The organism is Rossellomorea aquimaris (assembly GCF_008180865.1).
In the GTDB taxonomy this organism is placed as follows: Bacteria; Bacillota; Bacilli; order Bacillales; family Bacillaceae_B; genus Rossellomorea; species Rossellomorea yichunensis.
Genome location: NZ_VTEX01000001.1, coordinates 1 through 57,671 on the forward strand (window position 1 = coordinate 1; position 57,671 = coordinate 57,671).

Sequence of the window (57,671 nt, forward strand, 5' to 3'; positions counted from 1 at the left end):
GTAACAACCAATTCGGTTAAGTTATGAAGGGCGCACGGTGGATGCCTTGGCACTAGGAGCCGACGAAGGACGGGACTAACACCGATATGCTTTGGGGAGCTGTAAGTGAGCTTTGATCCAGAGATTTCCGAATGGGGGAACCCATTGTTCGTAATGGAACAATATCCTTACTTGAATACATAGAGTATGGAAGGCAGACCCAGGGAACTGAAACATCTAAGTACCTGGAGGAAGAGAAAGCAATTGCGATTCCCTGAGTAGCGGCGAGCGAAACGGGATGTAGCCCAAACCAAGAGGCTTGCCTCTTGGGGTTGTAGGACACTCTATACGGAGTTACAAAGGAATGAAGTAGACGAAGAAGTCTGGAAAGGCTCGTCAAAGAAGGTAACAACCCTGTAGTTGAAACTTCATTCCCTCTTGAGTGGATCCTGAGTACGGCGGGACACGTGAAATCCCGTCGGAAGCTGGGAGGACCATCTCCCAAGGCTAAATACTCCCTAGTGACCGATAGTGAACCAGTACCGTGAGGGAAAGGTGAAAAGCACCCCGGAAGGGGAGTGAAATAGAACCTGAAACCGTGTGCCTACAAGTAGTCAGAGCCCGTTAACGGGTGATGGCGTGCCTTTTGTAGAATGAACCGGCGAGTTACGATCCCATGCAAGGTTAAGTCGATGAGACGGAGCCGCAGCGAAAGCGAGTCTGAATAGGGCGAATTGAGTATGTGGTCGTAGACCCGAAACCAGGTGATCTACCCATGTCCAGGATGAAGTTCAGGTAACACTGAATGGAGGTCCGAACCCACGCACGTTGAAAAGTGCGGGGATGAGGTGTGGGTAGCGGAGAAATTCCAATCGAACTTGGAGATAGCTGGTTCTCTCCGAAATAGCTTTAGGGCTAGCCTCATGTGTAAGAGTCTTGGAGGTAGAGCACTGTTTGGACTAGGGGCCCTCATCGGGTTACCGAATTCAGACAAACTCCGAATGCCAAAGACTTATCCATGGGAGTCAGACTGCGAGTGATAAGATCCGTAGTCGAAAGGGAAACAGCCCAGACCACCAGCTAAGGTCCCAAAGTATACGTTAAGTGGAAAAGGATGTGGAGTTGCTTAGACAACCAGGATGTTGGCTTAGAAGCAGCCACCATTTAAAGAGTGCGTAATAGCTCACTGGTCGAGTGACTCTGCGCCGAAAATGTACCGGGGCTAAACGTATCACCGAAGCTGTGGATTGACACCTCTAGGTGTCAGTGGTAGGAGAGCGTTCTAAGGACTGCGAAGCTAGACCGTAAGGACTGGTGGAGTGCTTAGAAGTGAGAATGCCGGTATGAGTAGCGAAAGATGGGTGAGAATCCCATCCACCGAATGCCTAAGGTTTCCTGAGGAAGGCTCGTCCGCTCAGGGTTAGTCGGGACCTAAGTCGAGGCCGATAGGCGTAGACGATGGACAACAGGTTGATATTCCTGTACCACCTCTTTTCCGTTTGAGCAATGGGGGGACGCAGGAGGATAGGGTAAGCGCACTGCTGGATATGTGCGTCTAAGCAGTTAGGCTGATGATGAGGCAAATCCCATCATCGCATAAGGCTGAGCTGTGATAGCGAGCGAATTATAGTAGCGAAGTTCCTGATTCCACACTGCCAAGAAAAGCCTCTAGCGAGGAAAAAGGTGCCCGTACCGCAAACCGACACAGGTAGGCGAGGAGAGAATCCTAAGGTGAGCGAGAGAACTCTCGTTAAGGAACTCGGCAAAATGACCCCGTAACTTCGGGAGAAGGGGTGCTCTGGTAGGGTGCAAGCCCGAGAGAGCCGCAGTGAATAGGCCCAGGCGACTGTTTAGCAAAAACACAGGTCTCTGCGAAGCCGTAAGGCGAAGTATAGGGGCTGACGCCTGCCCGGTGCTGGAAGGTTAAGAGGAGTGCTTAGCGCAAGCGAAGGTGCGAATCGAAGCCCCAGTAAACGGCGGCCGTAACTATAACGGTCCTAAGGTAGCGAAATTCCTTGTCGGGTAAGTTCCGACCCGCACGAAAGGCGTAACGATCTGGGCACTGTCTCAACGAGAGACTCGGTGAAATTATAGTACCTGTGAAGATGCAGGTTACCCGCGACAGGACGGAAAGACCCCGTGGAGCTTTACTGTAGCCTGATATTGAATTTTGGTACAGCTTGTACAGGATAGGTAGGAGCCTTGGAARCCGGAGCGCCAGCTTCGGTGGAGGCATCGGTGGGATACTACCCTGGCTGTATTGAAATTCTAACCCGCGCCCCTTATCGGGGTGGGAGACAGTGTCAGGTGGGCAGTTTGACTGGGGCGGTCGCCTCCTAAAGAGTAACGGAGGCGCCCAAAGGTTCCCTCAGAATGGTTGGAAATCATTCGCAGAGTGTAAAGGCACAAGGGAGCTTGACTGCGAGACCTACAAGTCGAGCAGGGACGAAAGTCGGGCTTAGTGATCCGGTGGTTCCGCATGGAAGGGCCATCGCTCAACGGATAAAAGCTACCCCGGGGATAACAGGCTTATCTCCCCCAAGAGTCCACATCGACGGGGAGGTTTGGCACCTCGATGTCGGCTCATCGCATCCTGGGGCTGTAGTCGGTCCCAAGGGTTGGGCTGTTCGCCCATTAAAGCGGTACGCGAGCTGGGTTCAGAACGTCGTGAGACAGTTCGGTCCCTATCCGTCGTGGGCGCAGGAAATTTGAGAGGAGCTGTCCTTAGTACGAGAGGACCGGGATGGACGCACCGCTGGTGTACCAGTTGTCTTGCCAAAGGCATCGCTGGGTAGCTATGTGCGGAAGGGATAAGTGCTGAAAGCATCTAAGCATGAAGCCCCCCTCGAGATGAGATTTCCCATCACGTANTTTGAGAGGAGCTGTCCTTAGTACGAGAGGACCGGGATGGACGCACCGCTGGTGTACCAGTTGTCTTGCCAAAGGCATCGCTGGGTAGCTATGTGCGGAAGGGATAAGTGCTGAAAGCATCTAAGCATGAAGCCCCCCTCGAGATGAGATTTCCCATCACGTAWGTGAGTAAGATCCCTAGAAGATGACTAGGTAGATAGGTCAGAGATGGAAGCATGGCGACATGTGGAGTTGACTGATACTAATCGATCGAGGACTTAACCAYAAAGAGTCATTTTTAAATGAACAACAAAATTGGTCGATATTCAGCTTTCTTGACATCAATTCTTTATCTAGTTTTCAGGGAATAAATTTTATATGAAAATATAAAAAAACCTTGAAAAAATATATCTACGCGATATAATAGTACTTGTCCTTAAAAAAGAGACAAGAAATAGTCTGGTGACAATGGCGAAGAGGTCACACCCGTTCCCATGCCGAACACGGAAGTTAAGCTCTTCAGCGCCGATGGTAGTTGGGGGATCTCCCCCTGTGAGAGTAGGACGTCGCCAGGCATATCGTTCCGCAGTAGCTCAGTGGTAGAGCTATCGGCTGTTAACCGATCGGTCGCAAGTTCGAATCTTGCCTGCGGAGCCATCATATGGAGAGCTGTCCGAGTGGCCGAAGGAGCACGATTGGAAATCGTGTAGGCGGTTAATGCTGTCTCAAGGGTTCAAATCCCTTGCTCTCCGCCATAACTTTTCTTCTTATTAAGGCCCATTGGTCAAGCGGTTAAGACACCGCCCTTTCACGGCGGTAACACGGGTTCGAATCCCGTATGGGTCACCAACACTTTTTATTCGAAAGTAAAAACAAACAACCATGATTTTGGAGGATTAGCTCAGCTGGGAGAGCATCTGCCTTACAAGCAGAGGGTCGGCGGTTCGATCCCGTCATCCTCCACCAAGTTTTTTTGCGAAAGCAAAATAAACTTCCATAATTTTCTTCCAGAGAAAAAATTAGCATTTATATCGTCGCGGGGTGGAGCAGTTCGGTAGCTCGTCGGGCTCATAACCCGAAGGTCGCAGGTTCAAATCCTGTCCCCGCAATACCATTTTTGACTTGGGATAGGATAATCCTTTATGAGTCACGCATGGATAGTTATTTTGACTGTCGCGAGATAATGAAAGTTATTTTGCTGACGCAAAAAACTCTGGTCCGGTAGTTCAGTTGGTTAGAATGCCTGCCTGTCACGCAGGAGGTCGCGGGTTCGAGTCCCGTCCGGACCGCCATTTTTATTTTTACATAGTGGCTCAGTAGCTCAGTTGGTAGAGCAATGGACTGAAAATCCATGTGTCGGCGGTTCGATTCCGTCCTGAGCCACCATTTATCACTATTATTTGATGCCGGTGTAGCTCAACTGGTAGAGCAACTGACTTGTAATCAGTAGGTTGGGGGTTCAAGTCCTCTTGCCGGCACCACACGAGTGATTTAATATGTGGAGGGGTAGCGAAGTGGCTAAACGCGGCGGACTGTAAATCCGCTCCTTCGGGTTCGGCAGTTCGAATCTGCCCCCCTCCACCAAGATTTTTTACGCAGCATCAGCGAAGTAAAATAATCTTCCTTAAACTTTGCGCAGCGAAGCGGATAGCAAGAGAAATCACTGGAATTTAATTATTTTTCATAGGGGTATAGTTTAAAGGTAGAACGAAGGTCTCCAAAACCTTTGGTGTGGGTTCGATTCCTACTACCCCTGCCAATTTATTTCATGGCGATTGTGGCGAAGTGGTTAACGCACCTGATTGTGGTTCAGGCATTCGTGGGTTCGATTCCCATCAGTCGCCCCATAAAAGTCACATTTTCATTTCCGTGACATATACTATCAGTGGGCTATAGCCAAGCGGTAAGGCATCGCACTTTGACTGCGACATGCGTTGGTTCGAATCCAGCTAGCCCAGTAGTGCGGAAGTAGTTCAGTGGTAGAACACCACCTTGCCAAGGTGGGGGTCGCGGGTTCGAATCCCGTCTTCCGCTCCAATATTAAGGCGGCATAGCCAAGTGGTAAGGCATGGGTCTGCAAAACCCTGATCACCGGTTCAAATCCGGTTGCCGCCTCCAAATGTAATGCCGGTGTGGCGGAATTGGCAGACGCGCACGACTCAAAATCGTGTTCCTCTGGAGTGCCGGTTCGATCCCGGCCACCGGTACCATTCGCGGGTGTAGTTTAGTGGTAAAACCTCAGCCTTCCAAGCTGATGATGAGGGTTCGATTCCCTTCACCCGCTCCAACTTACATACGATAGACTTTCTCATTAGAGGGAGTCTTTTTTTATTGTTTATTTATGAAAAGTCATCTATTTAGCATCGTTTTCAACGTTATTGACGCTTATCTGATCGACTGCGCTCTATTTACTTTCGAATAATACCAATATATTTTCAAAACTGGACCATTTATTTTCAATTCCACGATTTTATTTTCAAAAACTCTACTTTTATTTTCAATTCCAGCATTATATTTTCAAAAACGCATTTCACCCTACGTGCACCTCACCGAACCACAATGAAAACCACCTTTTCATTTACCCAGACCACACTCTAACCAAACCCATCTAGTCAAAATTTTGCACCTTCTTTGTCAATTGAGTTCCCCTTTTTAAGAAAGCGCTGCCATTATAATGTAAGAAAGCGATTACATAATTAGGGGTGGTGATACGGGTGGAACCAAAGATTCAGACTGGACCAGTAAGCCCAGACGTACAAATGAAAGCAGTGACGAAGAAGAAGTTTAAGTATAAGAGCTTGCTGACGTATACTGCCTTTGTTGGACCGGCACTTTTATTTTTCTTAGTGATTCAGATTCTTCCGTTCTTGATGGGTGTGTATTATTCGTTTACTTCATGGAATGGTGTCAGCTCGGTTGTTGAGTGGGTTGGGTTTGAGAATTATATTAAGATCTTTACGGATGATAAGACGTTCTTTAATTCTTTTATGTTTACGACGAAGTTTATGTTTGCGGCTGTGTTTATTAGTAACTTAATAGGTTTTGGATTTGCGTTACTGTTAAATGCGGCATTGAAAACCCGTAATATTTTACGGACAGTGTTTTTTATTCCGAACGTGATCGGTGGATTGCTACTCGGGTTCATCTGGCAGTTCATTTTTGTTAAAGGGTTTGCATCTCTCGGGAATATGACGGATATAGGATTCTTTAAAATGCCCTGGCTTGGTGATGAGACGACGGCATTCTGGGGGATTGTCATTGTGTTTGCATGGCAGATCAGTGGTTATATGATGGTCATCTATGTTGCGGCATTGCAAGGGGTGGATAATTCACTTTTGGAAGCAGCGAGGATAGATGGAGCATCAAACTGGACGTTGTTGACGAAAATTATCATTCCGTTGATTCTACCGGCGTTCACGATTTGTTTCTTCTTAACGATTTCAATGGCCTTTAAGATATTCGATTTGAACATCTCGTTAACAGGTGGGGGACCTTTCAATTCTACACAATCTGTTGCGATCAATATTTATCAAGAAGCGTTCCAGAATAACCGTTATGGCCTGGGAACAGCGAAATCGATCCTGTTCTTTGTGGTAGTGGCTGTGTTTACGACGATTCAGGTGATGGTGACGAAGAAGAAGGAGGTTCAGGCGTAATGGGCAATCGCTATACGAAAAGAACGTTTGTATTAGAGATTATCGGTATTGTCATAGGGCTCATTTTCCTTATTCCTTTCTACTTCGTACTGATCAACTCAGTTAAGCCGTTTGCAGCGATTTTGATCGATGCGGCGGCGTGGCCAAAGGAATTTGTTTTCTCTAACTATGCGAAAGTGTGGGAAATCATCAACTTCCCCCGTGCATTTTGGAACTCATTGGTCATCACCGTTTTCAGCAACATTGGATTAGTAATTATCAGCTCCATGGCGGCGTGGAAGATGGTACGTACGCCAGGAAAGTTCAGCAAAATCTTGTTTGTCATCTTTGTTTCAGCCATGGTCATTCCGTTCCAGACGGTGATGATTCCTCTTATGAAAGTAGGGGGGACGTTGGGACTTACGAATAGCATTCCAGGTTTGATCATCATGTACTTCGGATTTGGCGTACCACTTTCTCTTTTCTTATATCATGGATTTGTAAAAACCGTTCCGATTGAGATTGAAGAATCCGCGATGATTGATGGCTGCAGTCAGTTTGGTGTGTTCTGGAGGATTGTATTCCCATTACTTAAGCCGATAACAGTGACCGTGATCATTCTGAACACTTTATGGATTTGGAATGACTATCTGCTTCCCCTTCTTGTATTACAGGATGCGGAACTGCGCACGATTCCACTTGCAGCAAGCTCGTTCTTCGCTCAGTATACGAAGCAATGGGATATGGGTCTTGCAGCATTGGTGCTTGGCATTACACCGATCATCATTTTCTTCTTATTTTTACAGAAGCATATCATTAAAGGTATTGCTTCAGGGTCAATCAAGTAGATATAAAGTTTCTGTCGAGATGGTCTATCATTGATACAGAAATTTATATAAAATAATTTATATCAGGGAGGTCAATCCATTTTATGAAACGTATACTTTTACTTTGTATGTCTTTGGTTTTAGTATTTGGAATTATTGCTGGCTGTTCTTCTAAAGACACTACAAGCAAATCAGGTGGAGAGTCTGGATCAGGTGACGATGTAGTAACCCTTAATTTCTTCCAGTTCAAGGTTGAAATTGCCGATCAGCTTCAAGAAATGATTAATGAGTTCGAAGCTGAGCATCCAAATATTAAGATTAAGCTTGAAACAGTTGGTGGAGGGGCCGATTACGGTGCAGCATTGAAAGCGAAATTTGCTTCTGGTGAAGAGCCGGACATTTTCAACAACGGTGGTTTTAAAGAGTTAGAGCTTTGGAAAGAAAAGTTAGCGGATCTTTCTGGTGAGCCATGGGTTGAACATGTTCTTCCAATCGGTAAAGTTCCGATGACGGATGAAGATGGCAAGCTTTATGGTATGCCGGTTAACCTTGAAGGCTACGGATTTGTATATAATAAAGATCTATTTGAAGAAGCAGGGATTACGGAGCCGCCTGCAACGATTGATGAATTAAAAGACGCTGCGAAGAAGCTTGAAGCGAAGAAAATCACACCTTTCTCAGCGGGTTACGGCGAGTGGTGGGTAATTGGTCAACATTTACTTAACATTCCGTTTGCTCAGCAGGAAGATCCGGATGCGTTCATCGCCGGACTTTATGATGGTTCTGAGAAAATTGTAGGAAACGAAAAGTTCAAGCAATTCAAAGAAGTTTTAGATGCTGAGCTTAAGTATGCAAATGATAATCCATTAACGACGGATTATAATACACAAGTAACGCTATTTGCTTCTGGTGAAACTGCGATGCTGCAACAAGGGAACTGGACTGAGAACATGATCACTGAGATCAATCCTGAGATCAACATGGGCTTCCTTCCAATTTCTATCAGCAATGATGATAGTGCTGATCGCCTTCCTGTAGGTGTACCGAATAACTGGGTATTAAACAAGAACTCCGAGCATCTTGAAGAAGCGAAAACCTTCTTGGAGTGGATGGTTTCATCTGAAACTGGTAAGCGTTATATCACGGAAGAGTTTGCGTTCATCCCTGCGTTCGATAACATCGAGCCAAATGGTCTTGGAGACTTAGGTCAGTCTATCCTTGACTACTCTAAAGAAGAGAAGACGATTCCTTGGACTTGGTTCAAATGGCCGGATGGAGCGAATAAGGAATTCGCTGCAACAATCCAGGAATATGCCGCAGGGAAAATTGATTATGATACTGTACTTGAGCGATTCCAGCAAACATGGGATAACTTGAAGTAAATCGAATAATAGAAAGCATGTCTACTTAGGGCATGCTTTCTATTTTATAAGTTTAATAGGAATATTTCGAAAAAACACTTCCAAGAGCGGGGAAAAACACTTTATACTAGTGTATAAGTGAGACCTGGGAGGTCCGTCCCTCATGTTAAAGACCAGCATCCGGAATAAGTTGATTGTGTTGTTGATGATTACGACGATTGTGCCGTTTGGCAGTTCGATTATCATTACATATTTGTATACAAAGGATTCCATAGAGGAGCAGGTGGTGGAGGAGAGCAGCAATCTTCTTTATCAGGGAAAGGTGAATCTGGAGAGCTATATTAATGAACTCAACGGGTTAACTCTATCACTCTATAATAATCCTGATTTTATTAACTTCATGAGATCACCCAGTCAAGAGAATAATTACTTGACGATCGGCATTGTAAAGAATGTTGTGCAAACGATTCTCTACACGGGTGATACAATTAACGGGGTACGTATTTCCTTCGCAGATGGTGACCGCGTAATCTCGGCAACAAAGCGCTCTACCGTTGTTTTTTCCAATAAGGTAAGGGATTCGCAATGGAAATCCTTCAGAAATGCAGAGCGCAGCCCTTATAACATGTATATTGAACCAACACATAGTCAGGAAGAAAAGAATATCAACCGGTCGAAGGATATTGTCACGATTCACCGGGCATTCCGAAACGTTCCCGGTGATGAAGTGCTTGCGTATATTTCATTGGAGGTTTCGCCTGACAAGATCATCGATTTGAGTAGAAACCTGTATAACGCTAAGTCAGAAGAATTCTACCTTCTTTCTTCCGAAGGGGAAATGATTTATAGTTCGGACCGGGATGTGTCGGACGATGGCAACAACCAGAAGTGGATTAAGAGGATAATGGAATCAAAAGATATTTCAGGGACACTCGAGTGGAAAGAGGACTCCTTCAACGGGGTGATGATGTACGACCAGCTTCCCGCTTCGGCCGGTGGTTGGTTGTTAGTGAAACGGGTTCCTTACGTGAATCTTTATGAAAGCGCATTTAGTGTGGCAAAGATTAATATTTTATTCGGAGTACTCGGATTATCCCTAGTGGTCCTGGCTACGCTCTTTGTATCGTTTAAAATTACATCACCTATAAGGATTCTGCTTCAAAATATCCAGCAGGTTGAAAAAGGGAATATGAAGGTACCGTCTGAATCGTTCGGTTCTGATGAAATCGGGATCCTCGGCTTCCGGTTTCATCAGATGATCGAACGGATCAATCATCTGATCAATCGTGAGTACAAACTGGAGCTGGAGAACAAGACGAATCAATTAAAGGTCCTCCAGTCTCAAATCAATCCACATTTTCTCTATAATGCCCTGCAATCCATTGGAACGATTGCTTTGAAGAACAAGGTTCCCCAAATCTACTCCCTGATCACCCACCTTTCCAAAATAATGAGGTACGGGATGAACATGGAGGAGGATGTGGTTCCATTAAGCAAGGAAATCAATTACACTAACGCCTATCTTCTTTTACAAAAAGAGCGTTTCGGTGAAAATCTGGATTACAGTGTAGATGTAGAAGAAGCGGTGAGGGAGATCCAGGTACCGAAGATGATCCTTCAGCCTCTCATTGAAAACTACTTTAAACACGGCTTTGATATCCGGGACGGGGTGGGACGCATCTGGTTATCCTGCTTTCAGGATAAGGGAGAACTGGTGATGATTGTCCGTGATAATGGAGTCGGAGTAACCGAAAGCAGACTTCGGGAAATAGGGGAACATTTCAAGGCAGATGCCTGGAATAAAACGGGGGATGAGACCAATATCGGACTGAAGAATGTGTATGTCCGTTTAAAGCTCTACTATGACCACCAGGCCACTTTACAGCTTGAAAATCATGATGAGGGAGGCTTTATGGTCACCATGAGGCTGCCAATAAGAATGGAAGGTGAAGCAAATGAAGGCAATCATCATTGACGACGAAAAGCATGTGCGTGAGGGGTTACTTTTATTAGCGGAATGGGCCAAGCATGGAATCCACACCATTCTGGAGGCGGAAGATGGAGACCAAGCCATCGAATTGATCACAGAGCACCGGCCGGAAATCATTTTCACTGATATGAGGATGCCGAAGCGGGATGGCATCACCCTTCTAAAATGGCTTCATGGCTCTGACCTTAATAGTAAAACCATCGTTGTAAGCGGGTATGATGATTTCGAGTATATGAGAAACGCGATCTTTTATAAAAGCTTTGATTATATTCTGAAGCCGATTGAACCGGATGTGCTAAATGATACACTGGATAAAGCGGTAAAAGAATGGAATGAACAGGCTCAATCAAGAAAATCCCAAGTCGAGGAAAATCGAGTGATGAATGAGGTAAAGCCCCTCTATTGGGATCGGTTATTTTCAAGTCTCTGTGCCAAGGAAAGCATTACCACAGAGATGGTAGATAAGGTTGAACAGGAGTTTGGGATTACCATTACAAAGCTTGCAAAGACCGTTGCCCTCATCCCCATCAAACCGATCGTGGAGAAACTCTTTCAAGGAGACCGGGACCTTGCCTTTTTTACGCTTAGCAATATTTGCAATGAATTGCTGCGAAAGCAGAATGATGGCGTTTGCTTCCGGAATGGGAACAAAGAAGAAGAGCTTGTGATACTCTTCTGGAATGATAAAAGTGTGACGTATCTGTTAGAGGAAATCTACTCATTGATCTATCAATATAGTAAACTCTTTACTATCATTGCACTTGGGCAGAAGTCTAAGAAAATAAATGAAGCGTATGAATCTGCTTTACAAGTTTATCTTAAGCATTCCCTGCTTGATCAAAAAAAAATCGTCACCCATAAAGATATGAAGCCGAGACCCCTGCTGCACCTATTGGATCACTCCAATGAGTTGAAATGGGCAATTCGTTCAGGCAGCGGTGATCAGGTACAGTCCCAGTTAGAGAGGATATTTTCACAGATGGGAACGGAGCATGCACTGTCACTTGAGCAGCTCCAGATGTGGGAAAATCAGTTTGAGTTATTACGGAATAATTGGTTGAAAGAGTATGAGATTCAGCATCCAGAACCATTCTATCGGGGTCAGGATTATTGGAATGAGGACGGCTCGTTTTCGTTCAGGAAATTTAAAGAGGAAAAGGCGAAAGAGTTCAGTGAATTAATTCAAACCCTTTTAAAGGCAAAGTATCAGCGGGAAAAGAACAATATGCAGCAGATTGAAGAATATCTTCAGCAGCACTATCAAGAAGACATCAATCTACAGGACATTGCCGATCGTTTTTACTTAAGCAGGGAATATATTTCACGTAAGTTCAAACAGGATCATGGATCTACCATTACGGATTACGTTACGAATATCCGGATGGAAAAAGCAAAGAAACTGCTTGAAAACCCTTATTTGAAAATCTATGAAGTTGCCTATGGTGTAGGGTTTGGGAATGAGAAGTATTTCAGTAAAGTATTTAAAAAGCATGTCGGTATGACACCAAATGAATACCGGCATTTACAATCAAACACTTAACTTGGAGGTTTTACAATGTTGAACGTTACAGTATGGAATGAAAATCGTCATGAGCAGAAGAATCCGAAAGTGAGAGAGGTGTACCCTGAAGGGATTCATGGTGCCATTGCCTCCTTCCTGGGAGAAGCATCATTCAATGTGAAAACGGCTACATTAGATGAGGGTGACCACGGACTAACAAAGGAAGTATTAGATGGTACAGACGTATTGGTTTGGTGGGGACATATCGCCCATGATGAAGTGAAAGACGAAGTAGTTGAAAGAGTGAAACAGCGTGTCCTTGATGGAATGGGATTAATCGTCCTTCATTCAGGTCATTTCTCTAAAATCTTCAAAACATTGATGGGTACTTCCTGTGACCTGAAATGGCGGGAAGCTGATGAGAAAGAACGCATCTGGATAGTCGACCCAAGTCATCCGATTACATCCGGCCTGGGTGAATACATCGAACTAGAAAAGGAAGAAATGTATGGAGAGCATTTTGACATTCCGACTCCTGATCAGCTTGTGATGGTGAGCTGGTTCGAAGGTGGGGAAGTGTTTAGAAGCGGGTGTACGTATCAGCGTGGCAACGGAAAAGTATTTTACTTCCGTCCAGGCCATGAAACGTATCCAACCTATTACAATGAAGACGTTCAGAAGGTCATCGTCAATGCAGTGAATTGGGCATCCCCTGTAGATCATGCAAGACCTGTTTATGGAAACGCACAGCCTTTAGAAGAAATCAAAGGATCTAACTAAAAAACAAGAGGAGGAAAAATCATGAGTAAATTAAAAATCGGGGTAATCGGGTGTGGAAGCATCGCACAGCATCGTCATCTGCCGGAATATGCAAACAATGAAAACGTAGAAGTGGTAGCGGTGTGTGACATCGTGGAAGAACGGGCATGGAAGATGGCAGATGCAGTCGGAGCAAAAGCGTATACCAATCATAAAGAACTATTGGCGAACGCTGAAGTGGAAGCTGTGAGTGTGTGTACACCGAACTACCTGCATGCACCGATTTCCATCGATGCTCTGAACGCAGGAAAGCATGTATTATGTGAAAAGCCGATGGCCACTTCAAGTGAAGAAGCTCAGAGCATGATTGATGCCGCTGCTAAAAACGGTAAAAAATTGATGATCGCTCATAACCAGCGTTTTGTCCCTTCTCACCAAAAAGCGAAGCAGCTGATTGAAAGTGGTGAAGTAGGTAAAATCTACAGCTTCCGTTCTGCATTTGGACACGGTGGACCTGAAGGCTGGAGTGCTGACGGGAAAGACAGCTGGTTCTTCAAAAAGGACGAAGCGTTCATCGGTGCCATGGGGGACCTTGGTGTTCATAAAACCGATCTTCTTCGTTACATCTTAGGGGAAGAATTTGCCGAAGTCGGTGCCTTTGTTGAAACTAGTGCAAAGGAAAATGCAGATGTGGATGATACGGCTGTTTGTGTATTGAAAACTGAAAGCGGTACAATCGGTACACTTGCAGCAAGCTGGTCTTATGTATCTAAAGAAGACAACTCTACGATCATTTATGGAGAAAAAGCGATTCTCCGCTTAGAGGATGATCCAGTCAACTCCCTAATTGTTCAATATGTAACCGGGGAAGTAGTGAAGTATGAGCTTGGCGGCATTCAAACAAATGACGATGGCGGCCAGACGAACTCCCGTGTGATCGATCAATTTGTTCACAGTATCCTTCATAATGCAGAGCCTCCTGTACCGGGAGAAGAAGGAAAGAAATCTCTTGAGGTTGTTTTGTCTGCTCTGGAATCAAGTGAAACAAAACGAATCGTAAAGCTATAGAGGTGAATGCATCGATGACCAAACTTCGGATGGGAGTGATCGGCGTTGGGGGCATTGCCCAAACGCGTCACATCCCTACATTTATTAAACTATCAGATTCTGCATCCATTGAAGCAATCAGTGATATTAATCCTGTCACTGCTCAAACCGTGGCAGAAACCTTTAATATTCCGAACGTGTTCAGTGATTATCGGGACATGTTCGGGCATGTGGATGCTGTGACAATTTGTACTCCGAATAAATTTCATGCGGAAATTACGATTGCCGCGCTCAAAGCGGGTCTCCATGTGTTTTGTGAGAAACCGATGGCCATGACTCCTGAAGAATGTGAAATGATGATCGAAGCAGCGGAACAGTCAGGGAAGATTCTGGCTATCGCTTATCATTATCGGTTTATGAAGGACTCACGTGCTGCGAAGCGAGTGATCATGGAAGATGAAATTGGAGAACCAATGGTCGCAAGGGCAAGAGCGATCCGCCGCCGCAAAGTCCCTGGCTGGGGAGTGTTTACCAACAAGGAGCTGCAAGGTGGTGGCAGCTTGATCGACTACGGATGTCACTTTCTGGATCTATCCCTATGGCTCCTTGGGAACCCTGCACCTGTTGAAGTAACAGGGACGACCTATAACAAGCTTAGTAGAATGCCAGATCAAGTGAATCAGTGGGGAGATTTTGATAAAGAGAAGTTCGAAGTCGACGACCATGTTACGGCTTATATCAAGTTCGATAACGGTGCATCCATGCTCTTCGAAACGTCTTGGTCGGCAAACGTCAAGAGTGATGAAGAAAGCATGAGCATCTCAGGGGAAACGGGGGGAATCGATCTATTCCCGTTCCAGATGAACCAAATGAAACATGGCATGCTTCTGAATAGTGAAGCGGATTGGGTTCCCGGTGAAGATGATCCCAGTCTTCCACAAGCCCGGAACTTTATCAACAGCTGTCTGGGTTTAGAGGAGCTGGTTGTGAAGCCCCAGGAAGCTATGCAAGTGTCTCAAATCATTGATGCCATCTACAAAAGCAGTGAAACCGGACAAAGCATCCGATTGAAATAGGAGGAAGCACAAATGAAACTAGGCGTATTTACTGTATTATTTTCACAAAAAAATCTTGACGAAATGCTTGATTATGTAAAAGAATCCGGGCTTCACGCAGTCGAAATCGGCACGGGGGGATATCCTGGAAATGCTCACTGTGACCTGGACGCCCTTTTAGAAAGCGAAGAAAAGAGAAGCGAATACTTAGAGAAAGTAACATCAAGAGGCTTGGAAATCAGTGCCTTCAGCTGTCACGGAAATCCCATCTCTCCAGATGCAGCATTTGCGGAAGAATCCCATGTGGCACTTCAGAAAACGATAAAGCTCGCAAGCTTGATGAATGTACCGGTTGTTAACTGTTTTTCTGGAACAGCAGGTGACCATGAAGGAGCAAAGCATCCGAACTGGCCAGTATCCCCTTGGCCGAATGAATATGGGGATATTCTCAAATGGCAATGGGAAGAAAAATTGATCCCATATTGGAAAGAGATAGGGAAGCTTGCAGAGGATCATAACGTAAAAATCGGTTTAGAGCTACACGGAGGTTTCCTTGTTCATACTCCGTATACGTTATTGAAGCTTCGTGAAGAAACATGTGACGCGATCGGTGCCAACCTGGATCCCAGTCACCTGTGGTGGCAAGGAATCGATCCGGTTGCCGCGATTAAAATACTAGGTAAGGAAAATGCGATACATCATTTCCATGCGAAAGATACGTATATCGACCAAGACAACGTCAATATGTACGGTCTGACGGATATGCAGCCATACGGAAGCATCCAAACGAGAGCGTGGTCATTCCGTTCAGTGGGTTGTGGACACAGTCTGCAGGAGTGGTCGGATATGATGAGTGCACTGCGCACTTTCGGATATGATTATGTGGTAAGCATCGAGCATGAGGATCCGATCATGTCGATAGAAGAAGGCTTCGGACGCGCCGTGAAGAATTTGAAGTCGATCTTGATTGAAGAGCAGCCATCGGATATGTGGTGGGTGTAGGGTTTATAAGGAGGGAGTCCATTGGGCTCTCTTTTTTTGGGGGGTAGTGCCGTGATTGTGTTAGTCTCAAATAAGAGGTAATTGGTTTACATTTAATGTGAAATTACTGAGGTCTCTTGAGATTAGCTAGGGGTTCTCGTACAAGATTCTCAATAAAAAACAGGATCCCACCAACCAGGGATCCTGCTCAAACTTCTATCCACCTACCACTTCAAAGGATCCTTCCCCGCCATGAATCCCGATGAACATATCCATTAACGATTTCGTGAGTTTGCTGCTTTCTTCTATAGAAAGGGAAGGCTTCAGAAAGATGATCTGAACGGCATTGTTGGTTTCTTCGCCGACGGGTGCACGGTCTGAGTCAACGAATGGACTTCCGAAAGGTCCGTCCCCGTCACAGGCAACGATTAGGTTTTCCAGGGAATTTTCCCGGCCGTTTAGTCCTGTATAGGTTTGTCCTGGTTCCCCCACTTTTATCTCTATGTTGTCTCCCTTAAGTTGAGCCCTGTCGTAAATGCCGATGGGCACTTCGTATTGAAGGGAGAAGAAGTTGTTGAGATCGATACTTGAGTTAATCGTGCTCAGATAATTCTGTTTTTTAACCCGGCGAAAGAGGGCTTCGGCAGAATGACGGTAGCGATTCGGGTCCTTTCCTGTTTTCTTGAAGATGTCCCGCCACGCGGCAATTCCTTCTATTTCCGTCACATTTTTATCGTGAAGGTCAAAGAAGATGGATTCCTGGAACAATTGAAGTCTGCCTTTCAGCATTTGAGGAGAAGCGCCGACTTCGATATGATGGTATTGAATGAATCCCACTTTGAAATCAGGGATTTTGGACGTTATAGGTGAATCGATGGTGATTTCCACTTATTTTCCCTCCACATTTGTTTTAAAATAGTTTATCATAATACACGTTGCCATTTCACGTAAGTAGCCGTAAATATATTAATAGATGGAAGGAGGAACGGGCAATGGATATGGATCAGTTAAAACAGGATATCATTGATTATAGTAAGGAAATCGGGATTGATAAAATTGGCTTTACGACAGCAGGTGCGTTTTCGGAAATGAAGAACAGGCTTCTTCGTCAGGAAATGCTAGGGTATCAATCCGGTTTTGAAGAGAAAGACATTGAGAAACGGGTCGATCCTTCATTAATCTTCGAGAGTCCCAAATCGATTATTGCCATTGCCCTTGCCTATCCTTCAAAGATGAAGAATGCTCCACAAAGCAAACGGGGAGAAAGACGTGGGATCTTTTGCCGGGCATCATGGGGGACGGATTATCACCATGTGCTTCGGGATCGTCTTTCAAAGTTGGAAGAATATATCGTATCAAGAGTTCCACAAGCACGTTTTAAATCAATGGTGGATACTGGTGAACTTGTGGATCGTGCTGTGGCAGAGCGGGCAGGCATTGGCTGGAGCGGAAAGAACTGCTCGATTATCACGCCCGAGTTCGGATCCTATGTGTATCTCGGGGAAATGGTGACAAACCTTCCGTTTGCTCCTGATACACCGATGGAGGACCAATGTGGTACATGCAATAAATGCGTGGATGTCTGCCCTACGGGAGCTCTTATAGAAGGCGGTCAGCTGGATGCTCAGAAATGCATTGCCTTTTTGACGCAGACGAAGGGCTTTCTTGCGGATGAGTACCGGGTAAAGCTTGGGAACCGTCTATATGGATGTGACACCTGCCAAACGGTATGTCCTGAAAATAAAGGGATGGACTTTCATTTTCACGAAGAGATGGAGCCGGATCCAGAAATTGCAAAGCCGCTATTAAAGCCGCTTTTAACAATCAGTAACCGTGAGTTTAAAGAAAAATACGGTCATGTATCCGGTTCATGGAGAGGGAAGAAGCCGATTCAGCGAAACGCGATCATCGCACTCGCCCATTATAAGGATACAACAGCCATTGACGATCTGATTGATGTGTTGAAAAAAGATGTGCGGCCTGTCATTCGCGGTACCTCGGCCTGGGCCCTCGGCAAAATAGGCGGGGTAGAAGCAGAAGTTGCATTACTCGCGCAGCAATCGGTTGAAACGGATGAGGAAGTACTAAACGAAATTCAAAAAGGTCTTAACCTTATAACCAAATAATCTAAAAGGATAAACTCTCATTATCACCTGAGTTTATCCTTTTTTGTTTTGAACTGTCCCTTCCCTGCATAACAATTAGGGAGGAGGGAAGACAATGATCAGAAAGCTATTAATGGAAAAGGTCCAACATGTGATTGATGAATATACAACTCGTAGTCAGTCAGACTATCACAGTGACAAAGTGAAAAGAAAGAAGGAATCTTGTCTTCAGCGGAATGCGGAAATTGTAAAGGTGGATGCAGCAGGGAAAATCCAAAGCATGACACCTCAGCGAAATGAAACACAAAACATTTTATATGATGTTCATTATAAATATCTTATTAAGCAAGGTGATCTTCTTTATCTAGAAGAGGAAGTAGAGAATAGACATGCATCCTTTTATAGGGATAAGATCTATGAAGACAGCGAGATTCCAATTCACTTTGAAGAGAATGTCGTACGTGAAGAGAGTTCCACCTTCGACGGGAAAGAGGCTAGAGTGGCGTATCAATATGATCGGCTGAGTGCGGTGCAATATGCTGAACGATGGTGGAACAGCTATAACCCTGCGTTTAAGAAGTTTGAGAATGATTGCACGAACTATATTTCACAGTGCCTCCATGCCGGGGATGCTCCCATGCGGGGATATCCGGCGAAGGGGAAGGGCTGGTGGATGAGAAATCAGAACTGGAGTTATAGCTGGACGGTGGCGAATTCCATGAGATGGTATATTCCGAATTCTACGGTCGGGTTAAGGGGGAAACAGGTGAATGACTCAAAAGAGTTGAAGCTTGGGGATGTCATCTGCTATGACTTCGAAGGGGATGGGCGTTTTGACCATACTACGATCGTGACGGGTAAAGATGCTGCAGGAGAACCTCTCGTGAATGCCCATACATTCAACAGTAGAATGCGATATTGGAAATATGAGGACTCGACTGCGTATACACCTAATATCAAATATAGATTTTTTACAATAGTAGATGACGGCTAAGTCTTGTTCTATGGGGAGGAAATGGTATAATGTCACTTAGAGTTTTATGAATGAGGTGACAGTAACATGGGAGTACATGTTGTATTATATCAACCAGAAATCCCTGCTAATACAGGGAATATTGCGAGAACGTGTGCAGCAACGGATACAACTCTGCACTTGATTCGTCCACTCGGGTTCTCAACAGATGATAAAATGTTAAAGCGGGCAGGCCTTGATTATTGGCAGTTTGTAAACATTGTATACTATGATTCAATTGAAGAGTTCTTCGAGAAAAATGACGGCGGAGAATTTTTCTATTTAACAAAATACGGAAAGATCCCTCACACTGACTTTGATTACAGTGTGGAAGAGAAGGATTACTTCTTCATTTTTGGCAGGGAAACATCCGGACTGCCGGATGACATCATCCAAAATAATTTGGATCGTGCCCTGCGCATACCTATGAACGAAAACGTCCGTTCATTGAACCTTTCCAATACAGCGGCGATTCTGATCTATGAAGCATTAAGACAAAGAAATTATCCGGGTCTGTTATAAAAAACGAGGAATGAGAATCATATGATTTTCATTCCTTTTTTTATTTGGCTTATACTAAGGTAAAGAATGTGAAGGAGAGGGTACATAATGAACGAAACCATTGAAACGATTCTTAAGCATCGATCCATTCGTCATTTCAAGAATGAGCCATTAACAGAGGAGCAAATCCGGACAATTGTCTCGAGTGCCCAGGCTGCGAGTACGTCGAGTTATATTCAAGCATATACAATCATCGGAGTGAAGGATCGTGCTAAAAAGAAGAAGTTGGCGGAACTTGCCGGTCCACAATCATATGTAGAGGAAAACGGTCATTTCTTTGTATTCTGTGCCGATTTGTACCGCCACGAGAAAATAGGAGAATGGGAAAATGCAGATGTCATCCCAACACTTGAAAGCACGGAGAAGTTCATGGTAGCTTTAATTGACGCTTCACTAGCGGCTCAAAATGCGTCCATTGCCGCAGAATCGATGGGATTGGGCATTTGCTATATTGGAGGAATCCGAAATGATCTGGAATCAGTGAGTGAACTGCTGGAGCTTCCTGATCGGGTCATTCCTTTATTCGGGCTGGCAGTCGGTTTACCTGAAGGCAGTTCTGATGTGAAGCCGAGGTTGCCATTGGAAGCCATTTATCATGAGGATTCATACCAACGTGATGAAGGGTCCATGAAAGAGGAACTTGATCGTTATGACGAAACCATCTCTTCCTATTATCAGGCACGAACGGCCGGCAAACGATCGGATCGATGGACGGAGCAGATGGCCAACATGCTTTCAGGGAAGAAGCGCCTGTATATGAAGGAATTTATAGAGAAGAAGGGATTCAATAAAAGGTAGATCTCTATAGTCCAGATAAAGAAACTTAGAAAAAGCCCGAAAGGATCAAATCCTTTCGGGCTTTTTCCTAATCCATCTCCAAAAGCTCAATTTGAAAGTGTTCTGTGACTAACCGGATAAACTCCCTCGTTGTCTTAGGCAGATAGAAGTCTTTTTTCCATACGATTCCGTAGCTTGCGTTGTTCATGTTCTCAATTTCCACCAGTTGAACCTCTTTATGCTTAAATACTTGCAAAGCACTATGGGGAACGATGGAGGAAGCGAATCCTTGTTCTACAAGGTTGGCAAGGAGGACTGTATCCGAACATTCTGCCTTTACATTTGGAGTCAACCCGATTGAAATAAATGACTGGACAATCATTTCGTACAAGCCCAAGCTTTGTGTACTGGGAAGGATTAATGGCTGATGAACAATATCCTCTAATGTAATCGTGTCAATACTTGAAGTCGGAACACTCGTAATGTAGTAAAATGGCTCATCTTGGAGGACCACCTTCACCATATTGTCTGCTGAAAAAGGCATTCGGATCAGTGCAGCATCAATCTCCCGTAATTCTAAAAGATGAATGAGCTGTGAGGATTCATTTTGATGAATATTATAGGTGATGTTCGGGTATTTCTTTTCATACTTTGCTAAAATATGTGGCAAATCAATGTCAGATAATGTATTTACACCAATCCTCAGCTTGCCTTTTTCTCCTGAGCCAATTTCTTTCACTTCTGCCTCTGCAGCCTCCAGCAGCTTGATCATCTGATAAGCGTGCTGATAAAGGGCTTTACCAGCCTCTGTAATCACCAGTTTTCTCCCTTTCCGGTAAAACAGGCTCACACCGAGATTCTCTTCCATCGTGCGCAGCTGCTGACTTAGGGGTGGCTGAGACATATGTAGTCGTTTTGCTGCAGCAAGTATTGTTTTTTCTTCCACAATTGTCATGAAGTAGCGCAGTTGTTTAAGGTCCAGCATAGAAATCACCTCTCTTATACAATAAATATATAATAATACAATTTAATAGATATTATTCATATATATCAAGACGTGATATCCTAAAAGTTGTTAGTGGGAGTGAAAATGAAAAAAATGCTCATGGCTATCTTTATCAGCACTCTGGCGGGATGTTCGTTCAATGCTCAAGAGGAGGAAAAAGAAGTGATTTTCACCTATATAAAAGAAGGATATATTGAAGAAGTCGAAACGTTAATTGATGAAGGTGCCGATATTAATCAACAGGATGCCCTCGGTAGGACGCCTGTAATGCTTGCGACGTATCAAAATAACCCGGATATGGTTCGTTTGCTTATTGATAAGGGAGCTGATATTCATTTAAAGGATGAATTAAAAAACAATCCCTTTCTGTATGCTGGTGCAGAAGGAATGAATGACATTCTGCTTCTCACGATCGAAGCAGGAGCAGATCCTGCTTTAGTAAATCGATATGGCGGAACCGCGCTTATTCCAGCTGCGGAAAAAGGCCACGGTGAGACCGTCAAACTTCTATTGGAAAAAACAAACGTCGATATCAATCATGTAAATGACCTTGGCTGGACAGCCTTGATGAAAGCCATTGTATTGAGTGATGGAGGAAAGGTGCATCAAGAGATTATTGCCACATTAATCGAGTATGGTGCCGATGTAACGATACCTGATCAGGAAGGAAAATCACCAATTGAGCATGCCAGGGAAAGAGGTTTTGTTGAAATTGAGAAGATGCTGCTTAAAGCCGGAGCGGTTAAAGTATCATGAAATACAAAGGGCAGTCCGTAAGAATAACCCTGCAAAGCTTTCAATGGCTCATGTTTTTGATCGGAACGTCGATTGCTCTTCCGATTGTAATTGGTAGTGTGTTTGGATTAAGTGAGACCGAGATATCAGGGTTAATGCAAAGAACGCTTTTCCTGGTTGCTCTCGGCTCCATTCTTCAGAAAGTAATTGGACATTCCCTTCCGATTATTGAAGGACCGGCTGGATCCTGGGTAAGTGTCTTTGTTATTTTGGCTGGCTTTTCTAAGCAAATTGGCCTGTCGGTTGAAGAATCACTATCACTTGGTATGGGCTCACTTGCTTTAGCAGGATGTATACTGATCCTCATGGGATTAGTGAAAAACAAATCATTTTACGAAAGAGTATTTCCACCTTTAGTTTCAGGTGTTTTTTTGTTTCTTCTAGCTATTCAGCTTAGTGGCATCTTTTTTAAAGGGATGATCGTACAAGAAGAAGGAAGCGTTGATTGGGAACTGACGATGCTTGCCATTTTCGTTTTTGTCTTTATTGTGATTCTGTCAATTAAAGCAAAAGGATGGGGAAAGCAGTTTTCACTCTTAATCGGTATCATTGCTGGCTGGGGTGTGTTCGCCCTGTTCGGTGGTGCTTCCAACCCTATTGGACAGAGGGATCTTAGTGGCGTAGCTTTCCCAGAACTCTTTTCATGGGGACCACCTGCAATCAATGGTAATATCATCACTGCGACTATTCTGTTTTCTTTTACGCTGATTCTAAACAATATTGCAGCCATTGATTCGATGTATGAGGTATTTGATGGAAAGAAAATCAATAAACAAGACAGTATAAGAAGAGGCTTTGTCATCGGAGGAATCAATCATTGGTTATCGTCCATTTTTTCTGCTCTTGCTATTGTGCCCTTGCCGGTTACATCAGGTTTCGTACAAACGACGAAACAAAGAAACGGTCTTCCATTTCTTATAGCAGCAGGCAGTTTATTACTTATATCCTTCATGCCACAAGTGGTGCATGTAGTGTCCACTTTGCCTGTAGCCGTCGCGAGTGCAGCACTGCTTTCGACAATTGTGAATATGTTTATCATTTCATTAAAAAAGATTACTTCTAATAAGTTGAATCAAAGGGAGTTATCAATCATTAGTATTTCACTTTTGGGCGGCACAAGTCTCTTCTTTCAATCTCCGGATCTTTTCGAAGATCTTCCGAGTTCGCTTCAAATTGTAATGAGTAATGGTTTGATCGTCGGGACAGTTGTGGTGATTGGTCTTAATTTAATATGGCGCAATAACTAAAAAAACTGGCCAAGGCCAGTTTTTTTAGTTTATGAATTAGTTGGAGCCGGGTTTATCATTATATCCAGCAGTGAAAATCGCTACTAAGAACGCTAAAGATACACCTATAATCATTATAGTACCCATGTTTGGTAACCTCCCAGTTTCACTTATTCCACAGTCTGTCTTTAGTATAGCCTATTTTTTATTTGATGTGAATGAAATCGTTTAATTTTTTGTTGATCTGTGAGAGCTTGGCTGATTGATAATGAAACCATTATTTTTCGAAAGTCTCATTCTGCTGTTTATAGTGAATACTGAACCTTTGTCTGTAATAAATATATCTTGTTAACATGTTCAGGTGAACAAGCGCATAGAGTATATTAATCGTCTCTCATTAAGCGACAGGGGGAGGTCCTTATGGATATTTTAAAAAAAATCGAACATTATCGAGAAGAAGAAGAGAAACTGAAATGGGAAGGGACGTTTGCTCAGTATTTAGACCTGCTGAAAGAGAAGCCTTGGGTTGGGCAATCCGCTCATTCAAGAGTCTTTAATATGATTAAGGATGCCGGAGTTGAAGAGGTCGAGGGGAAAAGAAAGTATAAATTCTTCAGCAATCAATTATTTGGCTTAGAAGAGGCGCTGGAAAGACTCGTTGAAGAATACTTTCATCCTGCTGCGAAGCGATTGGATGTCAGAAAGAGAATCTTGTTACTGATGGGGCCAGTCAGTGGAGGGAAATCAACCCTTGTTTCCATGCTGAAACGCGGGCTGGAACAATATTCCCGGACTGAAAGAGGAGGCGTCTTTTCAATCAAAGGCTGCCCGATGCACGAAGATCCATTGCATCTGATTCCTCAACATTTGCGTGAAGATTTTTACAACGAATATGGCATTCGCATTGAAGGAAATCTCTCTCCGTTAAATACTATGCGCTTGGAGAAGGAATATCATGGCCGCATAGAAGACGTTCAGGTCGAAAGAGTCTTTTTCTCTGAAGATAAACGTGTCGGAATCGGTACGTTCAGTCCATCAGATCCAAAGTCACAGGATATTGCCGATTTAACAGGAAGTATCGACTTCTCCACGATTGCTGAATTTGGTTCTGAATCAGATCCACGTGCTTACCGATTTGATGGTGAGTTAAATAAAGCAAACCGTGGATTGATGGAATTCCAGGAAATGCTGAAGTGTGATGAAAAGTTCTTATGGCACTTATTATCCCTTACTCAGGAAGGAAACTTCAAGGCAGGTCGGTTTGCATTGATTTCGGCTGATGAGCTAATTGTCGCCCATACGAATGAAACTGAGTATCGATCCTTCATTGCAAATAAAAAGAATGAAGCCTTACACTCACGTATTATCGTCATGCCTGTTCCTTATAACCTGAAGGTCACCCAGGAAGAGAAAATATATGAGAAAATGATCAACGAAAGTGATGTGTCTAACGTCCACGTGGCACCTCATACGTTACGGGTTGCGGCGATGTTCACCATTTTGACCCGAATGAAAGAACCAAAGCGCGGTGATATTGATTTAATCAAGAAAATGCGCTTGTACGACGGAGAAAATGTTGAAGGATTTAACTCCGCAGATGTGGATGAAATGAAGAAGGAATATCAGGATGAAGGAATGAGCGGAATCGATCCGCGTTATGTCATTAACCGGATCTCGTCTACGATCATTCGAAAAGAAATCCCAACCATTAACGCTTTAGACGTTCTTCGGGCTTTGAAAGAAGGACTGGATCAACATCCATCAATTACGAATGAACTTCGTGATAAGTATTTGAACTTTATTTCCCTCGCCCGTAAGGAATATGATGACATCGCTAAGAAAGAAGTTCAGAAAGCATTCGTGTATTCATATGAAGAGTCTGCGAAAACGCTTATGGATAACTATCTTGATAACGTTGAAGCTTACTGCAATAAGGCGAAGCTTCATGACCCATTAACCGGTGAAGAAATCAATCCGGATGAAAAGCTGATGCGTTCCATTGAAGAACAAATCGGTATTTCAGAAAATGCGAAGAAAGCATTCCGTGAAGAAATCCTTATCCGTATCTCTGCATATGCCCGTAAAGGAAAGCGATTTGACTACAATTCACATGATCGCTTGAGAGAAGCCATTCAGAAGAAGCTATTCGCTGACTTGAAGGACGTCGTGAAAATCACGACATCATCGAAAACGCCAGACGAACAGCAGCTGAAGAAAGTCAACGAAGTGGTTGCCCGCCTCATCGATGAACATGGCTACAACTCAACATCCGCAAATGAATTACTCCGCTATGTGGGCAGCCTGTTGAATCGTTAATAGAAATGAAATCGGGAGATGCTAAATACACCTCCCGATTTTCTATGTGGTTTATTTTTTCTTGTAAGGGGAAAAGTAGTAGCCAAGAGGTGAAAGTTATGAGCAAAAACAAACATGAACTGGATAAAAACTATGAACCTGAAAATGGGTCCATGGCATCTGATATGGAAGAAATGGAGCAGCTGGGAAAGCAAATGGACAAGCTAAGAACGAATGAAGAGCTGAAAGAGGACAAAAAGCAGCCGGATCCTGTTCAATATAAAGAAAAAGACAAGGGATAGTTGACAGAAAACTCAGAATATAATAGTCTATAGATAGAGAGCTGGGCCCATTATCTTAAATGAAAGTGGGTGGAGAGGATGCCTTCTAAACCTCATCGTCGAGAAGAAGCAGAACCTCTTAACGGAAGTATGGCCTCCAATATGGAGGAAGTCATTAAGCTAGGGAAGCAGATGGAAAAATTACGTTCCAGTGGCGAATTAAAGATACACAATCGAGTATCAGACCCGGCTCAATATGAAGAAGAAGCTTAATCAGGTGATTCTGCCTGGTTATTTTTTTTGAGGAAATCGGACATTCACGGACATTATATAACATGTCAGAAAAATAGGCTCGTCCAACCTTAAAAGAACGTTTAATTGTCGAAATTATTTGTAAATTTATCAATACTTCTGCATAGGATAGAGTAATCCCCGTTTCACTTCATGGGATATATGCAGTTTAGACAGTCAACATAGTGTATGCAGGAGAATGAAGAAATGTGAAAAAACTTTAAGGAGGGGAATAATTTGAGTCAAATGGATAATCATCAGTTTGTCATTTCCAAGGAAGATTGGGCCCTCCACCGCAAAGGTCACGATGATCAACAAAGACATCAAGAGAAAGTACAGGATGCGATTCGAAACAACTTACCTGATTTGATTACAGAAGAAAACATTGTCATGTCAAATGGTCGAGACGTCGTCAAGATCCCGATTCGTTCTTTAGATGAATATAAAATTCGTTATAACTATGATAAGAATAAGCACGTCGGGCAAGGTGACGGTGAAAGTCAGGTAGGAGACGTCATTGCAAGAGACGGCTCACCGCAGCAACAGGGTCCTGGAAAAGGTCAAGGGGCCGGAGATAAAGCCGGTGAAGATTACTATGAAGCAGAAGTGTCGATGCTTGAGATTGAAGAAGCCTTATTTAGCCAATTGGAACTTCCGAACCTGAAGAAGAAGGAGCAAGATGTTCAAACCGTCGAGCACATTGAATTCAACGATATCCGTAAAACTGGCCTAATGGGGAATATAGATAAAAAGAAGACGATGATGTCTGCCTTTAAGAGGAATGCCATGAAAGGAGCACCAAGCTTTCATCCGATATATACCGAAGACTTGAAGTTCAGAACGTGGAATGAAGTATTAAAGCCTGAATCCAAAGCGGTCGTATTGGCTATGATGGATACGAGTGGATCCATGGGGGTATGGGAGAAATATATGGCAAGAAGCTTTTTCTTCTGGATGACACGTTTTTTGAGAACAAAATATGAAACCGTAGAAATTGAATTCATCGCACATCATACTGAAGCCAAAGTGGTATCAGAAGAACACTTCTTCTCGAAAGGAGAAAGCGGAGGTACCATCTGTTCATCTGCTTATCGCAAAGCGCTGGAATTAATCGATGGAAAGTACGCTCCGACCCGCTATAATATTTATCCGTTCCATTTCTCTGATGGGGATAACCTGACGTCTGATAACGTACGATGCGTGAAGCTTGTAGAAGAATTAATGAAAGTATCCAGCATGTTCGGTTACGGGGAAGTGAACCAATATAACCGCCACTCCACCTTGATGTCAGCCTACAAAAATATTAAAAACGACGATTTCCGTTATTACATTCTCAAACAAAAAGCCGATGTATTCCATGCCATGAAAAGTTTCTTCCACAATGAGCAGGAAAAAGCTTTCGCTTGAGAAAAACCAGCCGATGAGGCTGGTTTTTCACTGTCAACTACTTATCTACTTACATATGAAAATATTAGGTTATTCTGTTTGCATAGTGCTAGAATATAGAGAGGTACTTTAAAAAACATTCTATAAGCGGTGAGGTTTATCATGACAGATGAAAAGCAACAAATTCAACAACTAAAGAATGAAATTAAAGAATTAAAAGAACACCTGAGTCAATCAGAACAGCTGATTATGGATATTTCAGCACCTATTATCCCCTCCATCGTCCCTGAAACCATCTTGATCCCCATAACCGGCAGACTTAGCCCGGAACGTTTTGAAAGGATCATTTCCAAGATATTAGACGTCTCGTACGGTGGAGATATCAACACAATCATTGTAGATTTCTCAGCCATATCAGAGAAAGAAATCGGTGAAATGGACATTTTCGGCACTTATATCCATAACATGGCGAAGGCAATTGGATTAATGGGAATCGAAACCCTATTTGTCGGATTTACACCTGCCCTTACTCAAGTGATGATCAATTCAGGAGTGAGAGAGCTTAAAGGGATTAAAAGCTTCCTCACATTCCGGACAGCTTTGCAATATTTGATGAGCGAAAAGGAAATTACATTTCAGAAGATAAATGAGTAAAAGAACCAGCCTATTCGGTTGGTTCTTTTTATTTATAAGCAAACAACCTTCATGTTTGTTCTGGGATAGGGGAAACTATCCCTATCAGACTCAAAAAGGATTTGAATAGTTCATGGTTGATTTTAAAGACTTGGGTATCGTTGCATTAAGAATTTTTACAATACTTCCATTTATGATTTTTGTCACATTATATATGGGGAAACGTTCCATCGGGGAGTTGCCGGTATTTGATTTTTTAGTGGTCCTCGTGTTTGGCTCTGTTGTAGGAGCGGATATTGCAGATCCTGACATCAAACATATCCATACCATCGTCGCAATGATTTTAATCGGTATACTACAAAAGATCTTGACCAAAATGAAAACCTCTTCACGAAAAGTGGGTAAACTGCTTTCATTTGAACCTACGGTGGTCATTGAAAATGGTCAGGTTCTAAAAGAAGACTTAAAAAAAACCGGTTATACGATTGATAATATCCTGATGCTTCTCCGGGAGAAAGAAGTATTCTCATTGCAAGATGTGGAAATTGGAATCATTGAATCGAATGGGAGTTTATCGATTCATAAGATTCCCCCAAGACAAACGGTTACAGTGGAGGATGCAGGAGTGATGAAGCGGACGAGCCTTGCATTTCCTCTTATAGTAGATGGTGTATTGCATACGGGCGTTTTAGATAAATTAAACGTGGAGGAAAAATGGGTTCGGGATGAATTGAGAAGAGAAGGATTCACGGCAATCCATGAGGTATTCTATGCCTCTATCAATGTAAGAAAAGAAATCCATATCGTGAAAACATCTGATATTCACGCGTATCCTCATTTTTTTAACTGAGCATTCATAAAAGAAAAGAGCTGTAGGGTAGAGTATACTAAAAGTAAAAAAGGTGATCCCTGTGAAAAAGATACTCAAATGGACTGCCATTGTTCTTCTTGCAGTTGTCCTAATAGGTGGCATTGGATTTTACTTCTGGTCAGAACAAACGTATTCAGCTACAGAAGAATTAATAAAAACAATCAAAATCGAAGAGGATCCATTAATTGAAGAAAAAAAAGACTGGCTTATTTTTAACCCCGAGAAATCTAACAGCAAGGGACTTATTCTATATTCAGGAGCAAAGGTGGAAGTCGAGGCTTATGGGTATTTAGGGAAGTCACTTTCTGAGAAGGGGTACACAGTCGTCATTCCAAGGATGCCCTTTCATATCGCTTTTTTTGGTATAGGTGAATCTGAAAAAATCATAAACAGTTTTGATGAGGAGCTTGATTGGTATGTGTCAGGTCACTCATTGGGTGGAGTAGCGGCTGCTAAATACGCCTATGATCACCAAGATGAGATAAAAGGGGTGATTTTCCTCGCCTCTTATCCAACAAACTCAACTGATTTTTCTGAAAGCGATGTTCCTTTTCTAAGTATTTTTGCAGAGAACGATGGGCTTACTACAAAGGATGATATTGAAGAAAGTAAAAAAATATTGCCGCATGCAACGGTTTTCCACCAAATCGAAGGGGGAAACCATGCAGGCTTCGGAATGTACGGGAAGCAAAAAGGAGATCTTGAAGCAAATATTTCCCCAAGGGACCAGCAAGATGAAATCATACGGACGATGAATGCATGGTTAATGAAGAATTGATTTCATTATTATGAAAGCTGTTGAGCAGACTCAGCAGCTATTTTTGTATGTCAAGATAAAGGAATCCTGACGTACATGGTAGTATATATAAATATAGAAGGAGGTTCGATTCAGATGGAATTTATCTATGTATTAAAGCTTATCCCGCGTTTACATAAAGAAGAAAATTGGATGACAGCGGATGAAGACATTGTTCAATATCACTTCCAGAGGCTAAAAGAATTCACTGAAGCAGGAGTGGTAATCCTTGCCGGCAGAACATTGAATGAAGAAGAAAATGCTTTTGGAATCGTGATTTTTGAAGCGGAAGATGCAGAAAAGGCTAAAGCGTTCATGAAGGAAGATCCTGCGGTAAAAGAAGGAATCATGACAGCAGAGCTGTTCCCTTACAGAGTGGCCCTTTCGAGATAGGAAATCAATTCTGAAATAGAGTAGGAGAAGGTACGATGGAAGAGTGGATAGAAGAACTTTTTACAGAGGAACTATTGGCTGAAGCTGCCTTACGATTTGGCTGTAATACTGCTCAAGCTAAGAAACTAGGAGACTTTGAAAACTATGTGTATGAGGTGCATAAGGAAAACATTCCCTATATCCTCCGCCTCACTCACAGTTCTCATCGGTCAGAAAGAGAAGTGGAAGCTGAACTGAAATGGATTAACTACTTACATAAGCACGGAGTTAATGTATCATTAGTCAATCATTCTGATAAAGGAAAGCTCGTAGAAGTCATCCAGGCAAGAAAATCGTATTTCTATGTGTGTTTGTTTTATAAAGCTCCAGGAAGTCCTGTGAAAGTGAATGATCCGTTATTCGATGAAGAACTATTTTATAAATGGGGGAAAATGACAGGACATATGCACAGGGTAACAAAGGCATATGGGGAGGATGGCATCCACCGTCTTCGCTGGGATCAGGACGATGTGCTGGACTATAAGAAATATTTATCTGAGGAAGACAGGTACATCCTTGATGCTGGTCAAAGAAACATGGAGGAAATTAGAAGCTTTGTGGAAACCAAAGACACTTTTGGGCTCATTCACTCAGACATCCATCCAGGGAATTTTTTTTACCATGAGGGTGATCTTCATGTGTTTGACTTTGACGATAGTACACAGTTCTTTTTTATAAGTGACGTTGCCATCCCTCTTTACTATTCCGTGTGGTGGAAGTTTAGGAATGAGAACTTGGATATCCGCAACCAATTTGGCGGTAAGTTTCTCGTTTCATTTTTAAAAGGATATTTGACGGAGTGTGAATTAGAAGAAGAGTGGGTAGAACGAATCCCCCATTTCCTTTTGCTCAGAGATTTAACACTGTATTCTGTTTTCCATAAAAAATGGGACCTTGAGAATTTATCCGAGGTCGAGGAGTCGCTTCTTTCACAGATCAGGGACAGATTGCTCCATGATGAACCAATCGTCGACCTGGACTACGGTGAAATTTTTGAAAAAGCGAGGGCAAAATGATTTGGGCACTGCTTATTGCAGGTGTGATCATCGGATTGTTAGTCCGTCTTATGAGGACGACCTTTAAGAGTGGATATGGGATGTCTGAGGATTTATTTGATCAGCCTCAGTATATGAAAACTTGCAATCATTGTCACAGGAAGATTCCAAAGGATTATCAAAAATCTCTTTGTCCCCATTGCGGGAAGCTGGTGGAATGATGGAAAGGTTTGAAGGATTTCTCCTTCGGGCCTTTTTTAATGACGTTTATTTTATATGAGGAGATAAATTTGGTATGATGCTAAAGACTGTTTACAAACAAACTGATGAGGTGAAGAAATGGATAAAACCATTGGATTTATAGGATGCGGAAATATGGCACAAGCGATTATGGGCGGTATATTGAAATCCGGTTTGGTGGATGAACATTCGGTTAAAGCGAGCGCCAGAACTCAGGAGACGCTGGATAAAGTAGCAGGGGAATTTGGAGTGGGGGTTACCAGTGATAATATAAGTGTAGCAGCCTTTTCGGATATTGTGTTTTTATCAGTGAAACCAGACCAATATCGGAGCATTATCGAATCGATAAAGGATTCCCTGAAAGAGGATGCCATCATCATTACCATTGCAGCGGGTATCACCATTGATTGGATGGAGAGTCAGCTTTCTGAATCAATGAAAATTGTCCGGACTATGCCAAATACCCCGTCTCTTGTAGGAGAAGGTATGACGGCCTATTGTGTAAATAATGAAGTAACGGAAGAAGACCTTGCAGATGTACAAGCGATTTTAGAAAGCTTCGGAAAGGCTGAAATGGTAGAGGAAAGCCTGATGGATGCCATTCCGGCAGTAAGCGGATCTTCTCCCGCGTATGTGTTTATGTTCATAGAAGCACTGGCTGATGGAGCGGTTCTGCAAGGTATTCCACGAAAGCAGGCTTACCAGCTCGCATCCCAGGCTGTACTTGGAGCAGCAAAAATGGTTCTCGAAACGGGCACTCACCCAGGAGAACTGAAGGATGCCGTTTGCTCACCAGGAGGAGCAACGATTGAAGCGGTATCAGCTCTGGAGAAGAATAATTTTAAAGGAGCCGTTTTAACGGCTATGGAAGCATGCGGTCGTAAATCGAAGTCTCTGGGAGAGTAAATTGGAAAGCATTTATTTTACGTTATTCTGAAGGTCCGTCCCTCTCTACTTTATTCAAACTGCCAAAGTATTTGTTTACTTTGGCAGTTTGTTATTTATCGGGTTTGGTATTCTACTGTCAAGATGGCTGTGACGCCGATTTGTCCTGGTTGCACGGTTGTACTTTCTTCAGCGGCTTTCACAAATCCAGTTGTTACAAAAGGGGTGACCATTGGGTTTGATTGCTCTGTGATGGACTTTGGCTGGGGGTTGAGCTGCTGCCCCGATTGGTTCGATAATGTGAGTGCTTTTTGGTATGCCTTTTGATATGCGGAAGTAAGGGCTAACTGATAGGATTCAATAGGATTTGAATTGACAAATTGAATGTTTTCTACCCGATTCGCTCCGCTCTTTATGGCATCATCCATAATCGTACCCACTTTTTCAATATCATTTATAGTTACGCGAAATACTTGGCGAACCTCATATCCTGTAAAAAATTGTTTCCCGTCCTCATAATTGTATTGTGGGAATACTTGATAGGTGGAGGTTTGGATATCTTTTTTTGACACACCGTTATTTAATAGTGATTGTACGACTTGAGTGGATTGTTGTTGGTTCTGGTTTTGTGCCGCTTCAAGTTCTTCATCTTTAGTGACAACACCGATAGAGACAATGGCTTGATCGGGATCCACATAAAGTGTATGCTCACCAGTTACAGTAATCGTGCCATTGGTGTTGCCGGTTCTATAGTAAGGATATGAATACATGAGCAAACCTACACGCAAGTAAAGGATTCAATTTTATCTAAATCGATGCCGAAGTATACCCATGTGAATCCGATCCATCTCCACCCGGCAATGGAACGGCGCCCAACAAAGACAGGATAAAACCAGAAAGCATCTCTTCGTAACCAAATATACGTGTAACGGAATAAACATCTTCTGATGGCACCCGGGTCTACTGCAAAGACACTTGGTCCACCTTGTGTTCCTTGCATCACCGTTTTTTGTGGTTGGAAGTTCGGTGGTGGTCCGGGTGGTGGTTGATTTTGTCCGCCTTGCCCTCCTGCAGGTGGTGGTGAGCTTGGTGCGCCTTGTCCTCCCCCAGGAAAACCTGGAAAGCCACCACCAGATCCTTGACCTCCACCAGGAAAGCCGGGGAACCCGCTGCCTCCCCCAGGAAAACCAGGGAATAGTTGTCTGTGATCATACATAGAAGAACCTCCTCATAAAGAATTCTCTTTATCATATGAGGAGGTCCAATGGGCGTGCGTGTCTATTCATTTTAACGAAGGGAGTAAATCAAGAATCCATCGCTTTTTTCATCACATTTTTTAGCGTCTCTGCTGAGTGAGCGAACTGAGTTCTTTCTTTGTCATTTAACGGAAGCTCGACGACTTTTCTGATACCTTCACCATTAATGATGGCAGGGACACCGATGTATATGTCTTCCTGATCATATTCACCTTCAAGGAGGGCAGAAACGGTTAAAATGCTATTTTCATTGTTAAAGATAGCTTTGGTAATCCTGGCAAGACCCATGGCAATGCCGTAATAGGTTGCGCCTTTCCGTTCAATGATGTGATAGGCTGCATCTCTTACATTGACGAATATATCATCGAGCTGTTTCTGCACGTCATCCTGGTGGAGATCAATCAACTCACTTAAATGACTTGCACCTACAGTCGTGTGGCTCCAAACGGGAAACTCCGTGTCACCGTGTTCTCCCATAATATAGGCGTGAATATTACGTGTATCAATATCAAAATGCTCTCCGACTAAGTAGCGAAGTCTTGCTGTATCGAGGATCGTTCCTGATCCGATGACTCTTTCTTTCGGAAGACCGGAAAACTTCCAAGTTGCATACGTTAAGATGTCGACAGGGTTCGTCGCCACAAGGAAAATGCCGTTGAATCCACTATTCATGACAGAGTCTACAATGGATTTAAAGATCTTCACATTCTTTTCCACCAGGTCCAGACGGGTTTCACCCGGCTGCTGGTTCGCTCCTGCCGTAATCACGACCAAGTCAGCGTCCCTACAATCACTGTAATCTCCTGCAGATATTTTCATAGGGGAAGCGAATGCAAGACCATGGTTTAAATCACGTGCATCTCCATCAGCTTTCTCCTTATTCAAATCAATCATCACGAGCTCATGTGCGATTCCTTGATTCAGAAGAGCAAAGGCATAACTTGAGCCTACAAATCCTGTACCGATTAAAGCTACTTTGTTTGTGCATTTGATTGTCATACGTCATCACCTATCCACTAAATATTTGTGAAAAAATTGGTCACATGAATCTAACAATGGCCAGATAAAAAGAAAGTAATAAAGCCTTAAGTATATGAATTGAGATATTGTGAAATGGTTCACAATCAAATGATAACATGAAACACATTGATATTCTACTCTGAAATATAGCATAACATACATATTTGTGAATAAATTCACAAACTTGTCATACAGAGAAATGGTCCCAGTTCCTTCCCACAAATAAAAAAAGGGTTTTTTCTGATGTGTGATGAATGTATAAAGGAAGAGGAGAGGTATGGGAGGTGTCTGTATGAATGTCAGGAGTGGGGATTTATATATCCGTCGGTTAGAGGAGGGGGATAAATACACGTTGGCAAGGTGGTTGCAGGATCCCGTGGTGCTGGAGTTTTATGAAGGGAGGGACTGCCCATTCACTCTTCAGATGGTGGAGGAGAAGTTCTTGGCAGAGAGGGACGTCTTAGGTTGTCTGGTTGAGTACGAGGGAATTGAAATCGGTTATCTTCAGTATTATCAGCTAGATGAAGAAACAATGATACGATATGGTTACACGAATTTAGATGAAGTGATTTACGGTACGGATCAATTCATCGGAGAAGCGACATATTGGAACAGGGGAATAGGGACGAAACTCATTCGAGCTGTAGTAGAGTACTTGCTCAAGAAGGAGGGTGTCCACCGACTCGTGGTGGATCCCATGACTTGGAACACCAGAGCGATCCGTTGCTATGAGAAATGTGGATATAGTAAATCAAGAATACTGCGGGAGCATGAGCTTCATGAAGGCGAACATCATGATTCCTGGTTGATGGAGTTCATTCCCGAGTAAATGGGAGACTTTAAAATGAGTAGAAAAATAGAAGAAGCCATTGAATTGAGAGAATCGGGAGAATACGCAGCTTCCATTGAAAGGTGGAAGCGATTGATTGGGGAAGAACCAGATAATGGTTTTCTGCATTACCAATGTGCATGGAGCCATGACGCAATGGGACTCGAAAGCGAAGCTGTTCCTTATTACGAAAGTTCGATTCAATTGGGACTGGATGATAAAGAATTACAGGGCGCCTACCTTGGATTAGGGAGTACATATCGGACATTGGGAGAGTATGAAAAAAGCAAATCCGTGTTCGAGAAAGGAATAGGACGATTTCCTGAAAATAAAGCGTTGACGGTCTTTTATTCCATGACCCTCTATAATTTGAACGAACATAGTAAAGCAATGGAGCTGCTGCTGACGTGTATTGGAGAATCGTCACAAGAATCCACCATCGAACCTTATAAAAAGGCGATAACATTTTATGCTAGTCAATTGGACGTCGTGTGGAAATAAGAGTAGCTGTTCTGCATGACAGCTCTTTTTTTTGTGGTTGGAAAGTAAGAAGGAGTGAATGAAGTTGGCAATAACTCAACTGTATCTGGTGAGGCATGCTCACTCGAAATACACCCCCGAGGAATTAACCAGACCCTTATCAGACAAAGGTAAGGTGGATGCTGAGCATGTAACGGAATTATTAAAGAAGGAAAAGATTGATGCAGTATGTTCCAGTCCATATAAAAGGGCGGTGGAAACCGTTGAAGGGACAGCCCGCCATATTGGGCAGGGAATCAATTTATATGAAGAATTGAGAGAACGAACTCTCTCTGGAAAACCTGTTCAAAACTTTCAAGAGGCAATCTCATTGGTGTGGGAGGATCCTGCTTTTTCCTTGGAAGGCGGAGAGTCGAATCTCACCGCTCAAAAAAGAGGCGTACAAGGGATATTTAAGATCATTGAAGAATATAATGGGAAAAACGTCGTGATTGGAACACACGGTAATATTATGGTTTTGATCATGAGTTACTTTGATCCTCAATATGATATCAGGTTTTGGAGAAAGCTTGAAATGCCAGATATATATTGTTTAACTTTTGATGACAAAGTTCTAATAAGCGTCAAGAGAATATGGACACAACCAGCTGAATTTGCACCACAAAAAGACCGTTCATTATGAACGGTCTTTCAAGTATCTATATCGGGTCAATGAGGCAGGAATGCCAGCTGATAGAAGAACAGGACGGCAAAGATATAGACGAGTGGATGTACCTGCTTCCATTGCCCTTTTACGACTTTTAATAATGGGTAAGAAATGAATCCCAGTGCTATCCCTGTTGCGATGCTTGATGTTAACGGCATGCTAAGAATGATTAAAAAAGCAGGGAAGGCTTCATCTAATTGATCCCATTTAATATGAGAAATGCTCCCCATCATTAAGCTTCCTACGATGATTAGGGCAGGAGCTGTAATGGCTGAAATTCCTGATACGGCACTTACAAGTGGACCGAAGAATGCAGCGGCAATGAACAGGATAGAAACCGTTAATGTTGTTAATCCTGTTCTTCCTCCAGCGGAAACACCGGCTGAAGATTCAATATAAGCGGACGTAGGACTTGTCCCAAACATAGCCCCTACAGTTGTTGCAATGGAATCCGCAAGTAAGGCTTCACGTGCTCTTGGCATCGTGTTGCCTTTCATTAGCCCTGCTTGTTGGGCCACTCCGATCATCGTTCCTGTTGTGTCAAAGATAGTTACAAGTAAGAATGAGAACACAACGGCATATAACCCGTATTGAAAGACATCGGCAAATGCTGTAAGAGGATTTGCTACGATAAGTCCTTCTGGAAGATGTGGAAGGGCCACAAACCCTTCTTTAAATGATAATTCTCCTGTGAAGAATGCAACGAGTCCAGTGACAATCATTCCGATAAATAACGCTCCATGGACACGTAAGACCATGAGGATAAGGGTAACAGCCAATCCGATTAACGCTAGGATCGCTGAAGATGAATGAAGATCCCCCAGCTGTACTAAATTCGTTGGATGAGCTTGGATAAGTCCTGTCAGTCGTAATCCAATAAAGGCAATGAACAAACCGATTCCTGCGGTGATGCCGTGCTTTAGATTTTGGGGAATGGCTTCGATCAATTTTTTTCTGAATGGTGTTAATGAAAGAATGATAAATATGATACCTGCTACAAAAACGGCAGAGAATGCAACGATATAAGAAATGTCATCATTCGCCCCTACTACAGAGTAAGTAAAGTAAGCATTCAATCCCATCCCTGGTGCGATGGCAATTGGATAATTTGCGAACAAGGCCATCCATAACGTGCCGGCTACGGCTGAAATAATGGTTGCTAAGAAGACTTGATCAAATGGCACACCTGCGTCGGCTAAAATAATGGGATTGACAACGACAATGTAAACCATTGTTAGAAATGTTGTAATACCTGCCAGTATTTCAGTTTTGGGATTAGTGCCGTGTTCCTTTAATTTAAACATCGTAATACCTCCAATAAAAACGAACATTAAAAACGCGCAACTTCTATAATATTCGGTAATAGATCGAATTTCAATAGAAAGATATGAAATTTTTTTAAGGAATAATCCTGAAACCCCTTCCAAACCCCTTTCATTTTCGATAAGATGTTATCAATTATAGAAGAATCAGTCTCTATAATGCCCAGTAAGTAAACGATTAACCACGCATAAGCTGACATTTCTCAAGGAAAGGAGCGGTACTAACGTGTATACACAATTAAAAAACAAATCAATCTCCGAGCAGATTGAATTCATCACACGATCTTTAGTCGCTCTGAAAAGCTATAATGGGACAATTGGCGAAAGTGAAAAAGCCCAGTATATATATAAAATGATTTCTTCATTTCCTTATTTTCAAAAGCATCCTGATCGAGTCTGGCTCCAAGAAGTCCCGAACGATCCGACAGGAAGGAAAAACGTGTTTGCCCTCGTGAAAGGAGCGTCTTCGAAAACTGTATTATTCCATGCCCACTATGATACGGTAGGAACCGATGATTATGGTGCACTGCAGGATATGGCTCATGATCCCGACTTTCTTCAGAAGTTCTTTATGGACTATGAAGGAGAGGAAAAGGTGAGAGAAGATGCCCTCTCTGGAAACTGGCTGTTTGGAAGAGGGGCATTGGATATGCAGAGCGGAATTGCCGTACACATGGCGAATCTCTTGTACTATACGGGACAGGGAACACCAGATGGACATTTACTCTTCCTATTTAATGGTGATGAAGAAAGTGAACATGCCGGAATGATTGCAGCTTTAAGCGAACTCTATCGTTTGAAAAAAGAGGGCTTTGACTATTTGGCAGCTATCAATACCGATTTCATTTCTCCTATCTATGATGGAGACTGTAAACGATATATTTACACGGGTGCTGCAGGAAAACTCCTGCCAAGCTTTTATATATATGGAAGAGAAGCGCATGTAGGGGATGTGCTGACATCCATCGATCCTACTGTGATTGCTTCCAAGATCAATCTTGAAATCAATCAGAACTTAGATTACCTGGAGGATATACCAGGTGAATTCACCCTGCCTCCATCTTGCCTGTATTTCAAAGATGACAAACATACGTATAATGTTCAAACCCCTTTGAGCGCTTCTCTATACTTTAACTATTTTGTATATGAGAGAACTGCCCGGGAAGTCCTCTACGATATGAAGAAGACAGCATTAAAGGCAGTAAGTGATTTGGAAGAACGCAGTAAAAGACAGTTTGAGCAATACCGGAGCTATCATGGTTTCCCGGAAAGGGAGTTTTCATGGGAAGTGGAAGTTCTGACGTTACGGGAGTATATCTTCTGGCTGAAGGAAAGAGGCATTGATCCGGATCCTGTCATGAAAAAGGTCTTTTATGATATGGAGGGAGATGACAGAAGGACGATTGCGTATGCCATGGTGGAAGCACTGCAGCATCTGGATCCCGATCGAACGCCAAGAGTGATCATTTTCTTCGCACCGCCATTTTTACCTCATAACTTTGTGAATGAAGAAAATGAGTATGGCAAGAGGGTGAGAGAGGCGTTAGGGAAATGCTTAAACGATATAGCCAAAGAAACCGGCGAAGAATTTGTCATTAAACGGTTTTTCCCGTATCTGGCAGATGGAAGTTTTCTCTCTCTTCATGAAGAAGACGAGGATATTGACGTATTCAAAAAGAACATGCCGCTGATCAATCAGTTGTATCCAGTTCCCATCGATATGATCAGAAAGCTGAACATCCCTTCTATTAATATCGGTGTGTACGGAAAGGATGGCCATCAGTGGACAGAGAGAGTGTATAAACCTTACACCTTCTCAGTATTGCCGGAGATTATCCAGCGTGTGACGAAGGATTTATTGAAAATATAACAGGACCCATAAAAATAGAGAGGACATTCGCTTAGCGATGTGCCTCTCTATTTTTATTGATTGGAATATAGTTTGTGCAGGTTTTGCAATTATTGTAAAATGGTCGGATTACTGGTGATTTCGGCTGGATTCGTTAGGAGATAAATAAAAAACTATACCATCCACGCCGTATTCAAAACTAACTGGGTTCTGGAATTGTCACAAAAAGGTCAATCCTAAAAGATGCATAAAGAGAACAAGTCTACTATAATAGAGTTATCAATTTGTGAAGTGTTTCACTAACTTTTAACCTTGGAGTTGAGAAGAGGTATGAAAGAACTAAATAAATTGGCTAAGCAGCAGAAATCATCCATGATGACTCTTTACGGAACATCCCTATTGATGGGGGGAGTAGTGATTGGACAAGCTTACTTGCTGGTTAGCATTGTAAATAAAATGTTTATAGAGGGAGCGGGATTTCAAGACATTTTTCCAATGCTGGGTGCATTGCTGCTTATTTTAGTGGGGAGAGCAGCCCTCACGTATGTGAATGGACGAACAGGAATCAGGATGGCTTCGAAGGTAAAGAGCGACTTGAGAAAGCGGCTCTTGAATAAGTGGGCAAAAAATCCACTGCAAGCGTCCATACAAGGGCAGTCTGGACAAAAAGTCAGTACGATGATGGATGCTGTCGATGGGCTGGATGGGTATTACAGTCAGTACGTTCCCCAAAGAATTCAAACGACCATCGTTCCGTTAATACTGTTAATCACCATTTTTACTGAGCATATTTATACGGGACTGATCATGGTCATAACGGCCCCGTTCATTCCTCTGTTTATGGCGATTATCGGAGTGATGACAAAAAATAAATCCGAGAAGCAAATGGATAAGCTGACGGCTTTTTCCGGACGATTTCTTGACACACTGCAAGGATTGACTACCTTGAAGCTCCTTGGAAGAGGGAAACAACAGAAAGAAGGGATCCGTTCTGCCAGTCTTGACTTTCGTGAAGCCACGATGGAAGTGCTCAAGACCGCATTCTTATCTTCCTTGATGCTAGAGTTTATTTCCATGTTAAGTATTGGACTGATTGCTCTTGAAGTAGGGCTCAGATTAGTCGTCTTTGAAAGCATTTCATTCTTTACCGCTTTCTTCGTTCTTGTGCTTGCCCCGGAATTCTATCTATCACTAAAAGAGCTTGGGCAGGCCTTTCATACTGGCCGAGGAAGTATGGGGGCCGCGAAAAAAGTCATGGAGGAGCTTGAAGAAAAAGATCGACCTGTGCATTGGGGAGAGAAGGAACTCGAATCGTTTGGAACTCCTGCCACAATGGAATTACGTACTGTCGGTTTTTCCTACGGGGATAAGGGATTTGTTCTTCAATCCATTTCGGCGGTCTTTCCTCCCGGCAGCCAAGTGGCGATCGTCGGTCACAGCGGAGCAGGCAAAACAACTCTTCTTCATCTTTTAGCAGGACTTCTTGATCCCTCTGAAGGAGACATCGTGATCGATGGATATTCAAGAAGTGAATATAGGGAAAGCGACTGGTTTGATCAACTGAGTTATATTTCACAGAATCCGTATTTATTCTCAGGCACAATCTCAGAGAATATTGCAGTTGGAGGAAGAGAAGGCGTGACCCGGGAAGAGATTGAATACGCTGCTGAAAAAGCAGGAATCTCACAAATGATTGCAGGTCTCGATAAAGGGTTTGACACACCGATCGGTGAAGCGGGGAGAGGGCTTTCAGGAGGAGAAAAGCAGCGTATTGCCATAGCCAGGGCTTTTCTCAAAAAACCTTCTATTATTCTCTTCGACGAACCGACAACAGGATTGGATCTTAAAACCGAGGGAATCCTTCAAGCCTCCATTCAGGAATTATCCAAAGATTCAACGGTGATTACAGTGGCTCACCGCTTGCATACAATTCGTGAAGCAGATCAAATTCTGTTTTTGGAAAATGGGAAATTATCGGGTATAGGAAATCATGAGGAGTTAATGAAGTCCTCTTCACGCTATCATGAGATGGTGACAGCACAGCAAGGGGTGAATACATGATGAAAGAGTTAGGATTTGTCGTAAAGCTGATGATGAAGGAAAAGAAGGATATAGTGTATTCTATTCTTTTTGGCTTCCTGGCTGGAATGACCTCTGTCGGTTTATTTGCTTCCAGTGGTTATTTAATTTCTAAAGCAGCTTTGGAAGTACCTCTATACGCACTGACGGTGATGATTGCACTCTTGAAGCTATTCGGTTTTACAAAGGCGCTTAGCCGCTACGCGGAACGTTATTTTTCCCATCGAGCAACATTCACGATTCTGGCTAATTTACGAGTCTCGATTTATGAAGCAATCGAACCGTTAGCGCCGGGAATTTTCGGTCGATACAGAAGCGGTGATCTTCTCTCAAGAATTGTCGGGGACGTAGAGAGCCTCCAGAATTTCTTTCTTAGGGTCTTTTATCCCCCTGTCATTCTGGTGATGGTGTTCTTAAGTACGATTTTGTTTACGATGTTTTATTCTGTATCCGTTGCATTGATTCTTCTCGTGGGCCTTCTGCTGACGGGATTCGTCGTCCCTGCCTATTTTTCTCTTAAACAGAGGAAGATTGAAGTGACTTTAAGAGAAAGACGGGGGGAGTTGTCTACTGAAGTAACGGAATTTCTATATGGATTCAGAGACCTGAAGATCTATCAGAGACTGGAGGATAAAGAGAGAAGTCTTGTTCATGCATCAACAGGCTATGTGAGTGAAGAGGAACGTGAGGGTATCCATTCCCTCTTTAGTCATTCAACCAATATCCTGGTTTCGCTTCTTATTTCATGGATCGTTTTAGCTGTAGGGGCCTATTCGGTGGGATCAGGTCAACTGGACGGAATATACCTTGCTATGCTTGTCATGATCTCATTAACCGTATTCGAAAACGCCACACCCATGGCAATTCTCCCTACACACTATGAAGATTCCCGCAGAGCGGCAGCCAGGCTTTCTTCAGTCATTCCAGAAGAGAGCATCGAGAGGGACGGACCTTCATTTGGCGGGAAACTTGGCGGGGAAGCTCCGTCCTTTCACCTGAAGGATGTAAGCTTTTCCTTCGGGGGAGAGGAAAGAAAAGCATTGGATGGTGTGGATCTTGAGCTGCCTGCAGGTTCGAAAACAGCGATTGTAGGCCCGTCGGGATCAGGGAAATCAACATTGCTTCAATTGTTATTAAACTTTTACTCAACGGATCAAGGATCGATTTTCGTCAATGATGCTTCAATTAAAGATTTCGATAAAGAGTCGTTGTGGGAGCATGCCAATGTGGTTCTTCAAGAAAATCATTTCTTCTACGGCACTTTAAGGGATAATCTTATGCTGGTGCGTGACGGATTGACAGACGGGGAAATGGAATCGGCATTAGATAAAGTGAAGCTGAACCACTTTTCGTTGGAAGACACTGTACTGGAAAAAGGAGAGAATCTTTCTGGAGGAGAAAAGCAGCGATTGGCCATTGCAAGGACACTATTGAAGGGCTCACCCTTATGGATGCTGGATGAACCGACGTCTTCGGTTGATGCGTTGACGGAGAAAGAGATCTTTGACCATCTTTATAAAGTGGCCGGTGGGGACACGTTGATTCTGATCTGTCATCGTTTAATTGGTCTTGAAAACATGGATCAAATCGTCGTCATGGATCAAGGGAAGGTTATAGAAGCAGGAAGTTTTGATGAGCTCATGGATAAAAAAGGCTACTTCTTTGAAATGAAACAGATTGAAAAGAGCGTACTCTTTTAGCAGACGAAAAAGCCGCATCCTCTAAGGATGCGGCTTTTTCATAGGTTTATTCCGCCCAATCAATTAAGTTGCGGATATCTAAACGATCTGATTTTCGTGCTTCTTGAAGTGGTTTTCCGATTGTAATCAACATAATCGGGATATAACGGTCCGACACATTGAAGTCGGAAACGAGAGCTGCCGGATTGAAACCGCCGATTGGGCAAGTATCCCAGCCTTTCGCTTTTGCAGCAAGCATGAATTGCATAGCGGCTAAGGAAGCGTTACTGAAAGCGGCGTCTCTTGGATATTCATCACGGCTGTATGCACCGTCAATTTGTTTCTTCAATACCTCTTTGATTTCCGCCGTCATTTCACCTTTTTCAATGGCAGGATCAAAGACAGGGTCGACATTTTTATTTGCTTCCAGGTCACCAAGTATAGCCACGACTGCAGAAGCATCATGTACCTGTTGTTGATGATATGCAATCGGAAGTAAACGTTCTTGAACTTCTTTATGATCGAATACCAGGAATTTCCACTGTTGAAGATTCCAGGCAGATGGTGCTTTTCCTGCTGTTTCGAGCAGGCTGACTAATTCCTCACGAGGGATCTCCACTTGAGGATCATATACTTTCGTTGAGCGCCGTTCATCGACGACTTGAAAGAAATTATCCATGATAAAGCCTCCTTGATGTTTAAATAGGTGTTATAATATGGTATATAATTGTATGTTACTTACTTTTTGTAAGTGTATAAGCAATATGAACAATATAACCGACGTTTTAGTATGCGTCAAGTGTTAACGATTTAGGATGTGAAAACTTATATGGAAACAAAACTCTGCCCGAAATATGCCGCTGCCTTCGAACTATTAGGCAAGCGCTGGATCGGGATGATCATAAAGGTATTATTTGAAGGAACGTGCCGTTTTAAAGATATAAATTCAGAAATACCGAATATCAGTCAAAAGTTGTTAACTGACAGATTAAAGGAACTGGAGGAAAACGGCATCGTGTACCGGGAAGTTCTCGACGAAAAGCCGGTCAAAGTCCTTTATAGCCTGACGAAAAAGGGAAGAGAATTGGAGCCCGTGATGGAGGCCGTCCAGGGTTGGGCAGTGAAATGGGTAAAGTAAAAGCCTGCTTCAATGAAGGCAGGCACTTGAATTAGTTGAGGTCATGGTTGTATATGTGCTCAAATGGATCCTGTGGATCGTGGGGAGTATAGAAATGGATGGGCTTTAATGCGGCGTAGCTTCCTCCGATGATGATGATACACAGAACGGGTAAGAATAAAATACCGAGCATAGAATAGCCTCCTTATCATGTTTTAGGGGTAGACCCCTTGCATGATTAACTATAAAGTGTGAAACGCGTTTCATAGCAAGCGTTTATTAATAGTTTTGCTCAAAATGGACAAGTGTGCCATTCATAATATTTGATGAGGGGTATGGGGATGACAAATATTCGCAGTATCGCCAAGCTTGCGGGAGTATCCGTTTCAACAGTCTCAAGGGTATTAAATCAACACCCTTATGTGAAAGAAGAAAAACGTCGGAAAGTTCTCGAGGCCGTCGAGCAATTAAATTATATAAAAAACGCAAATGCTGTCCATTTATCAAAAGGCAAGACCTATAGCATAGGAGTTGTTTTGCCGTATTTGAATCTTCCTTACTTCGGAGAAATTCTTCAAGGTATTGCAGGGGAAGCGTTAAAGCATGGATATCATCTTCAACTTTTTCAAACGAATTATGACAAGGGAGCCGAACTTGATGCCTTTCATCGTCTGCAAATGAAGGAAGTGGACGGATTGATCTTAACTTCACGGTCAAATTCCCTCGATGTTCTCACTCCGTTCATGGAAAATGCCAATGTTGTTTTCTGTGAGAATGTGTACGGTCACTCGTGTAAGAAAATATATATCGATCACTATCAAGGAATCAGGAATGGTCTCGAGCATCTTTATTCAAAAGGTCACTCCCGGATAGGTCTATGCCTGCATCGAATGTTTGGGACGAATAGTGAAGAGAGAATCCGGGGGTATTACGATAGCTCAGAAGCTGCGGGCAATCCTGTGCGTGAAGAGTGGATCTTCAATGACTGCTATCACCTGGAAGATGGAAGAGACGTGGTGAAGGCATGGGAACAGCTGAAAGAAAAACCTTCAGCCCTTATCGTAACGAGTGATCAGGTTTCAGCCGGCATGGTGACAGAGGCTGGGAAAAGAGGGATCAGGATACCCGGTGATTTGGCTATCTTAAGCTTTGATAATCATCCTATTGCCGATGCCCTGAACATTACATCCTTTGAAGTTCCGATACGAAAAGTGGGAGAAGAATCGTTTAAACTATTTCTTGAAAATACGGACCCTCGTCCCGTGATATTGGAAACAAAATTATTTGAAAGAGGTACCGTGTAAGTTCCTTATGAGATAGAGGAGGCGAAAAGAATGTTAGGGAATAAAGATGAAAAAATGTTGATCATCCTAATGGGGGTAGTCGCTATTATTGTGTTGCTTGCCATTGTAGGGAAATATCTTATGTAGCTTTTTTGTCCTTGTCTTCATAACTCACTCGTTTCTGCCATATGTTAAGAGTAATGAAGCGGTAGGTGAGTTCATCATGTGGTCTGAATTTAAACAATTCATTTCAAGGGGGAATGTAATTGATTTAGCGATTGCAGTCATCATTGGTTCAGCGTTTGGCAAGATTGTGGAGTCTCTCGTTCAAGACATGATGATGCCGGCAATCGGAATGTTATTTGGCGGCATTAACTTAGAAGGCCTGCACCTTCGAATTAGAGCAGAGGTGATTGAATTGGGAAAGTTCCTACAAGCACTTGTAGACTTTCTTCTTGTGGCCATGAGCATTTTTTTGATGATAAAGGTGGTCAACCGCTTGAAAGGCGGAGAGCAGCAATATAAGGTGAAGCAAACGACTAACCTTGAAGTATTACAGGAAATCAGGGATATCTTGAAGGACGATCATAGCCCTTCCCCTAGCGATGATTTCCCGAAAACAATCGATCAGCTCACCAAAAGTGGTATGAAAATTCAGATGAGAACCGACAGAAAGCCAAGATAAATTCATGATCATTGACCTAAATCCTACTTTTATAGTAGGATTACTTTGTGTTGTACGACCATTTTTGAAAAATCCTACGAACAAATGGGGTAATGATCTTGAAAAAAATTCATATTATTCATGAAAATAGTGAATGGACCAATCATTTAACGGCTCGTCTCGACGAGCTTCACTTACCTTATGAGGAATGGTTCCTCGATCAAGGACTCATCGAGTTATCATATGAGCCGCCTGAAGGAGTTTTCTATAATCGGATCAGTGCATCTTCCCATACCAGAAACCATCGTTTTGCACCTGAGTTAACGGAAAGCGTTCTTTCATGGTTGGAGAGATATGAAAGAAAGGTACTGAACGGGAGTCGTGCCCTCCGGTTGGAAGTGAGTAAAGTGAATCAGTATATGGCCTTGAACGCTGCCGGCATCAAGACACCGAAAACCATTGCAGCTGTTGGAAAAGAGCAGATCATAGAAGCCGCACAAAAGCTCAACAAACCATCATTCATCACCAAGCATAACCGAGCAGGAAAAGGATTGGGTGTTCAGTTGTTTCATTCACTGGACGCACTGAAAAACTATGTCTACAGTGATGCATTTGAAGAACCGCTGGATGGCACGACGCTAATCCAGGAATACATTGAAGCACCGGACGCTTCGATCACACGCTGTGAATTCATCGGCGGCACATTCATGTATGCTGTGAAGGTGGATACGTCAAAAGGATTTGAATTATGTCCCGCCGATGTCTGCCAGGTCGATGATTTATTCTGCCCAGTGGGGGAGCAGGAGGAAAAGCCTAAATTCCAAATCAGGGAAAACTTTTCCCATGGCATCCTTTCGTCTTACGAAGCATTTTTAAAAGAAAACCGGATTGATGTAGCCGGGATTGAATTTATTCAAGACAAAGAAGGCACCATCTACACGTATGATGTGAACACCAATACAAATTACAACAAGGATGCCGAGGCGAAGTACGGACAATACGGGATGCTTGAGTTGGCAAAATACCTTGGAGAACAATTGAAAACTTTGTAAATTGATGTCCCTCCTGTACATGTACAGGAGGGGTTTCGTATGTAAATGCACGATTACAAATATATTTGTGACGATTTTTGCAGTAGTATGGTAGAATTTCTATAAAGTAGACAATATCTGTGAAAGGTCAAAGGGTAAGTATGATTATCTTTAATCAGGATGTTATTAACAATTTCTTTTATATCATTTTGAGTATTTTTTTAATTTTTTTCCTTATTGAAAAAAAGATGATACATGGTTGGTATACAAGGTTAGCAACCCTTGTTTCTTTGAGTTTTGCCATTATCCTGTGCATGCTTTCCCCGATCTATCATAATCCATACTGTGTACATGATTTACGGATGATTCCTTTTGTACTCGGGATCATGTATGGAGGACCATACACAGGGCTCGCACTTTTAGTTGTTTTATTGGTATCCAGGACTATGATATATAGTTGGAGTTTAGTAGCATTTGTTATTTATGTGGTGATCTATCTCTTGACGGTGATCGGGATGAAGTGGTTCCATTTTGACCGGTTAACGAGCCGTAAGAAGATTATATTTTCAGTGATTCTCTTTACCATTCATTCCATCGTAGCGGCACTTATTGCGAATGCCATGACAGTGTTTGTAATTGATGAAAGCTATCTCATTAATTTCATCTTACTCCCATCAGTGGGAATGCTCATTTTGACATATATATGTGAAACATTGCTTAAACAGATTCAAATCAAACACGCACTCGTGAAAATAGAGAAAATGGAAGTACTCGCTCAACTGGCAGCCAGCATTTCACACGAAGTGAAGAATCCGTTAACGGTTATAAAAGGATTTCTACGATTGCTCAATCAAGAAAATCTTCCAGTCGGAAAAAAAGAGCAGTACTTAGCCATCGCATCATCAGAATTGAACCGGGCAGAAGATATCATCAATGACTATCTCACATTTGCCAAGCCGGACCCTGATCAAGTAGAGGACATCTCAATTTCCGAACAACTCAATAAGCTTGTTGATATGGTAGAGCCCCTGAGCAACCAGCAATCGGTTGACGTACATAAAAGTATCATGGACGCCACCATTGTCGGCAATACAAGGAGTTTTCAGCAAGCATTTCTCAACATCATGAAAAATGCGATCGAATCCATGCCAAAAGGAGGTACCCTTTCGATACTTTCGAAGGTTCAGAAAGGGGACGTAAGCATAACCATCACTGATACTGGAATCGGGATGACCTCTGAACAACAGGCAAGACTCGGAGAACCTTATTTTTCTACGAAGGAAAAAGGGACTGGTCTTGGGCTTATGGTATCCTATCGCATCATTGAAGCGATGAGAGGCGTCATTACAGTTGAAAGTAGAGTTGGCAAGGGGACGAGTTTTCAGATTGTATTTCCTTTGGATCGTATGAAAGACCCTTCATCTTTATAGGTGGAGGGTTATTTAAATTTTACTGACGCCAAACGATTCCGCTTTTCGGTATGTCCAGCTCCGGCGGCTAGTCCCTCGAGGTCATAAGTCAAGGACACCAAAAAGGCATAGAGCGCCTTTCCGGTGTCCTCGCCTTATGCTTGTCGGGCCTGAGCGAGCCGCCTCCGCTTTTCGATATGTCCAGCTCCGGCGGCTAGTCCCTCGAGGTCATAAGTCAAGGACACCAAAAAGGCATAGAGCGCCTTTCCGGTGTCCTCGTCTTATGCTTGTCGGGCCTGAGCGAGCCGCCTCCGCTTTTCGATATGTCCAGCTCCGACGGCTAGTCCCTCGAGGTCATAAGTCAAGGACACCAAAAAGGCAAAGAGCGCCTTTCCGGTGTCCTCGCCTTAAGCTTGTCGGGCCTGAGAGAGCCGCCTCCGCTTTTCGATATGTCCAGCTCCGGCGGCTAGAGGCTCGAGGTCATAAGTCAAACCAGCCAAAAAGGCAAAGAACGCCTTTCCGTCAGGTTCGTCTTAAGCTTGTCGCCTCTGGGCAAGCCGCCTCCGCTTTTCGGTATGTCCAGCTCCAGGGCTTAGAGGCTCGAGGTCATAAGTCAAGCATGCCAAAAAGGCAAAGAGCGCCTTTCCGGCATGCCTGCCTTAAGCTTGTCCCCTCTGAGCAAAGCCCTTCAGCTTTTCGATATGTCCAGCTCCGGCGGCTAGTCCCTCGAGGTCATAAGTCAAGGACACCAAAAAGGCAAAGAGCGCCTTTCCGGTGTCCTCGTCTTATGCTTGTCGGGCCTGAGCGAGCCGCCTCCGCTTTTCGCTATTGAACTTTCTTAAATTATCTGATAATATATATTCCTGCTCCCAAACGCCTACATAATTTATCCGGATTTCCATATGCATCCACTGAGAGTCGTTACCTCAGTGGAATAATAAGACGTTTTTTTCTCCATTGCGGCTACTACCATTTGGAAGGAGAAATGTATGACGAAGGAATCAACCATTCATCCCGATTTTTTAACTGAATCAGAACGCTTAGAGTTTACAAAACGCTACATTGACGTTGTGATCAACACATCCCAGACAAGCAAGGAAAAGTATAAAGAAAACATGGAGAAAGCTTTTGGAGATATCGATTGGGGAGAATCAAGTGCTGCCTACATCGATATATTGACCAACTCAAGCTTTTTTGAGATGTCGAAGGAAGAACTGGAATCCCTCCTTAAAGCGAAGAACAAGCCTTACTTTGCACGAATTGATTTTCAACATAAGGGTGCTGACAATGTAGAGAAGCATTATATCGGCAAGACCTCCTTGTATCAGCGTGAAAATCAAGAACAAATCATAGTGGACTGGCGTTCCCCCATAGCCAATCTCTACTACGAAGGAAGAATCGGTGATGTTTCCTATGAAGCGGAAGACGAGACATATGAAGGAGATCTTTCATTAAAGCGTCAGTACATGATTGAAGATGGCTTGTTAGAAGAAATCCGGGATATCGACTTAACGACCACAGATGAATTGCTTCAGGATTCATTAGCCAAAAGCTCCAGCAATCGTTTAACCGAGATCATTTCCACCATCCAAGAAGAACAAAACCGGATCATCCGTGCCGATTTAAACAAACCCATCATTGTTCAAGGTGCGGCGGGCAGCGGAAAGACGACGATTGCCCTTCACCGGATTTCTTATTTCATTTACAATTACAAACAACATTTTGATCCCAGACAACTAATGATTCTAGCTCCGAGTAATTTATTCATCGACTATATTTCAGAGGCGTTGCCGGAACTTGGAGTGGAACGTGTCAGACAAACGACGTTCACGGATTATGTGATGACCTGCTTAGAGAAAAAGTTGAAATTAGTAGAAGATAATAAGCTCATTCAGTTAATTGAAACCCACGGAGAAGACGTAGAGACTGCCTCCTGGATTTCAGGGTTTAAAGGCTCCAAGGTATTCAGGAGAATTCTTGATTATTATATAGAAGAAATTGAACAGCGTTTTTATACATCAAAGGACTTCTATGTTGATAAATACAAGCTCTACACGGCAAAAAAGTTCACTCATCTTTTTAAAGATGAATATACGTATATGCCAATCTATCGCAGGATGGAAAAGCTGAAGGCCCTTTTACAGAGTTATGTGCGGACAAATAAGAAACAAATGATAGAAGGTGTTGAAAAGTTCTTTGATGAGCGGATCGAAACAGCTCTCTTTGAGCGGTCAAAGGCAGCGAACCGCAAGGACTATGTATCAAAAGCATTGGACAAAAAAACTGAGCGTGTAGATGAAGTCAAGAAAGCCATCCGCACAAGCGTATCGGGGTACATGAAACAGTTTGAGAAGAAGAATCTGGATCAATATTTCATCGAATTGTTTTTAGATCCAGAGCGTCTTGTATCATACTCAAAAGGCGAGCTAAACAGGGGACAAGCTGAACAGCTTTGTCACTATACCCTTAGATACGCGAAGAAAAAACAGTATGAAGTAGAAGATTTTGCGATTCTTCTTTACTTGCAATCCCACTTGTTCGGAATAGACAAATTTCATAAAGCAAAAAACATCGTCATTGATGAAGCCCAGGATTATAGTTATCTGCAGCTTTATTCATTGAAGAGGGCACTTGAAACCGACATGTTTACACTGGTGGGGGATCTTGCCCAGGGAATCCACTCCTATCGTGGACTTCAGTCATGGGAACCGGTGTTTAGAGATGTTTTTCCAAGGGCGACCTATACGGAGTTGCAAAAAAGTTACCGAACCACAATTGAAATCATGGAGGAAGCAAATAAACTGCTGAATCTCTTACCCTATGATTTTCCTAAAGTGAATCCAGTGGTGAGACATGGAGATTCTCCCAGCTTCGATGAGTATGTGGAATTGGAAGAATTGGCTGCCATAATAAAGGAGAAGGTGGATACTGGACGAGAAGAAGGATTCCAAACCTTTGCAGTGATCGGAAAAAGCATGAAGGATTGTGTAAAAATCAGCGAAATCCTTCAAGATCGGCAGCCTGGGAAAGTGAAGTTATTAGAAGAACAGGAATCGATCCCGAAAGATCAAATCGTCGTTGTACCATCTTATCTGTCAAAAGGACTCGAATTCGATGTGGTCATCATCGCAGCGGTGGATGAAGCATTCAACCCGGAAAACGAACTCGACATCAAGCTCCAATACGTGTCCATGACACGCCCCCTGCATAAGCTTGCGTTTATCGGGAGGAGAAGAGAGCAATTTATCGGCCGGTAGAAGCTCCAAATAGATTCGTCCCTCATGGAGAGGGACGGACCTTAATTTAGTATATAATCGAATTTTTCAATCATAACATTAGCAACAAGCTGAGTGAATTTGTAAAATGGTAAATCAGGAGGGATGCAATATGTTAAAAAACTTACAGAGCACGAAGACACTACATAACGGAATCGAAATTCCTTATGTCGGTTTAGGAGTTTACCAAATGAAAGATCCGTCTGAAACGGTGCAGGCTGTTCGCACAGCGATTGAGTCAGGATACCGTTCCATCGATACAGCGGCGATCTACGATAACGAAGAAAGTGTAGGTCAAGGTGTGAAAGAAGGTGGAGTAGCGAGAGAGGAACTGTTCATTACATCGAAAGTATGGAATAGTGATCAAGGCTACGATACGACACTGAAAGCATTCGAAACCAGCCTTAAAAAGCTTGATATGGACTACCTGGATCTTTACTTGATTCACTGGCCTGTAGAAGGAAAATACAATGATACATGGAAGGCATTCGAAAGACTTCAGAGTGAAGGATTAGTGAAATCAATCGGTGTAAGCAACTTCCATCAGCATCACCTTGAAGATTTGATGAAGAACAGCAATGAAAAGCCTGTATTAAATCAAATCGAATTACACCCTCGTCTGAATCAGGAAAAAATAAGAGAATTCTGTGCATCACAAAATATTGCAGTGGAAGCATGGTCACCAATCGCTCAAGGGCGTGTACTGGATGAACCAACACTGAATCACATTGCGGAAAAGCATGAAAAATCCGCTGCCCAAGTGATTCTGCGATGGCACCTTCAGAATGATGTCATCATCATTCCTAAATCTGTACATGAAAATCGTATCAAAGAAAACGCAGACCTGTTCAACTTCGAGCTATCACTTGAAGAAATGAACCAAATCAACGGATTGAATCTCGACGAACGTTTCGGGCCAGACCCGGACAACTTCGATTTCTAATCGATATATATATGAAAGAGGTCCGTCCCTCCAGAAGAGGGACGGACCTCTTATTTTTGCCCTACTGCTTTCAGGTACCCTTTATTAAAAAGTTGTAAAATAGTTATTGACAGAGAAGTGAGGAGTATTATACAATTATCTCGAAATCAAAATAATTACATTCGAGATAACATGTATTCTTTTTTTTACGCATATATCTCAAATCCAAGATAAATGATTTGAGAATAATTGAATTTGAAATGTTTGAAGCTACATCTCGATGGGAAAACATAAAGGAGGAAGTAAGATGACAGCATTAGCTGCGTTCGGTTTATTGGTTATTCGTTTAGTAGTGGGGTTAACATTCGCTGCTCATGGAGCACAGAAGTTATTTGGATGGTTTGGTGGACACGGACTACAAGGAACAGGTGGTTTCTTTGAGTCCATTGGAATCCAGCCGGGAAAAACGATGGCATTACTTGCAGGACTTTCTGAAGTTGCAGGGGGATTACTATTCGCTGCAGGTTTCCTGACGCCATTAGCAGCGTTACTTATCATTGGAACGATGATTGTAGCGATTGTGAAAGTTCACGGACCAAATGGTTATTGGGTAACACAAAATGGTACAGAATATAATGTGATGCTCATTGTTGTTGCTCTAGGGGTAGCACTGGTAGGGGCAGGATCATTTTCTATAGACGCACTCTTATTTTAGATAAGGTTTTTTCAGTAGGAATTATCTGATGTGGAAATCCAACACAGAAACTCGGCGTGCAATCCAACATCACTATTTTAAATTAGGTAGCAAATGAATAATGCAGGTGAATGTTGATTGATTTACCTGCACTCAGATTCGGTGTTTCACTTATTTACTATATATAAACCATATTTAAAGGAGAGATTTCGACTATGTCTAACGTAAAATTAGCAATCATGTACTACAGTTCAACGGGAACAAATTATCAAATGGCAAAATGGGCAGAAGAGGCTGCGAAAGAAGCAGGCGCAGAAGTGAAGGTACTTCGTTTTGAAGAAACTGCACCTGAAGGAGCAATCGCTTCAAACCCGGCATGGGAAAAGCACTATAATGAAACAAAAGATATCGTGCCTGTTGCGACACTTGACGATCTTGAATGGGCAGACGCTTACCTTTTCAACGTTCCAACACGATTCGGAAATGTTCCTTCTCAAGTAAAAGCCTTCCTGGATACTACTGGAGGTCTATGGTTCAACGGGAAACTTGCAAATAAAGTAGTAAGTGCCACATCATCTGCGAGCAACTCACACGGTGGGCAAGAGCAGACGGTTCTGGCTCTATACACAACTATGATGCACTGGGGTGCAATCATAGCGGCTCCAGGGTACACAGACCAATCAAGCTTTACAACAGGAGGAAACCCGTACGGAACGAGTGTAACAGTCGATCAAGAGGGCAATATGGTTGAATCCGTAGAGCCTGCAGTGAAACACCAAACTCGTCGTACGATCCAAATCGCTGAAGCGGTGAAAAACGGATTGAAATAAATATTATATAAAAAACGAGTCTCTCACGAAAGAGAGTGGCTCGTTTTTTTGTTCTCACAATCCAACATCATCGGTACAATCAGCCTCACACTCAATCCAATCGCCAGTCAGGGGATGTGGAAATGAAATCTGTGCTGCATGCAACGCTTGCCTTTTGAAAACCGGCTTTCCTCCATATAATGTGTCTCCGACTAAAGGATGACCGATGTGGCTCATATGGACGCGAATCTGGTGGGTGCGTCCTGTATCAAGCTGGACCTCCACCAATGTATAAGAATTTCTATCCTCCAGCACCTTGTAGTGAGTGACCGCACCCTGACCAGAAGGTGAAACTCTTCTTCTGGTATTGTGATGGCGGTCCCTTCCAATCGGTTCAGAGATGGTGCCTTTTTTCTGCTTCAATCGACCATGGACGAGAGCGTGGTATGTACGCTTGATCTGTCTTTCAGTGAGGAGGCGGTCAAGAATCGCTTTACTTAAAGGGTGCTTGGCGAAGATGATCGCTCCCGAAGTGTCATGATCCAAACGATGAATGTGCTGGACGCGGGAGCTTTCTCCCTGGGCTTGATAGTGAAAGGCCACCAGATTTGCAAGGCTATCCGTCTCATTCGGATGGTTTGGGTGAGTATCAATTCCCGCAGGTTTGTTGACGACAATCAGATGGTCATCTTCGAATAGAACATCGATTTCTCCATAGGTCGGTGGGACATCGTATTCTACTTCTTTAAATAAATGAAGCTGAAGCGTATCTCCCTGAGAAAGGGGCTGGGTCCAGGAAATCGATTCCCCGTTCACTTTAATATCACCTTCCATCCTCATGGAATGAATCAGCTTCTTAGGTGCTTGCCAGTGATTTCTAAGAATTGTTTCAATCGTTACATTTTTCCATTTATCTGGTATGACTAGTTCAAATAGTTCTCCTTTTTTCTGTGTTTTCATCAAAAAACTCCTTCAAATGACAAAAATCTTATACTATTGTGGGTATTAAAGCCTAATTTAACACCTATTCAACCCAATTCATGGGTATAATTACCACGCTGTTGGTTCTACTTCTATGTTATCCTTAATATATCTATTACAGAGAGATTACAACCATTACAAAGGTGGGTTATGACGGTGAAAGTTTTACTAGCATCAACACATGAACAGGAAGATAAAATTCAAGAGCTCATACAGTACATGTATTGTACTATTTTCCCTGATTATTTCACAGATGATGAAATTGAGCAATTTGATGATATGCAAGTATTACATACGACAACGAGAAACTTTGAATACTTCGGAACCCTTAAAGAAGCGTTCCAGGTAATTTCAAGCCTACAAACACTGATTTCCATTGTCGAGAGCGGTTCAAATGAAGAAGTGTATGAAGAAATGTTTTACCACAATGCTGAAATTCTTCAAGGGTTTGGTATGTTTTTCCCACTGTCGTATGATCAATTCAGTGTAGAATCTGATTGTAAGCATAATTTAAGTATTTATTCTAGAGCGGATAACCAGCTGCTTGTTTAAAGAAATCACGTCTGGAAAAGTTTGATACTTTAGAAAATTCGAATAAAAATGTTTAGAAGATTCCAGTGAGGGGAAAATAGCTTGTAATAAGTTGATTTTGAAGATACACAGTATCTTCATCTTGAAATTCCTCCTCACTTGAAAGGGGCTGACTCGTGGAAAAGTCAGCCCCTCTTTTTTTTGCTTATTTATTCTTTCGTAACGTTCTCATCAAAAAACTTCTTAAATTCTTCTTCAGGCTGTTCTCCTACAATTCTCGCTACTTCTTTTCCACCTTCGAAATGTACCAGTGTTGGAGTGGATTCGATTCGGTATTGGTCCCATCCTTGTTCAAATTCAAGTAGATTGTACTGAACCATATCGACTCCCATGTCTTCGGCAAGTGGAGCAAGTATAGGAGTAGTCCTCTTACAATGAATACAGGATGAGCTGTAGAAATACACAGTCACATCTTCGTTATTCTTTAATTTTTCTTCCAGCTCTTCGGGAAGGATCACATTCTGATAGTTCGGGTCGTCCAGCAGTTCGACGGTGGCCGGTTCAAGATTCGCTTTTTTAAACTTATTTCCTTCTGCTTTTTGATTGTTTTGCATGCTTGTGATGAGAGCGATGGCAGCAAATAATGCGACAATCGCTACTAGAAATATGATGATTTTCTTCAATCTAATAGTCCTCCTTTAATGCTTTTAATACAATTACACTTGCGATGAAGATGATAAGGAAACCTGTCAATGCCAGGAATGGGATGGTGATAAAGCCGAACAGGTTGATGTATTCGCCTGTACATGGGACCCGTCCGCAGGCAGGTGCACTCTCTGTTAGGATTGAAACTTTTTGAATAGAGTAGTGATACAAGGAGACGAGAAGGCCGATTCCCGATAAAATAGTAGAATAAAAAGCCGCTTGAAAATCTTTACGAACGTAAGCCAATCCTAATAGAATGACCATCGGATACATTAAAATACGCTGATACCAGCATAATACGCATGGTTCATACTTCATGATTTCAGAGAAATATAAGCTCCCCATAGTTGCGATAAGAGAGGAAGCCCATGCAAGGAACAACATAGAATCTGCTTTTTTATTCATATAGAATTCCTTTCTTAGTATATTCTATCAAATTATAGTATGTTATTATTATA

The 57,671-nt window shown here is 42.9% G+C and carries 53 protein-coding genes, 16 tRNA genes and 2 rRNA genes; 60 read left to right on the plus strand and 11 right to left on the minus strand.

Annotated elements, in window-relative coordinates; translation table 11 throughout:
* Positions 1-14: 14 nt before the first annotated feature.
* The 27 genes from FZC88_RS00005 (at position 15) to FZC88_RS00135 (ending at position 16,006) form a co-directional block, all read left to right on the plus strand.
* A 23S ribosomal RNA gene (locus tag FZC88_RS00005) occupies positions 15-3,115 on the plus strand.
* 172 nt (positions 3,116-3,287) lie between these two features.
* A 5S ribosomal RNA gene (gene rrf, locus FZC88_RS00010) occupies positions 3,288-3,404 on the plus strand.
* Positions 3,405-3,411: 7 nt separating this feature from the next.
* Positions 3,412-3,486, plus strand: a tRNA-Asn gene (locus FZC88_RS00015).
* Positions 3,487-3,492: 6 nt separating this feature from the next.
* Positions 3,493-3,584, plus strand: a tRNA-Ser gene (locus FZC88_RS00020).
* Between the two features lie 19 nt (positions 3,585-3,603).
* Positions 3,604-3,678 (plus strand) — tRNA-Glu (locus FZC88_RS00025).
* Between the two features lie 41 nt (positions 3,679-3,719).
* A tRNA-Val gene (locus FZC88_RS00030) sits at positions 3,720-3,795 on the plus strand.
* Between the two features lie 69 nt (positions 3,796-3,864).
* Positions 3,865-3,938, plus strand: a tRNA-Met gene (locus FZC88_RS00035).
* Positions 3,939-4,044: 106 nt separating this feature from the next.
* A tRNA-Asp gene (locus tag FZC88_RS00040) sits at positions 4,045-4,121 on the plus strand.
* 18 nt (positions 4,122-4,139) lie between these two features.
* A tRNA-Phe gene (locus tag FZC88_RS00045) sits at positions 4,140-4,215 on the plus strand.
* A 19-nt stretch (positions 4,216-4,234) separates the two neighbouring features.
* Positions 4,235-4,310 (plus strand) — tRNA-Thr (locus FZC88_RS00050).
* Positions 4,311-4,329: 19 nt separating this feature from the next.
* A tRNA-Tyr gene (locus FZC88_RS00055) sits at positions 4,330-4,413 on the plus strand.
* Between the two features lie 101 nt (positions 4,414-4,514).
* Positions 4,515-4,588 (plus strand) — tRNA-Trp (locus FZC88_RS00060).
* A 12-nt stretch (positions 4,589-4,600) separates the two neighbouring features.
* Positions 4,601-4,676, plus strand: a tRNA-His gene (locus tag FZC88_RS00065).
* Positions 4,677-4,715: 39 nt separating this feature from the next.
* A tRNA-Gln gene (locus FZC88_RS00070) sits at positions 4,716-4,787 on the plus strand.
* Positions 4,788-4,791: 4 nt separating this feature from the next.
* Positions 4,792-4,866 (plus strand) — tRNA-Gly (locus tag FZC88_RS00075).
* A 7-nt stretch (positions 4,867-4,873) separates the two neighbouring features.
* A tRNA-Cys gene (locus FZC88_RS00080) sits at positions 4,874-4,947 on the plus strand.
* Positions 4,948-4,955: 8 nt separating this feature from the next.
* Positions 4,956-5,039 (plus strand) — tRNA-Leu (locus FZC88_RS00085).
* Positions 5,040-5,042: 3 nt separating this feature from the next.
* A tRNA-Gly gene (locus FZC88_RS00090) sits at positions 5,043-5,116 on the plus strand.
* Between the two features lie 427 nt (positions 5,117-5,543).
* The gene (locus FZC88_RS00095) at positions 5,544-6,485 is read left to right on the plus strand and encodes a carbohydrate ABC transporter permease (RefSeq protein WP_148993233.1); all 942 of its coding nucleotides are present in this window, start codon (positions 5,544-5,546) and stop codon (positions 6,483-6,485) included.
* A complete protein-coding gene (locus FZC88_RS00100; RefSeq protein ID WP_148968227.1) occupies positions 6,485-7,312 on the plus strand; it encodes a carbohydrate ABC transporter permease in 828 nt (275 codons plus the stop codon). The genes FZC88_RS00095 and FZC88_RS00100 overlap by 1 nt, the downstream gene beginning before the upstream one ends.
* 83 nt (positions 7,313-7,395) lie before the next feature.
* A complete protein-coding gene (locus FZC88_RS00105; RefSeq protein ID WP_148968228.1) occupies positions 7,396-8,673 on the plus strand; it encodes an ABC transporter substrate-binding protein in 1,278 nt (425 codons plus the stop codon).
* 142 nt (positions 8,674-8,815) lie between these two features.
* Positions 8,816-10,627: a sensor histidine kinase gene (locus tag FZC88_RS00110; protein WP_148993234.1), complete on the plus strand. Its 1,812-nt coding sequence runs from the start codon at positions 8,816-8,818 to the stop codon at positions 10,625-10,627.
* Positions 10,608-12,182: a response regulator transcription factor gene (locus FZC88_RS00115; RefSeq protein WP_148993235.1), complete on the plus strand. Its 1,575-nt coding sequence runs from the start codon at positions 10,608-10,610 to the stop codon at positions 12,180-12,182. The genes FZC88_RS00110 and FZC88_RS00115 overlap by 20 nt, the downstream gene beginning before the upstream one ends.
* A 15-nt stretch (positions 12,183-12,197) precedes the next feature.
* On the plus strand, positions 12,198-12,923 hold the full coding sequence (locus FZC88_RS00120) for a ThuA domain-containing protein (RefSeq protein WP_148993236.1): 726 nt from the start codon (positions 12,198-12,200) through the stop codon (positions 12,921-12,923).
* 21 nt (positions 12,924-12,944) lie between these two features.
* Positions 12,945-13,970: a Gfo/Idh/MocA family protein gene (locus FZC88_RS00125; RefSeq protein ID WP_148993237.1), complete on the plus strand. Its 1,026-nt coding sequence runs from the start codon at positions 12,945-12,947 to the stop codon at positions 13,968-13,970.
* A 14-nt stretch (positions 13,971-13,984) separates the two neighbouring features.
* Positions 13,985-15,025, plus strand: a complete 1,041-nt coding sequence (locus tag FZC88_RS00130; protein ID WP_148993238.1) for a Gfo/Idh/MocA family protein — start codon at positions 13,985-13,987, stop codon at positions 15,023-15,025.
* Between the two features lie 12 nt (positions 15,026-15,037).
* Positions 15,038-16,006 carry a sugar phosphate isomerase/epimerase family protein gene (locus FZC88_RS00135; protein WP_148993239.1) on the plus strand — a complete coding sequence of 323 codons (969 nt, stop codon included), beginning with the start codon at positions 15,038-15,040 and terminating at the stop codon, positions 16,004-16,006.
* A 195-nt stretch (positions 16,007-16,201) separates the two neighbouring features.
* Here FZC88_RS00135 and FZC88_RS00140 read toward each other — a convergent pair whose 3' ends face one another.
* Positions 16,202-16,873 carry a B3/B4 domain-containing protein gene (locus FZC88_RS00140; protein WP_148993240.1) on the minus strand — a complete coding sequence of 224 codons (672 nt, stop codon included), beginning with the start codon at positions 16,871-16,873 and terminating at the stop codon, positions 16,202-16,204.
* Between the two features lie 104 nt (positions 16,874-16,977).
* Here FZC88_RS00140 and queG point away from each other — a divergent pair, with 104 nt between their 5' ends.
* The 4 genes from queG (at position 16,978) to nfsA (ending at position 20,461) form a co-directional block, all read left to right on the plus strand.
* Complete coding sequence (gene queG / locus FZC88_RS00145; protein ID WP_148968236.1) at positions 16,978-18,111, plus strand: tRNA epoxyqueuosine(34) reductase QueG; 1,134 nt, start codon at positions 16,978-16,980, stop codon at positions 18,109-18,111.
* 94 nt (positions 18,112-18,205) lie between these two features.
* Positions 18,206-19,084 carry an amidase domain-containing protein gene (locus tag FZC88_RS00150; RefSeq protein WP_148993241.1) on the plus strand — a complete coding sequence of 293 codons (879 nt, stop codon included), beginning with the start codon at positions 18,206-18,208 and terminating at the stop codon, positions 19,082-19,084.
* A 66-nt stretch (positions 19,085-19,150) separates the two neighbouring features.
* Positions 19,151-19,624: a tRNA (uridine(34)/cytosine(34)/5-carboxymethylaminomethyluridine(34)-2'-O)-methyltransferase TrmL gene (gene trmL / locus FZC88_RS00155; protein WP_113971500.1), complete on the plus strand. Its 474-nt coding sequence runs from the start codon at positions 19,151-19,153 to the stop codon at positions 19,622-19,624.
* A gap of 87 nt (positions 19,625-19,711) precedes the next feature.
* Entirely contained in the window at positions 19,712-20,461 is a 750-nt protein-coding gene (gene nfsA, locus FZC88_RS00160; protein ID WP_148993242.1) for an oxygen-insensitive NADPH nitroreductase, read from the plus strand.
* A gap of 67 nt (positions 20,462-20,528) precedes the next feature.
* On the opposite strand, the gene FZC88_RS00165 is transcribed toward nfsA, so the two are convergent.
* Positions 20,529-21,425, minus strand: a complete 897-nt coding sequence (locus FZC88_RS00165) for a LysR family transcriptional regulator (RefSeq protein WP_262371573.1) — start codon at positions 21,423-21,425, stop codon at positions 20,529-20,531.
* Positions 21,426-21,524: 99 nt separating this feature from the next.
* Between FZC88_RS00165 and FZC88_RS00170 the strand changes: the two genes are divergently transcribed.
* From FZC88_RS00170 to proC, 13 genes are all read left to right on the plus strand, one after another.
* Positions 21,525-22,202, plus strand: coding sequence for an ankyrin repeat domain-containing protein (locus FZC88_RS00170; RefSeq protein WP_397541161.1), 678 nt, complete (start codon positions 21,525-21,527; stop codon positions 22,200-22,202).
* Positions 22,199-23,488 carry a purine/pyrimidine permease gene (locus FZC88_RS00175; RefSeq protein WP_148993244.1) on the plus strand — a complete coding sequence of 430 codons (1,290 nt, stop codon included), beginning with the start codon at positions 22,199-22,201 and terminating at the stop codon, positions 23,486-23,488. Before FZC88_RS00170 ends, FZC88_RS00175 begins: the two co-directional genes overlap by 4 nt.
* Before the next feature lie 399 nt (positions 23,489-23,887).
* The gene (locus FZC88_RS00180) at positions 23,888-25,783 is read left to right on the plus strand and encodes a PrkA family serine protein kinase (protein WP_148968241.1); all 1,896 of its coding nucleotides are present in this window, start codon (positions 23,888-23,890) and stop codon (positions 25,781-25,783) included.
* A gap of 98 nt (positions 25,784-25,881) precedes the next feature.
* Positions 25,882-26,064, plus strand: a complete 183-nt coding sequence (locus FZC88_RS00185) for a hypothetical protein (RefSeq protein WP_148968242.1) — start codon at positions 25,882-25,884, stop codon at positions 26,062-26,064.
* A 78-nt stretch (positions 26,065-26,142) separates the two neighbouring features.
* Positions 26,143-26,316, plus strand: coding sequence for a hypothetical protein (locus FZC88_RS00190; RefSeq protein ID WP_148968243.1), 174 nt, complete (start codon positions 26,143-26,145; stop codon positions 26,314-26,316).
* A 264-nt stretch (positions 26,317-26,580) separates the two neighbouring features.
* Positions 26,581-27,741 carry a sporulation protein YhbH gene (yhbH, locus tag FZC88_RS00195; RefSeq protein WP_397540970.1) on the plus strand — a complete coding sequence of 387 codons (1,161 nt, stop codon included), beginning with the start codon at positions 26,581-26,583 and terminating at the stop codon, positions 27,739-27,741.
* Between the two features lie 141 nt (positions 27,742-27,882).
* Positions 27,883-28,374 carry an STAS domain-containing protein gene (locus FZC88_RS00200; protein WP_148968244.1) on the plus strand — a complete coding sequence of 164 codons (492 nt, stop codon included), beginning with the start codon at positions 27,883-27,885 and terminating at the stop codon, positions 28,372-28,374.
* A gap of 112 nt (positions 28,375-28,486) precedes the next feature.
* Positions 28,487-29,203, plus strand: coding sequence for a DUF421 domain-containing protein (locus tag FZC88_RS00205; RefSeq protein WP_148968246.1), 717 nt, complete (start codon positions 28,487-28,489; stop codon positions 29,201-29,203).
* A gap of 61 nt (positions 29,204-29,264) precedes the next feature.
* Positions 29,265-30,002, plus strand: a complete 738-nt coding sequence (locus tag FZC88_RS00210; RefSeq protein ID WP_148993245.1) for an alpha/beta hydrolase — start codon at positions 29,265-29,267, stop codon at positions 30,000-30,002.
* Between the two features lie 114 nt (positions 30,003-30,116).
* A complete protein-coding gene (locus tag FZC88_RS00215; RefSeq protein ID WP_262371574.1) occupies positions 30,117-30,413 on the plus strand; it encodes a YciI family protein in 297 nt (98 codons plus the stop codon).
* Between the two features lie 35 nt (positions 30,414-30,448).
* The gene (locus tag FZC88_RS00220; protein ID WP_148993247.1) at positions 30,449-31,468 is read left to right on the plus strand and encodes a phosphotransferase enzyme family protein; all 1,020 of its coding nucleotides are present in this window, start codon (positions 30,449-30,451) and stop codon (positions 31,466-31,468) included.
* Positions 31,465-31,668, plus strand: coding sequence for a hypothetical protein (locus FZC88_RS00225; protein ID WP_148968250.1), 204 nt, complete (start codon positions 31,465-31,467; stop codon positions 31,666-31,668). The genes FZC88_RS00220 and FZC88_RS00225 overlap by 4 nt, the downstream gene beginning before the upstream one ends.
* 118 nt (positions 31,669-31,786) lie before the next feature.
* On the plus strand, positions 31,787-32,593 hold the full coding sequence (gene proC / locus FZC88_RS00230; protein WP_148993248.1) for a pyrroline-5-carboxylate reductase: 807 nt from the start codon (positions 31,787-31,789) through the stop codon (positions 32,591-32,593).
* A 95-nt stretch (positions 32,594-32,688) separates the two neighbouring features.
* On the opposite strand, the gene FZC88_RS00235 is transcribed toward proC, so the two are convergent.
* The 3 genes from FZC88_RS00235 to FZC88_RS00245 all read right to left on the minus strand — a co-directional run bounded on the left by FZC88_RS00235 (position 32,689) and on the right by FZC88_RS00245 (position 34,827).
* Complete coding sequence (locus FZC88_RS00235; protein ID WP_148993249.1) at positions 32,689-33,342, minus strand: SIMPL domain-containing protein; 654 nt, start codon at positions 33,340-33,342, stop codon at positions 32,689-32,691.
* Between the two features lie 8 nt (positions 33,343-33,350).
* On the minus strand, positions 33,351-33,788 hold the full coding sequence (locus FZC88_RS00240) for a hypothetical protein (RefSeq protein WP_148968253.1): 438 nt from the start codon (positions 33,786-33,788) through the stop codon (positions 33,351-33,353).
* An 88-nt stretch (positions 33,789-33,876) separates the two neighbouring features.
* Positions 33,877-34,827 (minus strand): L-lactate dehydrogenase, encoded by a 951-nt coding sequence (locus tag FZC88_RS00245; protein WP_148968254.1) that lies wholly within the window; start codon positions 34,825-34,827, stop codon positions 33,877-33,879.
* 313 nt (positions 34,828-35,140) lie between these two features.
* Between FZC88_RS00245 and FZC88_RS00250 the strand changes: the two genes are divergently transcribed.
* From FZC88_RS00250 to FZC88_RS00260, 3 genes are all read left to right on the plus strand, one after another.
* Positions 35,141-35,677: a GNAT family N-acetyltransferase gene (locus tag FZC88_RS00250; RefSeq protein ID WP_148968255.1), complete on the plus strand. Its 537-nt coding sequence runs from the start codon at positions 35,141-35,143 to the stop codon at positions 35,675-35,677.
* Between the two features lie 15 nt (positions 35,678-35,692).
* A complete protein-coding gene (locus FZC88_RS00255) occupies positions 35,693-36,178 on the plus strand; it encodes a tetratricopeptide repeat protein (RefSeq protein WP_148968256.1) in 486 nt (161 codons plus the stop codon).
* Between the two features lie 70 nt (positions 36,179-36,248).
* Positions 36,249-36,839 carry a histidine phosphatase family protein gene (locus FZC88_RS00260; RefSeq protein WP_148994239.1) on the plus strand — a complete coding sequence of 197 codons (591 nt, stop codon included), beginning with the start codon at positions 36,249-36,251 and terminating at the stop codon, positions 36,837-36,839.
* Between the two features lie 26 nt (positions 36,840-36,865).
* Here FZC88_RS00260 and FZC88_RS00265 read toward each other — a convergent pair whose 3' ends face one another.
* Positions 36,866-38,167 (minus strand): NCS2 family permease, encoded by a 1,302-nt coding sequence (locus FZC88_RS00265; RefSeq protein WP_148968257.1) that lies wholly within the window; start codon positions 38,165-38,167, stop codon positions 36,866-36,868.
* A gap of 244 nt (positions 38,168-38,411) precedes the next feature.
* Between FZC88_RS00265 and FZC88_RS00270 the strand changes: the two genes are divergently transcribed.
* The 3 genes from FZC88_RS00270 (at position 38,412) to cydC (ending at position 43,813) form a co-directional block, all read left to right on the plus strand.
* Entirely contained in the window at positions 38,412-40,055 is a 1,644-nt protein-coding gene (locus tag FZC88_RS00270) for a M20/M25/M40 family metallo-hydrolase (protein WP_148993250.1), read from the plus strand.
* Positions 40,056-40,364: 309 nt separating this feature from the next.
* Positions 40,365-42,095 (plus strand): thiol reductant ABC exporter subunit CydD, encoded by a 1,731-nt coding sequence (cydD, locus tag FZC88_RS00275; protein WP_148993251.1) that lies wholly within the window; start codon positions 40,365-40,367, stop codon positions 42,093-42,095.
* A complete protein-coding gene (gene cydC / locus FZC88_RS00280; RefSeq protein ID WP_148994240.1) occupies positions 42,095-43,813 on the plus strand; it encodes a thiol reductant ABC exporter subunit CydC in 1,719 nt (572 codons plus the stop codon). The genes cydD and cydC overlap by 1 nt, the downstream gene beginning before the upstream one ends.
* Positions 43,814-43,859: 46 nt before the next feature.
* Here the strand turns inward: cydC and FZC88_RS00285 are convergent, their stop codons facing one another.
* Positions 43,860-44,471, minus strand: coding sequence for a nitroreductase family protein (locus tag FZC88_RS00285; protein ID WP_148968260.1), 612 nt, complete (start codon positions 44,469-44,471; stop codon positions 43,860-43,862).
* Positions 44,472-44,621: 150 nt separating this feature from the next.
* On the opposite strand from FZC88_RS00285, the gene FZC88_RS00290 reads away from it, so the two are divergent.
* Positions 44,622-44,930, plus strand: coding sequence for a winged helix-turn-helix transcriptional regulator (locus FZC88_RS00290; RefSeq protein WP_148993252.1), 309 nt, complete (start codon positions 44,622-44,624; stop codon positions 44,928-44,930).
* A gap of 31 nt (positions 44,931-44,961) precedes the next feature.
* Here FZC88_RS00290 and FZC88_RS23790 read toward each other — a convergent pair whose 3' ends face one another.
* Positions 44,962-45,102 (minus strand): hypothetical protein, encoded by a 141-nt coding sequence (locus FZC88_RS23790; RefSeq protein ID WP_187443317.1) that lies wholly within the window; start codon positions 45,100-45,102, stop codon positions 44,962-44,964.
* Positions 45,103-45,250: 148 nt separating this feature from the next.
* Between FZC88_RS23790 and FZC88_RS00295 the strand changes: the two genes are divergently transcribed.
* The 8 genes from FZC88_RS00295 (at position 45,251) to wrbA (ending at position 55,017) form a co-directional block, all read left to right on the plus strand.
* Positions 45,251-46,213 (plus strand): LacI family DNA-binding transcriptional regulator, encoded by a 963-nt coding sequence (locus FZC88_RS00295; RefSeq protein WP_187443318.1) that lies wholly within the window; start codon positions 45,251-45,253, stop codon positions 46,211-46,213.
* Positions 46,214-46,415: 202 nt separating this feature from the next.
* Entirely contained in the window at positions 46,416-46,877 is a 462-nt protein-coding gene (mscL, locus tag FZC88_RS00300) for a large conductance mechanosensitive channel protein MscL (RefSeq protein WP_148993253.1), read from the plus strand.
* Between the two features lie 98 nt (positions 46,878-46,975).
* Positions 46,976-47,908, plus strand: a complete 933-nt coding sequence (locus FZC88_RS00305; protein WP_148993254.1) for an ATP-grasp domain-containing protein — start codon at positions 46,976-46,978, stop codon at positions 47,906-47,908.
* A 227-nt stretch (positions 47,909-48,135) separates the two neighbouring features.
* Positions 48,136-49,317: a sensor histidine kinase gene (locus FZC88_RS00310; protein ID WP_187443468.1), complete on the plus strand. Its 1,182-nt coding sequence runs from the start codon at positions 48,136-48,138 to the stop codon at positions 49,315-49,317.
* Between the two features lie 968 nt (positions 49,318-50,285).
* A complete protein-coding gene (helD, locus tag FZC88_RS00315; RefSeq protein WP_148993256.1) occupies positions 50,286-52,553 on the plus strand; it encodes an RNA polymerase recycling motor HelD in 2,268 nt (755 codons plus the stop codon).
* 130 nt (positions 52,554-52,683) lie between these two features.
* A complete protein-coding gene (locus FZC88_RS00320; RefSeq protein WP_148993257.1) occupies positions 52,684-53,514 on the plus strand; it encodes an aldo/keto reductase in 831 nt (276 codons plus the stop codon).
* 286 nt (positions 53,515-53,800) lie between these two features.
* Positions 53,801-54,208: a DoxX family protein gene (locus FZC88_RS00325; RefSeq protein ID WP_148993258.1), complete on the plus strand. Its 408-nt coding sequence runs from the start codon at positions 53,801-53,803 to the stop codon at positions 54,206-54,208.
* 194 nt (positions 54,209-54,402) lie between these two features.
* Positions 54,403-55,017, plus strand: coding sequence for an NAD(P)H:quinone oxidoreductase (gene wrbA, locus FZC88_RS00330; protein ID WP_113969462.1), 615 nt, complete (start codon positions 54,403-54,405; stop codon positions 55,015-55,017).
* Positions 55,018-55,071: 54 nt separating this feature from the next.
* Here the strand turns inward: wrbA and FZC88_RS00335 are convergent, their stop codons facing one another.
* On the minus strand, positions 55,072-55,956 hold the full coding sequence (locus FZC88_RS00335) for an RluA family pseudouridine synthase (protein ID WP_148993259.1): 885 nt from the start codon (positions 55,954-55,956) through the stop codon (positions 55,072-55,074).
* Between the two features lie 171 nt (positions 55,957-56,127).
* Between FZC88_RS00335 and FZC88_RS00340 the strand changes: the two genes are divergently transcribed.
* Complete coding sequence (locus FZC88_RS00340) at positions 56,128-56,529, plus strand: YhcU family protein (RefSeq protein WP_262371575.1); 402 nt, start codon at positions 56,128-56,130, stop codon at positions 56,527-56,529.
* Between the two features lie 188 nt (positions 56,530-56,717).
* Here FZC88_RS00340 and FZC88_RS00345 read toward each other — a convergent pair whose 3' ends face one another.
* Positions 56,718-57,191: a thioredoxin family protein gene (locus FZC88_RS00345; RefSeq protein ID WP_148968272.1), complete on the minus strand. Its 474-nt coding sequence runs from the start codon at positions 57,189-57,191 to the stop codon at positions 56,718-56,720.
* Between the two features lies 1 nt (position 57,192).
* Entirely contained in the window at positions 57,193-57,618 is a 426-nt protein-coding gene (locus FZC88_RS00350; RefSeq protein ID WP_148993261.1) for a disulfide oxidoreductase, read from the minus strand.
* Positions 57,619-57,671 lie beyond the last annotated feature (53 nt).

Coding starts and splice junctions, on each gene's coding strand:
- FZC88_RS00120 (WP_148993236.1), top strand. CDS start 12,198: ATGTTGAACGTTACAGTATGGAATGAAAATCGTCATGAGCAGAAGAAT.
- FZC88_RS00240 (WP_148968253.1), bottom strand. CDS start 33,788: ATGTATGATCACAGACAACTATTCCCTGGTTTTCCTGGGGGAGGCAGC.
- FZC88_RS00130 (WP_148993238.1), top strand. CDS start 13,985: ATGACCAAACTTCGGATGGGAGTGATCGGCGTTGGGGGCATTGCCCAA.
- cydD (WP_148993251.1), top strand. CDS start 40,365: ATGAAAGAACTAAATAAATTGGCTAAGCAGCAGAAATCATCCATGATG.
- FZC88_RS00335 (WP_148993259.1), bottom strand. CDS start 55,956: ATGAAAACACAGAAAAAAGGAGAACTATTTGAACTAGTCATACCAGAT.
- FZC88_RS00185 (WP_148968242.1), top strand. CDS start 25,882: ATGAGCAAAAACAAACATGAACTGGATAAAAACTATGAACCTGAAAAT.
- FZC88_RS00310 (WP_187443468.1), top strand. CDS start 48,136: ATGATACATGGTTGGTATACAAGGTTAGCAACCCTTGTTTCTTTGAGT.
- FZC88_RS00135 (WP_148993239.1), top strand. CDS start 15,038: ATGAAACTAGGCGTATTTACTGTATTATTTTCACAAAAAAATCTTGAC.
- FZC88_RS00105 (WP_148968228.1), top strand. CDS start 7,396: ATGAAACGTATACTTTTACTTTGTATGTCTTTGGTTTTAGTATTTGGA.
- FZC88_RS00245 (WP_148968254.1), bottom strand. CDS start 34,827: ATGACAATCAAATGCACAAACAAAGTAGCTTTAATCGGTACAGGATTT.
- FZC88_RS00340 (WP_262371575.1), top strand. CDS start 56,128: ATGACGGTGAAAGTTTTACTAGCATCAACACATGAACAGGAAGATAAA.
- FZC88_RS00290 (WP_148993252.1), top strand. CDS start 44,622: ATGGAAACAAAACTCTGCCCGAAATATGCCGCTGCCTTCGAACTATTA.
- FZC88_RS00150 (WP_148993241.1), top strand. CDS start 18,206: ATGATCAGAAAGCTATTAATGGAAAAGGTCCAACATGTGATTGATGAA.
- cydC (WP_148994240.1), top strand. CDS start 42,095: ATGAAAGAGTTAGGATTTGTCGTAAAGCTGATGATGAAGGAAAAGAAG.
- queG (WP_148968236.1), top strand. CDS start 16,978: ATGGATATGGATCAGTTAAAACAGGATATCATTGATTATAGTAAGGAA.
- FZC88_RS00250 (WP_148968255.1), top strand. CDS start 35,141: ATGAATGTCAGGAGTGGGGATTTATATATCCGTCGGTTAGAGGAGGGG.
- FZC88_RS00320 (WP_148993257.1), top strand. CDS start 52,684: ATGTTAAAAAACTTACAGAGCACGAAGACACTACATAACGGAATCGAA.
- FZC88_RS00175 (WP_148993244.1), top strand. CDS start 22,199: ATGAAATACAAAGGGCAGTCCGTAAGAATAACCCTGCAAAGCTTTCAA.
- helD (WP_148993256.1), top strand. CDS start 50,286: ATGACGAAGGAATCAACCATTCATCCCGATTTTTTAACTGAATCAGAA.
- proC (WP_148993248.1), top strand. CDS start 31,787: ATGGATAAAACCATTGGATTTATAGGATGCGGAAATATGGCACAAGCG.
- FZC88_RS00325 (WP_148993258.1), top strand. CDS start 53,801: ATGACAGCATTAGCTGCGTTCGGTTTATTGGTTATTCGTTTAGTAGTG.
- nfsA (WP_148993242.1), top strand. CDS start 19,712: ATGAACGAAACCATTGAAACGATTCTTAAGCATCGATCCATTCGTCAT.
- FZC88_RS00255 (WP_148968256.1), top strand. CDS start 35,693: ATGAGTAGAAAAATAGAAGAAGCCATTGAATTGAGAGAATCGGGAGAA.
- FZC88_RS00115 (WP_148993235.1), top strand. CDS start 10,608: ATGAAGGCAATCATCATTGACGACGAAAAGCATGTGCGTGAGGGGTTA.
- FZC88_RS00295 (WP_187443318.1), top strand. CDS start 45,251: ATGACAAATATTCGCAGTATCGCCAAGCTTGCGGGAGTATCCGTTTCA.
- FZC88_RS00205 (WP_148968246.1), top strand. CDS start 28,487: ATGGTTGATTTTAAAGACTTGGGTATCGTTGCATTAAGAATTTTTACA.
- mscL (WP_148993253.1), top strand. CDS start 46,416: ATGTGGTCTGAATTTAAACAATTCATTTCAAGGGGGAATGTAATTGAT.
- FZC88_RS00215 (WP_262371574.1), top strand. CDS start 30,117: ATGGAATTTATCTATGTATTAAAGCTTATCCCGCGTTTACATAAAGAA.
- FZC88_RS00265 (WP_148968257.1), bottom strand. CDS start 38,167: ATGTTTAAATTAAAGGAACACGGCACTAATCCCAAAACTGAAATACTG.
- FZC88_RS00350 (WP_148993261.1), bottom strand. CDS start 57,618: ATGAATAAAAAAGCAGATTCTATGTTGTTCCTTGCATGGGCTTCCTCT.
- FZC88_RS00110 (WP_148993234.1), top strand. CDS start 8,816: ATGTTAAAGACCAGCATCCGGAATAAGTTGATTGTGTTGTTGATGATT.
- FZC88_RS00100 (WP_148968227.1), top strand. CDS start 6,485: ATGGGCAATCGCTATACGAAAAGAACGTTTGTATTAGAGATTATCGGT.
- FZC88_RS23790 (WP_187443317.1), bottom strand. CDS start 45,102: ATGCTCGGTATTTTATTCTTACCCGTTCTGTGTATCATCATCATCGGA.
- FZC88_RS00200 (WP_148968244.1), top strand. CDS start 27,883: ATGACAGATGAAAAGCAACAAATTCAACAACTAAAGAATGAAATTAAA.
- FZC88_RS00225 (WP_148968250.1), top strand. CDS start 31,465: ATGATTTGGGCACTGCTTATTGCAGGTGTGATCATCGGATTGTTAGTC.
- FZC88_RS00125 (WP_148993237.1), top strand. CDS start 12,945: ATGAGTAAATTAAAAATCGGGGTAATCGGGTGTGGAAGCATCGCACAG.
- trmL (WP_113971500.1), top strand. CDS start 19,151: ATGGGAGTACATGTTGTATTATATCAACCAGAAATCCCTGCTAATACA.
- FZC88_RS00220 (WP_148993247.1), top strand. CDS start 30,449: ATGGAAGAGTGGATAGAAGAACTTTTTACAGAGGAACTATTGGCTGAA.
- FZC88_RS00190 (WP_148968243.1), top strand. CDS start 26,143: ATGCCTTCTAAACCTCATCGTCGAGAAGAAGCAGAACCTCTTAACGGA.
- FZC88_RS00235 (WP_148993249.1), bottom strand. CDS start 33,342: ATGTATTCATATCCTTACTATAGAACCGGCAACACCAATGGCACGATT.
- FZC88_RS00285 (WP_148968260.1), bottom strand. CDS start 44,471: ATGGATAATTTCTTTCAAGTCGTCGATGAACGGCGCTCAACGAAAGTA.
- wrbA (WP_113969462.1), top strand. CDS start 54,403: ATGTCTAACGTAAAATTAGCAATCATGTACTACAGTTCAACGGGAACA.
- FZC88_RS00180 (WP_148968241.1), top strand. CDS start 23,888: ATGGATATTTTAAAAAAAATCGAACATTATCGAGAAGAAGAAGAGAAA.
- yhbH (WP_397540970.1), top strand. CDS start 26,581: ATGGATAATCATCAGTTTGTCATTTCCAAGGAAGATTGGGCCCTCCAC.
- FZC88_RS00165 (WP_262371573.1), bottom strand. CDS start 21,425: ATGCTGGACCTTAAACAACTGCGCTACTTCATGACAATTGTGGAAGAA.